The following is a 56885-nucleotide window of genomic DNA, read 5'->3' on the forward strand; positions in this document are numbered from 1 at the left end:
CAGCAGGCCGTTTTCCGCCGCAATGACCTGTCCGGTCACCGCGTGTGCGTGCGCCGCCAGGAACCATACGAGTTCCGCCATTTCGGCCGGTGTGGAGACGCGCTTGAGCGGCGCATTCGTCTTCATCCGGCCCAGTACCGACGCGTATGCGTCGGCGTCGAGCGAACGTCGAAGCAGCCCGTCGTCGACCATGCCGGGCGCGATCGCGTTGACACGGACATGGGGAGCGAGCGAGCGGGCAAGCGAAAGCGTCATCGTATTCACCGCGCCCTTCGAGGCCGCGTAGGCGATCGACGAACCGGTTCCGTTCAAACCCGCCAGCGACGACACGTTGACAACGCTCGTGCTGCGCTCTTCAGTGGCGGTTTCGCGCAACAGCGGCGCGGCCGCCGACGTCATCTGAAACACGCCGATTGCGTTCACGCGATAAACCCGCTCGAATTCGACGGCATCGATCGCGTCGAGCGCGTGATGCGGGATCACGCGCGTCGTCCCCGCGCAGTTGACGAGGGCATCGATGCGGCGCCAGCGCGTAGCGACCTTGTCGACCGCGCGGCGGCAGTCGGCTTCCCGGCTGACGTCGGCGTCGAACACCAGGGCATGCGCACCGGATGCGCGGCATTGCATTTCGACGTCCGCCGCGAACGCTCGCGTGCTGGCGTCGAAATTGCCGATCGCCACCGACCAGCCCGCGCGCGCGAAGCGCAATGCGGTGGCCGCGCCAATGCCCGTTGCGGCGCCGGTGATCATGCACACCGGGGATGTGGAATCAGTCATACGGAATATCTCGGGATCGTGTCGAAGTCAGAACGTGTCGGGGCCGGCGGCGGCCTCGCGGCGCCTCGGCAGCAAAAGCACGAGACCCGCGCCAAGCAGCAGCGCGGCGGCAATGGTGAGCATGCCGGGCAACAGCTTGCCGCCGCTCAAGTCGGACAGCCAGCCCACCATGAACGGGCTGACGAAGCCCGCGAGATTGCCGGTGCAGTTGATCAGGGCGATTGCAGCGGCCGCGCCGGTGCCGCCAATGAGCGCGGTAGGAATGCCCCAGAAAACGGGGGCAATGGCATTGATGCCGATGGCGGCCAGCACCAGCGCAAGCAGCGCGACCGGCACGCTCGCGGCGCCCAGCACCGATGCGAGCAAACCGGCAGCGCCCAGCGTGCAGCAAAGCGCGACATGGCGGCGCCGTTCGTTGCGTCGATCCGCGTGGCGCGCGATCAGCACCATCGTGACCGCGCTGATCAGGGAAGGCACCGCCGACAGCCAGCCGATGTTGCCGACACTGGCGACGCCGCTCGCCTTGATGATGGTCGGCATCCAGAATGCGAGCCCGTAATTGCCCATTGCGATGCAGAAGTACGCGAGGCACAACATCCACACACGAGTGCTGCGCAGCGCGCGCCAGACGGAATATTCGACGCGTACGGTTGCGTCGCGGGCCAGGTCGTCGCGAAGAAATGCCTTTTCGTCCGCGTCCAGCCAGCGCACCGATTCGATGCGGTCATAGAGCAGGAAGAGCGCCGCGATACCGACCGCCAATGAGCCCGCGCCCTCGACGAGGAACAGCCATTTCCAGCCTGCGACGCCGCTCACACCATCGAGACCCGACATGACCCAGCCCGAAAGCGGACCGCCTATCGCCCCGGAAACCGGGATTGCCGTCATGAACATCGCGATGATCTGCGTGCGCCGCCCTGACGGAAACCAGTTCGACAGATACAGAACGATGCCCGGAAAGAAGCCGGCTTCCGCAACGCCGAGCAGAAAGCGCATGACGTAAAAGGAAGCCGCGCTGTTCACGAACATCGTGAGACTCGAGATGATCGACCACGTGATCATGATTCTCGCAATCCAGCGTCGCGCGCCGACGCGGCTCAGAATCAGATTGCTCGGTACTTCGAAAATGAAATAGCCGAGAAAGAAAATTCCGGCCCCCGTCCCATAGGCTGTATCGCTGAGTTTCAGGTCTGCGAGCATTTGCAGCCTCGCAAAGCTCACGTTGACCCGATCGATGTACGCGACCATGAAAGCAAGGAACAGGAACGGCAGGATATGACGCGCGAGCTTGCGATAAAGCGCGGCCTGGCGCTGCTCGCTCCAGTCGTCGCCGCTCACCGGCGGCGCGGCGGACAGACCGCCCGAGCGCGCGCCGCCCACCCATCCGCCATTACCCAATGACTCCATGCTCATGCTGTCTCCGGCGCATTGACCTGCCGCGCTATGGCGGGCGGCCCTCGGCCGCTCCTCTGTTATGTGACGCAACCCGGTTGCAGGTGCCGCGCAAGGCAATGCGCGAGACTCGACGGGCCTCCAGAGTAGCGGGCACACCCGCCGGTCTGCAAATCACTCTTTCGGCGTAGCATATAACCTGGCGGTTATGTCGAATAAGGGAAAACGCGGATGTCGAACGTCGATCCAATCGAACGCTTCTTTCGGTCCGGACTCAAGCTGCCGCATCTGCGCATCCTCGTCGCGCTCGCGGACCTGGGTCAGGTGACGCGAGTGGCCAATGCGTTTCACGTGACGCAGCCGGCCATTTCCAAGCAGATCGCGGAGATCGAGGGGGCGATCGGGGTGGCCGTCGTCACCCGCAGCGGCAACAAGCTGGAGCTGACGGCAATCGGCAAGGTCATCGTCGCGTGCGGACGGGACGTGCTGCGTCATCTGGAGCTGGCGCGACGCGACGTTAGCGCGCTTGCGGCCGGCACGGGCGGCCACGTGCGCGTGGGTGCGGTCGTGACTGTTCCCGATCCGCTCGTGGCCAACGCCGTCGAGCTGTTTCTGAGGCGCGCTCCGGCCGCCTCGTTCTCATTCGTCGAGGCCACGCTCGACCGGCTGCTCAAGATGCTCGAAGACGGCGACCTGGACGTCGCGGTGGGCCGCAACCGGATCACGAGCACGCTCGTTCCCGTGAAGCACGAGACGTTGCTGCGCGATCCGTTCGTATTCGTGGCCGGGGCGGCTCACCCGCTCGGCGCGCCGGATCGGCAGCCCGGCTGGGCCGATCTGCGCGAATGCCGGTGGATCACGCCGCAACGCGGATCGCCGGCTTATACGACGCTGATCGCAACGCTCGATGCGCAAGGCGTCGTGCCTGCGGCGAGCAGCGTCGAATCGAGCTCGCTCGCGCTCAACCTGGCGCTGCTCCAACGCGGCGATTTCGTCTCCATCCTGCCGATCTCGATCGCGCGAAGCCACGCCATACGCGCCAACATGCGGGTATTGCCGCTGCCGGCGATCGAGCAGCTCGGTGAGGTCATCGCGCACTCGCGTGCGGATGTCAGCGGACCCGCCACGGAGTTGTTCGTGCAATGCCTCGTCGAGGCGTCGGGCGAGTTGCACGGCGACTGACGCGCCGTACGACATTGCGGCCCGCCGGCGGTGTTGTGCGCCCCACCCCTATGGACGCACATCAAAGTTTGGGAGAAATTTTGGTCGAACGGCCGTTGTCACCGTTGAAGTCCGAAGCATGAGGTCCACTCAAAGTCTGCGGCAGCGACCGCGATCTCTGAACCTGCCCCGATTGCAGATCCGCAAAGTCTGCAGGGTAGCCTGCAGACAAGGCTTCCGAAGCGATACTGAAAAAGGGCCACATCTGAGCCATGCTGCGCTGCATTAAAAAAGGGAGCGATCATTCGGGCAAGTTTGCTGCAGCCGGAGCCCCCCACCCGGTTCACTCCGAACGGCACTCCCAGACAAATCGACTCTTCCACCACAGTGGTCCGACTCCGACCTGACAGTTGTGAGTGGCATCACCTTCGACGGCGCTCATCAATTCGATTCCGCGGATCCGCTCTCTCTGTTCCCTGTTAAACCTACTTCTCCGCAACCCAGCTCTCCGGAGAGCTTCCTCGCAGTCGCCCAGCCGTTGTTCCGATGCCAAGTTGGCAAGCCAAGATATCACCCGCTCAAGATAGGCCAGACGCGATTCAACGAGTTCGGCCAATACAGGTTCAAATGATCTGTTCCGGTCCAATGCGCGAAGGAAACCTGCTCGCTCGAGAATGGCTCTCCGAGTTGCCATCATCGGGGGCTCGACCGATATTAGTCCACGCCACGCCTCGCGGATCTGGTCTGCACTCGGTTCCTTCCGCCGAACCGCCCCTTTCGTCCGCCCTGGTGACCGGTGGCTCCGATTGAATGCGAGCAGCCACTCCTGGTCATTTTTCAGTAGCGCCTTATGAACGGCTGGATCGGCTTCAGCCGCCGCAGTGATCCGCCTCTCAGGGGGAGCGTTTTTAACCAACCGGCGCCACGCCGCACGCAACTTCCTGAGTTCTCCATATTGAATATTGCCTACCCTTTCACGGTACGCCCAACGATAAGACAGACGTAACTTCCGTGCCGCGGACCATACGGTTTGTCCTCCAGCAATCAACGCGCGATACCGTTCCCGGTAGCGATCGCCATAAGCAATCGGAACGAGTCGTGCGGCATCACATTGAGCTGTGTTCGACACTCGGTATGATACCCCGCACGTACACGCGAGCTTCCATTTGTCTCCTCGCGTCGAGACAGCTTCAAGGACGTCAGCACTTCGATGTAGCACCCCCATACATGAGTATGCCTCCCAGAGTGGTGTCACGGCTTGTCGTCCTGCACCTTGAGACTGTTGGGACCCAAGGCGCTAATAACCGCATGGGCACCTTGGACGCACTTTGCAATGGCGCTTCGGTCTTGCAGGTCGCCGACAACGATTTCTACCCTTCCCGCGAACGATGCGAGTTTCTTTGGGTCGCGCGTATAGACCGACAGGTTGTAGCCCCGCGTCAAGGCCTCCTCGATGATGTGCCTTCCGGTCGGCCCGGTCGCACCGAACAGCGCAATGGTTTTTATCCCGGCCATGGATGTCACGCTGCCTTCGCCAACAAGGCTTTGATGGCCGTTTCGGTGTTGGCGATGGCGGCCTTCGCCGCATCGGGACCCAACACCGTCCCTTCGACACGCACCACTTCAACGTCGGTCAGGCCGATGAAACCGAGCAGGTGCAGCAGATAGTTGGTCTGGAAGTCGAACGGTGCCCAGGCACCCTCCGAGAACACGCCGCCGGCAGCGGTAACGAGATAGACCTTTTTGCCGGTCAGCAGCCCCTTCGGCCCAGTCTCGCCGTAGCCGAAGGTGACGCGCGGCCAGGTGACGTGATCGAACCACGCCTTGAGCTGCGAGGACGGACCGAAGTTGATCATGCCCGAACCGAGCACGATCACGTCGGCGAGCTTCAACTCGTCGACCAGCTCTTGCGCGACCTTCACTGCCTCGACCTGTTCCGGCGTGCGATCTTCGGGCGACGTGATCCGGCCCTGGATGTAGGCCGGCGTGATGTGCGGCGGCGGATTCGCGGTCAGGTCGCGCACGGTCAGCGGGCCGCCCGAACGGGTCTGGATGGCTTCGGCGATTTCGGTGGCGAAACGGGTGGACAGGCTGTCAGCCCGGCGCGGGCTGGAGGTAACAAGCAGGGTGTGGCTCATGACGACTCCTAGATATAAAATAAGAACTAAGTCAGATATTGATTCTGACTTACCTATGCATACGAAGGATGGTATGGTTCCTACCGCTTCCCCACAAGAAGGCACACGCATGTCACTTAGTCACACCGTGCTACCCGTCGATATGCCTGCACCTGACGCTGGCGGCTGCCTGGCAACCCGCGAAATCCTGGATCGCATCGGCGACAAGTGGAGCCTCTACATTGTCGCTACGTTGGCCAATGGTCCGCGACGCTTCAATGAATTGAAACGTGGCATCGACGGCATTTCCCAGCGGATGCTGACACTGACCTTGCGCGGACTGGAACGCGACGGACTGATAACGCGAACGATGTATCCAACAATTCCTCCGCGTGTCGATTACGAACTCACTGACATGGGAAGAACTCTGTTGAAGCCTGTCATGGCGTTGGTCAACTGGGCGAGCGAGAATCAAGTTGCCATTGCCGAGGCGCATAAACGTTTTGACGAGGAGCCGGAGCCGGATCAGGTCCTGATTCAAGGCGTCGTCTACCAGCGTCGATAAACGAGCCTGGGCTGTAGGCTTGTGCAAACACAGCGACGAAATCCAACTGACGGCTTGCGCTGGAACCTGTCCCATTGCCGATCTCTCTTGGGTGTGCAGGCGCTGCATTTTCCGATCTATCCGACCAGGAGTCGGCCATGGCCGATCAAGAAAGTCGCATGGCATGACTTGGATGTCCGTTCCCTGAGCCAAACGGGACGCCTCAACGTCACGCCGTCGACGCAGACCGATGACGCTTCATGGCCGGCTACCGACTCATGAGGCGAGCACAAGCGCTGCGGTGGCGGAACGGCTCAGTGCGACCCGTTTTGGTCGTTCTTAGATCGGTCCGCAACGTCCGCTTCCGTATGCATTGAGGACGTTATTTGGATTCCTCGAACTCGAAGTCCTCGTGTGACAACCCTGCAACGACATAACATTCTTCGTCGATGATGAAGTCAAATGTGTGTATCAAGGTTCGGCCGAGATCGGGGGGCTCACCACCGCTTTGCAGCGCGTCCCTCAATTCGCCTAGCCCCTTCAAGTTATCCGGGTTGTAGAAGAAAACCTTTCGTTTCATCGTAGGAGAGTTTTCATCCATACCTACCGGCAGCGATCCGATTCGCTTTAAAAGGATGTCTCCATAGCTGATTTTCTCTCGGCCCGCGCACCACTCCACTATCTTTGCGACTGTCGATTCCTTCAGGCGAGCCGGCCGCGGATCGCTACCATCCTTCGTTATCTCGACCTCAACGCCTCGGCCATACACGACATACTTCCCGATCTGGATCGCGGGGTCGAAGTACCGAAGAAGTTCCACCGGCCCCAACTGCATGTGCGTGCACATGTCGTGAACGGCGCAATAGAACTTGAACAAACTGTCTGGCCCATACGGCATCGACGACGGATAGCACGCAGAGGTTATTTGATCGCTATGAAGGCAATCCTCAAACGGCTGCCCATTGTGATAAATCACGCCCTGCCCCAGCACGCAGACATAGTTCGGCCAAAGAGATGGCGGCGTATTAGACTCCCATTCGCGCAGGTTTTCGATAAGCGAATCAAGAGAATTCTTGCCCAAGGCATACGCAAAGATGACCCCGAATGGCTTCGGTCGCTCGCGGGTCATTACCCAAGCGTTTCCCAGCGACTGCGAAACGTTGCCCCTCGGGGCCATCGCCTTGAAGTGCTTCACCTTTTCCAGTGCGTCGATGAACTCAGCTTTAGACAGCGCAGACTTGACCTCGATAATTCCGTAGACGCAGTCGATCGGGTAGACCTGAGTGCTCTCGTCGTATATCAACGCCACGCCATTGAACTTGTCATACACGATGAGATCGCACTGCCGGGACGTATCGCGCGCACGACCTACGATCTCGCCAGCGCCAAGCCCGTATTTAGGCGGCAACCGTCCTTCACTCAAAAACTTCTTCAGAATATTTTCGCGCACCGTTCCGCGAGACCCGTTGTGCTCAATTTCTGCTGCCGCTTCGAAATCGACGCGCATTTTCTCGCCGATCTTCTGGAATAGATTCTTCGTGTTCATGTGTCAGTGAGTGTTCGATGGAGATCCATGCTGCATCGTCCGTTACGCATCGAATCGAAGCAACTTCAATGTCAGCCCTACCGATCTGCGGCCGGCGCGGCGGGTTGTGCGGGTTCTGCTGGCTTGGCCGCTGTCGTATCCTCGGCTGCAGCCCGCACGTAGTCAGGATCGGCCGCAGTCCACGCCTTTTTCACTTCCTCGCCGACGGCATTGACCTCGGCTTCGGTCAGGTCGCTGAAGTTGTGCATCTCGGAACCTGCGCGCATCAGCAGGTCAGCAGCAATGAGCAGCAGCATGCCTAGGACCGGCTCTTCGGGCGGCACGCAATACACGAGTTCAGTCAATCGCCCGCGGCCCGCGTGACGCGCCATGAGGCTTGTAACACTCGTGTGCACCATCGAGCAGAGAATGCGGTATTGCACGTAGGCGTCGCCGAGCTTGGCGAGCTTCAGCCGCTCTTCGACGTACAGCTTGCCTACGCCTGCCTCGCGCAGTTCCTTGCGCACAGGCTCGTCGCGGTCTCTCTTCTCGCGCAGAAACTCGGACATGTGCGGCGGCACGTTCTCGAGGCCCATAGCGTCGTCGTAGAGCGCCACATTGCTGCGCGCGTCGTCGTAGTGCAGTTGGCTCAAGTAGTTCGGGTCCTTCGCCAGATTCACGAGGTCCGCCACACCTTCGAGCATCGAACGTATCGGACCGGCCGCGTGAGTCCCGAGCCCATTGTCGATAAGGCACATCGCCGAACGGAACTGCTCGAAGATCGTCAGCGTCAGGCACGCACACATTCGCGCTTCGCCCGAGTCCGATATGTTCGCCCGCCCTAAGAGGTCCTCGAAGCCGGCGAGGATCGTCAGCGCCGCGGCGCGCTTGGATGCAATGTCCGTCATGCGAAGCCTCCCGTGGGTTGGCTAGGTGATTCCCCGTGTCGCGTATCTCCAAGCGGGCGCATGCAGCACGCGCCCCCCTTCACTCGCGCGGTCCCTGACAAGCTCCCTGAGCAGCGCCCCGCGCGCCAAGCTGGCGAGCTCATTGGCTAGATAGTTCAGGCCCTCAGTCATGGATCTGCGTGTCGGTCCCAGTGATTTTACGCAGCCACGCGGCCAATTGCTGTGATCAGCCGACAGGCTATCGGCGGGGGCTGCCTGGGTGGCCGATTTCGAGGCCACATCGGACATTGCTTTCACTGGATCGAATGTCCCATTGTGGCCGGCTAGCGCCCGACGACCAAGCGTGGCGATCGCCGCGGGCACGGATTCTCATGCAAAACGCATAAAGCGACCCGAAGCGGTCGGCCGCCGCTCTGGCATGAACGTCGGTTGGGGTCCCACTACCCGACAGATGAACAGATTCGCCCGCAGTTTTGCACCGTGTCCCGCGCTACGCGCAACGAGCTCTCGAAACTGGAGGCGCGATCGGCTGAGCACGGTCTCGGGAAGAGGTCAAACGGCTCCACACTGCGGAGCAGGGATCGCGCAATTCGTCTGCTACCATTGGGGGAGCCTTGCCAGATACAGCGACTGAGCGGTCTTCGCGCAGACTCGCTGTACCTGAAACTAGCGAACTGAGGGCAGAATTGCGGCGGGAGCGAGGTCGAGTTCTCTCGCGTAAGCGTCCAGATGCTCTCCCACGTGGGCCTTCAACATCTCGACGAACCGTTTGATTTTTGCGTCGACGAACTGTCGAGATGGGTAGACCGCATAGACGTTGCGCACCTGCGTGTGATACCCGGGCAGTATGCGAACGAGTGCGCCGCTGCGCAGGTCATCCATCGCTGAGAACGCCGCGAGGAGGCCGATACCCGCGCCATCTCGAAGGGCTTGTGACATCGAATCCATATCGTTGACGCTGAAATGTGGGCCGGTTGGGCGGAAGGTAGCGTCGCCAGCCGCGCTCTGGAGATGCCACTCGTCGGGCGCATAATCGACTGTCCCGAGCAGAACGCAGTGATGGTCGATAAGGTCTTCCGGGCACGTCGGTGCCGGATGGGCTGCCAGATACTCGGGCGATGCTGCGAGGATGCAATGGCTGGTGCCTATGTTCTGGCTGACGTAGGCTGAGTCGGGTAGCGTTCGTGTAATCACGATACCGACGTCGAGTTGCTCTTCGAGCAGATTCGGCATGCGCTGGGACAGCAGGAGGTCGACCGACACCTCCGGATACGAGTTGCGGTACGCCATGACGGCGCGAGTCACCAGATTGCGCCCAAGCCCGGGCACCGAGTGGACGCGCAACGTGCCGCGCGGCTCCAGCAGAGCGTCCCGCGCCTCGGCCTCCGCATGCTCCACGTCGGTCAAGATGGCCACGCACCGGTCGTAGAACCGCCGTCCCGCATCGGTGATGACCAGACGGCGCGTCGAGCGCTGTATGAGCCGGGTGTCCAGCGACTCCTCGAGTACCGAAACCGCGCGCGAGATGTTCCCTACTGTCGTGTCCAGATGGTTCGCGACCGCAGTGAAGCTCCCCATTTCGACGACTTTTGCAAAAACTGACATGTTATATAACTTGTCCATCCCACCTGTCCCGTTCGTCTGATTTCACTGAATCCGCGCCCGCGCTGCACGGGCGTACGGCCATCATAGGCGAGCGCCGCCTTGCGTGTCGGTAAGCGTAACCGGTCGGAGCGCGCGGATTTTCCCTCTCACGGAAAGAATCATTCTTTCTGCCCTGGCTAAAACCGGTTGCGCTTCCCGCCTAGACTGCGTTCCGCAGGCAGACATTGACGGAAAGCCGAAAGCCAGGACCGCTTCCTCCAGTTTCGCCAGGGTCGGCAACGTCAGGATGAATTCATTTGTCGGTCTGGGCATTAACCATTATTAATTCGAATTACTAACCATATTGAGGTTGTGAAAATGAATGCCGACTACGACTCCCTCTATCTTTTCATCAACGGAGAGTGGATTGCTGCCAGTGAACGCGACACTGCCCCGGTCGTCAATCCCGCTACGCTGCAGGAATTGGGCCGCGTGCCGCTTGCAACGGCAGCTGACCTCGACCTGGCGTTGCGTACGGCAAAGCGCGCGTTCGACGTATGGCGCAATACGGCGCCGGCGGAGCGCGCACGTATTCTTAAAGCCGGCGCGGACCTGATTCGTGAGCGCGCCACTCACATTGCCGAACTGCTGACGCTCGAAGAGGGCAAGCCGCTTGCCGAAAGCCGGGACGAAGTACTGCGTGCAGCCGAATACTTCGAATGGTTCGGGGAAGAAGCGCGCCGTATCGACGGTCGCGTTGTGCCGTCGAACCGTCCTCGTGTGCAGCAACTGGTTAAGAAGCAGGCCATCGGACCAGTCGCCGCCTTTACGCCGTGGAATTTTCCGGCTATCACGCCTGCCCGGAAGCTCTCGGCGGCGCTGGCCGCTGGCTGTAGCGTCATCATCAAGCCGGGCGAGGAAAGCCCCGCGACGGCCCTCGCTCTCGCCCGCGCACTCGACGACGCAGGTTTGCCCAAGGGCGTGCTGCAGGTCGTCTTCGGCGTACCCGACGAGGTGTCGAAGACGCTGATTGCGTCGCCGATCATCCGCAAGGTGACGTTCACGGGCTCAGTTCCCATCGGCCGACTGCTTGCCGCGCGGGCCGCCGAAGGCGTGAAGCCGATTACGCTGGAACTTGGCGGTCACGGCCCCGTGCTCGTCTTCAAAGACGCAGACGTCGAACGGGCCGCCGTCGAAGGCGCGGCGAACCGCTTTCGCGGCACCGGCCAGGTCTGCATCTCGTCAACACGCTTCCTGATTCAGCGCGAAGTCTACGACGAGTTCGTTGGCCACTTCGTGTCCGCTACCCAGGCGCTCAGGGTGGGCGACGGCATGCAGCCCGGCACGCAGGTCGGCCCGCTCGCAAATCCTCGGCAGATTGCAAAGATGGAAGAACTCGTCGCGGATGCGGTGGCGCGCGGCGCAAAGGTGCTGGCAGGCGGCCAGCGCATCGCGGGGGACGGTTACTTCTTCGAACCGACCGTGCTCGCCGACGTGCCGATGGACGCCCGCGTGATGCACGAGGAGCCTTTCGGTCCCATCGCGGTGCTGATGCGTTTCGACCAGCTGGAAGACGGTCTTGCCGAAGCGAACCGCCTGCCGTACGGCCTCTCGGCCTATGCGTTCACGAACAACGCACGCACCGCCCTCGCCGTGGGCGACGGGCTGGAAGCCGGGATGATTGGCATTAACCAGTACCGCATCGTCTCCACTGAGCTTCCGTTCGGCGGGCTCAAGGAAAGCGGAATCGGCTCCGAAGGTGGCGCCGAAGGCATCGAGTTCTATCTCGCCAACAAGTTCATCAGCCAAATCTGAGGAGCGCCACATCATGTCAAAAACCAATTTCGACAGCCCGCGTGAAGCCGCGCGGGCATTCACGCCGAAGCTCGCCGCACTCGTCGATGACGTGCTGTTTCCGCAGGTCTGGGCCGACCCGGCGCTTTCGCCGCGAGACAGAAGCCTCGTGACCGTCGCCGCCCTGATTGTTGGTGGCCACCACCACGACGAGCTTCCCGCGCATCTGCGCCGTGCTGTGAGCAATGGCGTCACGCGGGAAGAACTCGCAGCAACCATTACCCACCTCTCGTTCTACGCAGGATTTCCGGCCGCTATCTCGGCTTCCGCCGCCGCGCAATCGACGCTTGGCGATGTACAGGCATAACAGGACACGCAATCATGAAAGCCATCACCTTCAACGAATTCGGCGATGCCGATGTGCTCAAACTCGCCGACGTTCCCGACCCGGAACTGCGCCCCGACGACCTTTTGGTCCGTGTACATGCAGCAGGCGTGAACCGCGCTGACGTCACGCATCGACGCGGCGGATACGGACGGCCGAACTTCGGCGACTCGACCATCATGGGGCTGGAAATCGCGGGCGAGGTGCTGGAGGTCGGCGCGTCGGTCGAAGGCTATAAGGTTGGCGACCGCGTGATGGGGGTGGTCGGTGGCGGCGCGTACGCTGAAATTGCTCGCATCGACTGGCGCATGGCGATGCCGATTCCTGAGCAGCTCGACTACGTGCACGCGGCTGCCATCCCTGAAGTATTCGTCACGGCGCATGAAGCGATGATGCATCTCGGACGGCTTCAGCAGGGCGATTCCGTGCTCATTCATGCGGCGGCGGGCGGCGTTGGTTCCGCCGCGGTCCAGCTCGCATACGCGACCAGCGCGACTGTATTTGCGACTGCCGAGGCGACGAAGCTCGAACGTGTTGTTCAACTCGGCGCCGACCATGTCATTGACTACCGCGCGCAGGATTTTGCGGCTGTCGTCGCCCAGAAGACTGGTGGGCGGGGCGTCGATGTTGTGATTGATTTCGTCGGGGAGCCGTATTTCGCACGCAATATCGCTTCCCTCGCGCACGGGGGGCGTCTTGTGCAAGTTGGGATTCTGGGTGGCGGCGGCCAGGTGAGTGTCGACCTGGAGACTCTTCTGTACCACCACATCCAGATTATCGGCACGGTCATGAAGTCACGCGCCCAGGCTGAAAAGCACGCGATGGTCCGGCGTTTCGGTGAACGTTGGCTCAGCCGCTTCTCTGGTGGCCACCGCCTCGAGCCCGTTGTCGACAGTACGTTTCCTCTGGCGCGCGCGGCCGACGCCCATCGCCGCATGGAATCGGCGGGGAATGTGGGGAAAATTATCCTGACGACGAGTTAAGCGGCGGCGACAGGCTGTCGGATACGCTCCGACCTGGATGGCTGAAACTGGTTGAGTTTCGGCCACCTATCGCTGCCGATTGAGTGTCCCATCCTGGCCGGCCAGCGTCCGCCGACCGAGCGGGGTGATCGTCGCAGAGGCGGCCGCTCATGCAACGGGCATAAAGCGACCCGCTGCCGTCATTCAGGGCGCTGCGGGAACAGCGGCAGCTCTCGAAAGTGAAGCGGTCGTTCACCGGGGCAAGCGTAAGCGAATATGCTCACTCGCCTGGTTACCGGTCCGAAAGGCTATAGCCGACGTGAAAACGACGATTCGACTGCCACAGTAGACGCTACCTTACGTCGTATTTATGCTGTGCATCCCTGACTTGCTCCCAGTTTTCCTTGGCCCAATCAACCAGTCCTTGAGTAGGTGCCAGCAGGCTCTTTCCAAGATCCGTCATCTCATACTCGACGCGCGGCGGCACCTCAGGAAACAGCTCACGAATTACCAGACCGTCACGTTCGAGATTCTTCAGGGTCGAAGAGAGCATCCGTTGCGAAATTCCCGGAACCGCACGTTCGAGTACGGAGAATCGAGCGCGCCCGCCGAGAAGGTCGAGCGAAAGCACGACGAAGATCGTCCACTTGTCGCCAATCTTCGTTAGCAGTTCCCGAACCGCCATCGGGTCGGAGCTTCTGCAGATCGCTGCAGGGTCCAGTTGGCTGGCTTTGCTCGGCTTCTTCATAACTTACCTCAATGTTAGTGACTGAAACTAAAGTGCCTTCTTCCTTGAGGCTAGCTTCCGATTTATATTCAACTCTCATTCTGTAAGCAACATACCAAAGAGAGCAAGGAGCCTGGCATGCCGAAATCGAAATATGCTGTCTACGGGGCTGCTGCCCCTTACTTCAATCTGGTTCGAGGAGCGCTCGATAACCTTGTCGATGGGGAGCACTTCTTTGACATCGTTGCCGACGACGTCATTTACGAGGTTCTCTATGAACTGGGTTGGCCCCGCATCATCAAAGGACGAACCGACCTGATGGCCGCGTTCAGAGGCTACGTCGACAACATCGCGCTTCAGTCTGCCGACAAGTTGATTAGCCACAAGACAGACGATGGCCGCGTCATCGAATACGAGATCCATGGAACCATCCTCGCGACAGGCGTGAAATATGACAATCGGTTCTGCTCAATCATCAAGATAAAAAACCGAAAGATCACGCATTGGAGAGACTACATGGACTCCCATGCAGCCTGGAATGCTATGAGCGGGAAAAAATAGGAGCGAACAATATGAAGCAAATTTTGATGATTGAGGTGAGCCCGAGAGGGAAGGACTCGGCTAGTCGAGCGGTCGCCGATACGCTCGCAACACGGCTCATCGAATTCTATCCGTCGGCAAAGCTCATACGCCGCGACCTGGCCGCCGAGCGTCTCCCTCATCTGGACGAAATCACGCTGCCGGCTATCTCGACGAAGGACCCGGCCGAGGCGGATAGTCTGAAGGATGCGGCCTGCCAATCGGATGAACTAACCGACGAGCTTCTGGAATCCGACCTACTCGTTATCGCAACGCCGATGTGGAATTTCGGTATTCCCTCCGCCCTCAAAGCATGGATCGATTTGGTCGTTCGCCCGGACAGGACCTTCCAATACTCGGATGGTGGCGTCCTCGGTTTGGCAAAAGGCAAGAGAGCCATTCTGGTTCTGGCCTCAGGGGGCGTCTTTACCGAAGGCCCGTGGCGCTCCTGGGATTTTGTCGAGCCTTATCTTCACCAAATCCTTGGCTTCATTGGCATCGTGGATGTGCGGACTGTTAGAGTTGAGGGGATGAATATACCGCACCTGGCTACTAACGCCGTACCGAAGGCAAGCAAGGCTGTCATGGAGCTTCTTCTATAGATACTCTTTCCCGTCAATGAAACTGAAGGTTATGCATAAACGAACGATGGGTGCTGCCAGATTACCTCGTTCGCAGAGCGCTCCCGGTTGACGGGTCGTCAGTTCGCGCCGGACGACAAGCTCAGTTCACGGGCCGCGTCGTAGGCAAAGCAGACGCCTGAGTATCCGCACTACACCGCGACCGAATGGCCCTTCGTGGCCGGCTAGCGCCAGACGACCAAGCGTGGCGATCGCCGCAGGCACGGACTCTCACGCAAAAGGCATAAAGCGACCCCAAGCCGCCATACGCGCTCAAGACGCGAAGGACCGCTCTGGTTCGGGTATGGGACGCTCGGGTTGGGCCGCAAGATCGCCTGACCATTTAGCGGCTATCCGACATCAAGTCCGTGATGGCATGCCCTTGCGCTGTGCTTGCCCTGCGCTTGCTCCGACACCTTCCCGCAGCCATTGAATCAGCTCAAGTACTTCCGGCCTTCGTTCCTGCTTTGCCGTGACGATGTAATTCGCGAGCGGGCTCGCGACCGTGCGCCGGTCTAACCGGACGAGTTTGCTTTGCCGTAGCCACGCTGTTGCAAGTGGTAGACGGGCCAACGCGATACCCAATCCTGATTCTGCGGCAGACAGAACCAACGTGTAATCCTCGAAACGTCGGTCGTGCGCCCGTCCCTTGAGTGAGACCTGGCCTTGGAACCAGGTACGCCAGCCCGTCAGGTCCGAATCGTGGAGCAGAGGATGCGCCAGTATCCCGCCAGGTCCAGTTGTCTTGAGTTTTGCGGCGACGCCAGGATGCGCCACAGGGGTAAGTGTTTCCGGCAATAACAATTCGGCATGCAGGCCTGGCCAATGCCCTCGGCCATAGCGGATCGCGAGGTCAGCTTCTCCACCGGAAATGTCTGCATTGCGTGAACCGACGTCGAGCTGAATCTTCGGTGAATGCGGGCCGGCTTCGAGGTCGGCAAGTCGCTCGAAAAGCCAAAGCTGTGCGAACGACGACACTACGCTCATGCGTACCAGCCTTGCGTTTTGGCGCGTACGCCATTGGTCGGCGGCGCCATCGATGATGTCGAATGCCTGCACCACCTGTCCGACAAAGCGCTGCCCGTCTGGTGTGAGCATAACCCCGCGACCGTGTCGTTCGAAAAGCGGCACGCCGAGCCAGTTTTCTACAGCGGCAATGCGCCGGCTGATCGCCCCATGCGTGATGCCGCTGGCCGTAGCTGCTGCACTGAATGATCCTGCATGAGCGACCAGACAGACGGTTTCGAGGTTAGCAAGCGGCGGCCGAGCTTTCTGGATGTGCTTCAAATTCACACCTCGCTATCGAACTGTGCGCTAGCTTATCAGACAGTCTGGCCCCCACAATATGGTCTTCCAGTTCCTTTTCTGGCCTGTGGAGGCTCCATGAATATCTCATCGGCTCTCATCGCCATCCTCATGGCACTTTTGCTTGGCGCGATAAGCCCCGGGCCAAGCTTCGTTCTGGTTGTCAGAAATTCGCTCGGTTTGTCGCGTCGGGACGGGCTTGCCACCGCAATGGGAATGGGTGTCGGCGGAGTGTGCTTCAGCGGAGTTGCACTGGCCGGACTTTATACGCTTTTGAACAGCGTGGAATGGCTATATGGCGGACTCAAGATGGCTGGCGGCGCCTACCTGCTCTATCTCGCTCTGAGAATCTGGCGCGGATCATCGTCGTCGATTGTGATTGACCGGACTCGGCCCGAGGCGGCGCCGAGTCCAGGCCGATCGTTCTGGACGGGGTTGAGCACCCAGTTGACCAACCCCAAGACAGCGATTGTCTATGGCAGCATCTTCGCGGCGTTATTGCCTCAGCATCCGCCTTCGTGGTGCTACATCGCGTTGCCGCCGCTCGTCTTTGCCGTAGAGGCCGGGTGGTACGCCACCGTCGCGGTATGTTTTTCGGGTCGTGGTCTTCGACACAGGTACCTGAAAGCAAAGATCTGGATCGACCGCTGCGCTTCGGCAGCGATCGCCGTGCTCGGATTGCGCTTGATACTCACCGCGTATAGAGGGACCGATGTCTTGCACTGAGGCAAGCACGAGAATGTGCGGCTGACAGATGTGCGTCTGCTTTCCGCATCTAAGCGGCCGCCGGACATCGAAGAGCCCGCGGCGGAAGCTGGCCGTGAGTACGCGTTCAACCACTCGCCGGAAAGCCGCCATTGAAGATTACAGCGTCACCTCTGTGGAGCGTCCACGGAACTGGTGCTCTCGGCCAGTTGCAGTCACTGGCCCGTCCCGCAAAACCGCCATTTAAACGGCGGGTTCGCATCCCAAACCTGCCAATCGCCTACGTGTGCATCGCGGAACCGGACGGGCCGCATACGACGACCACTATTTATTCCCTGCGCGAGACGATTTCGACCGCAACGCCGAAGTTTCAACTTCTCCTGCAAGCATCGCAATGGTGACCATCTCGAATTTTTTCAGCAGGACAGCCTCGGCTTCGAGAAGCGTCGCCGAAAGATGGGCATTCACAGCTTGTTCGACAAGACAATCCGGATGATCCTCCGAAACAAGCTGCGAGAAAAGCGAAGGTTCGCCGACCGCACGGTAGACGTCCAGTAGCGTGATGTTTTCGAGGGGTTCGGCCAGCACCCAACCGCCTCCGTGCCCTTTCTCCGAAGTGACGTATCCAATATCGCGCAGACCGCTGAACAAACGTCTCACGACGACGGCGTTCGTGCACAGCATTTCACCGAGCGCTTCGGAGGTGAGCGGACCATCCGCATGCTTCATGTGAATCAACGCGTGCAAGACGCGAGACATGCGGCTATCGGTCTTCATCGTGGGCGCCCATCTCAAGAAACTTTTCAAGTTGCATAAGAGTTTAACATGGCGCTATCATGAAACTCACGATGTTACGTGATGATCTGGAGAGGGAACGTATGGACGAGCACTACGATGTCATCGTGATCGGCGGCAGCTTCGCCGGTCTTTCAGCCGCAATGCAGCTGGCGCGCGCGCGACGGCGTGTGCTTGTGCTCGATAGTAGAAGGCCACGCAATCGATTCACATCACACGCTCATGGTTTTCTCGGGCAGGATGGCAAGGCGCCCGGCGAGATCATCGATGAGGCGACGGCGCAACTCTCGGCGTATCCGACGGCGCACGTCGCGACAGGCGAAGCACGCACGGCGGAGCGTGTTGATGATCGCTTCATCGTCACGCAAAGCAGTGGGAGCACCGCAAGCGCGGATCGATTGATCCTTGCGACGGGCGTTCGAGACGAACTGCCCTCTCTCCCCGGCCTGGATGAACGGTGGGGTATCAGCGCGCTGCATTGTCCGTATTGTCACGGTTACGAAGTCGCGGACAAACGGCTCGGCGTCCTGGCAACGCATTCACTATCGATTCATCAGGCGATGCTCGTTCCTGACTGGGGACCGACAACCTGGTTTACGCAAGGCATAGTCGAGCCATCGCCCGAAGAGACTGCGTTGCTCGAAGCCCGCAATGTGCGGATCGAACGGGCGCCAGTCGTGGAAGTGCTTGGCGACGTACCCAACATGACAGGGTTGCGTCTCGCCGACGGCCGCGCCATCGAAATCGATGCACTGTTTGTGGGGCCGCGCACCCAGATGGCAAGTCCGCTCGCAAAGCAGCTCGGATGCGAGTTCGACGAAGGTCCGATAGGTCCCGTTATCCGCGTGGACGACTGGAAGCAGACCACCGTTCCGGGAGTGTTTGCCGCTGGCGATGCGGCGAGCGCATGGTCCAACGCGACGTTCGCCTCGGCGGCCGGCGTTGCAGCGGGCGTTGCAGCACATCGCTCGCTCATTTTTGGCTTGTAAGCGATCGTGGAGGTGGCCGCGCCGTGGCAGCGGGCGCTAACGCGTCGAGTACATCAAACGGCTATCCGCGAGGCTCGCATTCGTCCGAGGTTGCCACGGGGCGGTTCGATCGATCATTCCTGCGCCTTGGTTCTTCCCACGAGCAGGTAAAGGCCATTGAGGCCGGAAGCCGAACGGCCGCTTCACGGTCGGAAATCGCCATTCAACCAGACGTGTGTCGAGTGACTCGGAAGGGTCGGTTATGCCAGTTGCATGCGGGCGTGGGTCGGGGACGAGCGCCACGTTCGGTCATGGGACGCAGTCCGGCCAGGTTGAGACATACGGCTGCGCTACGTGTACGGCCACGATCTGCTCCGAAACGGACGATCGCTGATGCTCGATCATTCCGATACGGGACCTTGGTCGCCGGGCTCGGAAGAACCAATGGGTCGTGCTTCCTGCAACGTGCACGTCGGTCGGGAAAAATCGCAACCGCCCGTTTCCACCTCGCGATTGCTATGCTCACGGATTAGCTGGTTGCGGCACTGGTACGTTCGAGGAGAAGGTTCAGCGGTAGGGCTCAGACGTTGATCTCGTTGCGACTCATTTCCCCACGCAGCCAGATGGCAGCCTTGCCGGATTCGGCCGCAGTATTCCAGATGAGGTCAGTGCCTACCGTCCAATCCGTAAAGGGGTAGGCCTCCAGCCGTAGCTCGACGAGTTCCCCCGACTCGAGCTCGTTGGCGATTAGTCGCTTAGGCAGCGTTACCCATCCAATCCCGTCCTTGGCCGCTTCCAGTAGCATCAGATAGCTTTCCACAAACCAGCAGCGCGGCGCCTTCAGGTATTCACCAGTCGGCAATTGCCGGCCATGTTTCACAACGATCTGTCGGTAGTCGCTGAGTCGCGCAAAACTGATGCCGTTCGATCTTGCAAGAGGATGGTCGCGATGCACGGCGTGGGTCAGATTGATATTGCCCAGCCGGCGAAATGCGATTTCCTTAGGGTAGTGTGTCTGTGCAAACGTGAGCCCAAGCATCACTTCACAGCGCTGCACGGCGCGCAAAATGTCGTCTTGCGATGGATGCCGGATTTCGAGCTCAAGATCGGGAAACGTGACCTCGAAACGCCGCAGCGTGCTCGCGATCGCAGCATATGGAATGGCATCGTCGACCGCGATCACGAGGCGCGGCTCGACATTCATGTTCAGATTGTTGGCGCGGTCCTGTAGCGACATGCAGTGCAGCAGCACCGCCTCAGCCTCGCACATCAGCGCCTGGCCTTCGGTGGTCAGCACCGGATACCGGCCCGACCGGTCGAATAGTGTCACCCCCAGATCGACTTCCAGATTGATCACCGCCGTACTAACGGCCGACTGCGCTTTGCCCAGGTGGCGCGCCGCTGCGGAAAAGGAGCGTTCCTGCGCTGTTGTGACGAAAGCCTCGAGTTGTTCAAAAGAAAAGCGCATTTCGCCCCTATCTAGAAATCAGATAGATCCCGATTTTACGGATATTTTTTCAACCGCCAAGCTGTGATTGGCATGACGGCGAGAGCTGATTGTGCCATGCACGGGAGCAAATCAGCCCGGCATCTGTCCATTTCTGGTGGAGACAACCCCATGAACCTCCAGCCGCACCCCGTGGACCAACGCTTGCCGTTCGGTCTACTTGCCGTCCTCGGATTCCAGCACGTGCTGGTGATGTACTCGGCGTGCATCGTGGTCCCACTCATTCTTGGGTCCGTACTGCATCTGCCCAAAGAACAGCTTGCTGTCATCATCAACGCCGACCTGATGGCGGCAGGGCTGGCATCGCTGGTGCAGTCACTTGGTCTGGGCATTTTCGGCATGCGCATGCCGGTGATGATGGGCGTTACGTTCACGGCCGTGACACCAATGATTGCCATCGCCACCGTACCGGGCTTAGGGTTGCCTGGCGTGTACGGCGCCATCATCGTCTCGGGCATTTTTGGCATCCTGTTCGCACCGGTGATCGGCAAGTTGCTACGATTCTTTCCGCCGGTCGTCACCGGCACGGTATTGCTTGTGATTGGAATCAGCCTGATGCGCGTCGGTATCGACTGGTCGGCGGGAGGCCAGCCGGTCATGGCCGATGGCTCTCCCAATCCTCACTACGGCAGCCCGCTGTATCTGGCGGTTTCTCTAGGTGAACTGGTGTTGATTCTCGCCATCAACCGCTTCGCAAAGGGTTTTCTCGCCAACATCGCTGTGCTGCTCGGCGTGCTGGCTGCGTTTTGTGCTGCGCTGGCACTGGGCGAAGTGCACCTGCATGGACTCGCACAAGCGCCATGGTTCGCCATGATCCAGCCGTTCCAATTCGGTCTGCCAAAATTCGATCCGGTCGCGATCGTATCGATGTGTCTCGTCATGCTGGTGACGCTTGTTGAGTCGACGGGCATGTTTCTCGCACTCGGGAACATCGTCGGGCGTCCGACCACGCGCCAACGCCTGGTCCGCGGCCTGATGGCCGATGGACTGGGGGCCGTCATTGGCGGCGTAATGAACGCTTTTCCGTACACCTCCTTCTCGCAAAACATTGGTCTTGTCACCATGACCGGCGTCAAGAGCCGCTTCGTCTGCGCCACTGGCGCTGCGATTCTGGTGGCGATGGGGTTGTTCCCCAAACTGGCGTTCATCGTCGCGTCTACGCCGGAATTCGTGCTTGGCGCGGCTGCAATGGTGATGTTCGGCATGGTGGCCATGATGGGGGTGCGGATTCTGTCCACCATCGACTTCGAGCGGCAACATCACAACCTTGTGATTGTCGCCATCAGCGTAGGAGTCGGCATGATTCCGATGGTATCCACCACCTATTTCAACCACTTGCCGGCATGGAGCCGCGTGTTCACCGATAGTGGCATCGTTCTGTCCGTATTGTCGGCTATGTTGCTCAACCTGTTTTTCAATGGCTCTGGAAAATCAGAAGACGTCGAAGCCCAGATCGAGCGCGGTGCTCACATGGCGGACGTCTGATCGCACGTCACCGTATTCATTCACAAGAAGGACCAAGCAATGAGACATACCCTTTTGCGTGCCGACTACGTCGTGCCGATGACACCCGACAATGCAGTCATCGTCGATGGCGCGGTGGTGATTGATACCCACGGCAAGATTGTCGCGGTCGGCGCGGGTGACATCATGCAGCGCGACTATCCCGACGCCTCCGTCAGGCACCTGCACGATCGTCTGTTGATGCCGGGACTGATCAACGCGCATTGCCATTCAGGTTTGCTGCGCGGCACGGCCGAGGGCTTGCCCGTGTGGGACTGGCTGCAGCAGTTTATTGATCCGATGCACCGCGTTTTGAATGCCGAGGAGGCCGAAGCCGCCTCCCGGCTGTGTTATGCGGAAGCGCTGCTGTCGGGCACCACCACAATCGTCGATATGTGGCGATTCATGGACGGCAGTGCCCGCGCCGCACAGGAACTGGGAATCCGGGCCGTACTGGTGCCGTACGTTGGCGAGCACCCCGACCACGACTACTTCGAAACACTGGACACCAATGAGGCGTTGATCCGCCAATGGCACGGCAAGGCCAATGGCCGCATCCAGACATGGGTTGGACTGGAGCACATGTTCTACGCCGTACCGGCGGCGTGGGAACGTGCCGTCGCAATCACCCGCGAATACGGCGTCGGGTTGCACACACATAGCAACGAAAGCCGTTTCGACGTGGAGGAAACGCAGCGCCGCTACGGAATGCGCCCCGTCGAAGCACTGGAAAAATTCGGCCTGCTCGACGCGCATCGCGTGCTGCTCGCGCATTGCGTATGGCTGGACGACCACGAAATTGGGTTGCTCGCCGGGCGCGGAGTGGGTGTAACGCATAACCCGGTCAGCAATATGAAGCTTGCCAGCGGCGCGGCGCCTGTCGAGAAACTCCTTGCCGCTGGTGTGGCGGTTGGGCTTGGGTCGGATGGCGAAAAGGAAAACAACAATCTCGACGTTTTCGAAGAAATGAAAGTTGCATCGTTGCTCGCCAAGCTATCGAAACTCGATGCGTCAGCACTGGATAGCTGGTCGATCTGCCGGATGGCCACGGTCATGGGCGCCCGTGCGCTGGGGCTCGAAAAAGTCACCGGCACTCTCGAGGCGGGTAAGGCCGCAGATCTGATTGCCGTGCGAACCGACACGCCCCGGATGACGCCTCTGGTAACGGGACCGTTGCTGAACCTTCATCATAATCTGGTGCATGCGGTGCAAGGCGGCGACGTCGATCTGACCATGGTGGATGGCCGTGTCCTTGTCGATAATGGGGAGTTGCAAAGTGGCAACCTGCGCACCTTGATCGACCGTGTCAACCGGCTTACGCCGGGGCTGTTCGAGCGGCGGAGCCAATGGCTCGCCAGTCACGGCGCCGTCAATGCGCTGGGCCGCGCAGTCGAGACGCTTTAGGTCTGGAGACTGATTGTGCGTCACCTTCCAACGACAAGGTTCTAAATGCGCCAGCAAGGTCAAGTGATCGACACCTATCTATTGCGGGTGTTGAAGACGTTGCTTGATGAGCGCAGCGTCACGCGGGCCGCCATCCAGCTTAATCAATCGCAACCCGCAGTCAGCGCGGCATTACGACGACTGCGAGACGCGATTGGTGACCCGCTGCTTGTGCGTGGAAAATCGGGCATGGTTCCAACTGAGTACGCTTTGGAGTTATTAGTGCCGGCCCGCAAGGCGTTGGGCGAGATAGACAAAATTGCAATTCAGCGCGCGACTTTCTCGCTGCCTGATTGCGTTCGGTGCTTTCGTATCGGCTGCCCCGATTACCTCAGTGCGTCGTTCATGCCCGATATGGTCAAAATTTTCAGGCGCGAAGCGCCGGCGGCGTCGCTAGAATTCGTCTCTCTGGGGCTGCCGCTCGACGTTGAATCTGCGATGGAAACTGGAGCACTGGATCTTGTCATAGGAAACTGGCCCACACCGACAAAACAGCTTCGTCGGGCCATCCTGATGAGCGACGAAGTTGTGTGCCTGGTTGGCGACGGCCATCCGTTGGCCAAGCGGGAGAAAATTACGGTTGAGGACTATGAACGGGCGGCTCATATCGCCCCATCACCTCATTCGATGGGCCAGCCAGGCGCGATCGATGTACATCTTGCCGGGGAAAAGTTGAGACGGAAGCTAGCGGTCGAGCTTCCCTATTTCAATCTGGCACCTTACGCACTGGTGAATTCGGATCTTGTCTTTACTACGACCCGGCGGTTTGCAGAGCACTTCGCGCGACTGCTTCCTTTGAAGGTGCTTACGTCGCCAATCGTCTTCCCTTCAGTTGACTATCATCATCTTTGGCATGAGCGAAGTCACTATCCGGATGAAGTGCAATGGTTGCGTGGGATATTGAAAAGGGCGATAAGGCGTCAGACCGGCGTTGTCAGATCATAAGGTAGGCAGCCGGGTTACACGGGACAATGTAGACACCGAAATCACTCGATCAGGGTTACCGTCTCCCGGCTGGGTCGTAAATTGCAAGGTACGCTGCTACTGCGCTTCTGAGTTCGCGACATGCCAGGCGATCTGTGCTGGCGCAAGAAATTCGGCAACGGCTTTGTCCACCAGTCAGAAGCCTCGCGCCGAAAGCGCTGCAGTACGGGGTATGTGATGAGACTTGCGTCACGCGGCGCGGCGCCCCCTGCTTCTTGGCGCACGTTTGAGGCAGGTGGCGGAGGTCCGAGTCCGGCCACTACGGAGGTCCGCGACAGTTCCGAAAGTCCGCTCACGGTCTTTGAGCGAAGGCCGAACTCTCGATTTGGGCGACTGCTGTTCGGCGATAAGCGGACTGCCACGAACTGAGTCCGGATGACTCTACTGGGTCGGGTACAGCCGATCGCAACTAGCGCTGCTGTTCGCCCCCGTTTGCAAACCGCGTCGGGCGGCACGCGGCCAAAAGCGGCTGGCCCTCGTGGCCGCTCATCCGCCTCCCGATCGTCGGCTCCGTGCTCTTTACCGGCCGCTGCCAGATGCGAAGATCACAAGCGGATCGGCAAACATGAACGCTCAGGTGTGCAGAGACGCGGCAATACGCACCTTCACGGCGGCCACGCAATCCAGCGCCGTAGCCAGCACGGGGTTTGGCGAGCCGTCGCCATAGTAGAGCCGCACCGTTTCAAGAAAGCGCGCGCCTTCGATCGGGAGAATCGCGAGCGTGCCGCGTCGTGCCACGGTCAACGGCATCAACGCCAGAAACGGATAAAGGCCGAGCATCGTTTCGTTCGCCTGGATCGAAACCGACTGCACGCAGCCCGCCGGCAACTCAAGACCGCCACGTTGCAGCCAGCGTTCGAGGGCAACGAAGGTGGGCGCCTCACGCGGCGGCAGGATCCACGGCAAGCCGGCAAGATCGGCTCGCTTGACGGCACGCCGCGCCGCGAGCGGATGATCGCGTCCGCACACGACCACGATAGGATCGTCCAGCAACGCGCGCGACGCCAGCGCACCCACGCCGTCCTGCGGTTCCGTGCGGCTCAGCACGATATCGAGGCTGCCTGCGGCGAGCATCAGAAAAAGCCGGTCGCTCGTCGCTTCGAAAAACGACACGTTCACGTGCGGCGCGCGCTTTTTGAGTTCGAGCACGAGTTCAGGCGCAAACACCGGCAGCACGGTCGGCACCGCTCCGACGGCGATGCGCCCCGAGAGCCCGCTCGTGAGCGCATCGACCTCGTAGCGCGCCCGCTCGATTTGATGAAACACCTCGCGCGCATGCCGCAGCAGCACCTCGCCCACGGCCGTGAACCGCAACCGGTTGCCCACGCGCTCGAGTGCCGGTGTGCCGAGCCCCTCCTCCAGATCGGCGAGCTGCTTCGACACGGCAGGCTGCGTGAGATTCAGGCGCTCGGCCACGAGGCGGATCTGCCCGACGCTGTCGAACAGCGTGAGCAGGCGCAAATGACTGAGCTTCAGTCCAGCCTCGAAGAATCGCTCGATCGGGTCCATGGTCGGCTACCGGTGGTCTTCTGCGAATAACAAAAAGTTATTCGCATTTCAAAAATGGTCACTTGCCTCTCATGCGCGAGCGTACCACTATTGAGGGCAGGAGACACGGCCGCGCCCCTTGCCAGGCGGCCCGACAATTCGATCATGCGACCCACGAACGTCCTTTTCATCCTCTCGGACGAGCATCAGCACAGCCTCATGGGCTGCGCAGGCCATCCGCTCATCCACACGCCCAATCTCGACGCGCTCGCCGCGCGCGGCACACGTTTTTCGAACGCCTATACGCCTTCGCCGATCTGCGTGCCCGCACGGGCGAGTCTCGCGACGGGCCGCCACGTTCACGATATCCGCTGCTGGGACAACGCCCTCGCCTATGACGGCGTGCCGCGTGGCTGGGCGCATCATCTCGCCGATCACGATGTGCTCTGCGAGTCGGTTGGCAAGCTCCACTACCGCTCGGACGACGCGCCCGTGGGCTTTCACCGGCAGCATCACGCGGTGCACATCCTCGACGGCATCGGCCAGGTCTGGGGCTCGGTGCGCGCGCCGCTGCCCGAAACGATGGGACGCTCGCCGCTTTACGACAAGATCGGCGCGGGCACGTCGAGTTACAACCGCTTCGACATGCGCGTGGCCGACACGGCGGTGACGTGGCTCGGCGAACACGCGCGCGACGAGCGCCCGTGGGTGCTCTATGTGGGTCTCGTCGCGCCGCATTTCCCGCTCGTCGTGCCCCAGGAATGGCTCGATCTGTATCCGCCCGAATCGCTCGATCTGCCGCTGCTGCATCCGTCGACGGGTTACGTGCGGCACCCGTGGGTCGAGCGCCAGGCGCGCCATATGGACCACGATTCGGCCATCGGCAGCGAGGAGCGGCGGCGTCTCGCGGTGGCCTGCTATCTCGCGCTCGTTTCGTTCATGGACGCGCAAGCCGGCAAGGTGCTCGACGCGTTGCGCGCGAACGGCCTGGAAGACACGACCACCGTGATCTACAGCAGCGACCACGGCGACAATCTCGGCAAACGCGGCATGTGGAACAAGTGCCTGATGTACCGGGAATCGACTGGCGTGCCGATGATCCTCGCCGGCCCCGGCATTCCGGCGGGCAAGGTCAACGAAACACCGGTGTCGCTCGTCGATGTCCAGAACACGCTGCTCGATCTGACCGGCTGCCCTGAAACGCTGATGACGGGTCCGGGCACGTCGCTCGCGCAGTTGGCTAACGCGCCCGCGCAGCGTGAGCGGCTCGCGTTCAGCGAGTATCACGCGGTGGGCTCGGAAGCGGCGGCCTACATGCTCGCCGACGCGCGCTACAAGTATCACTATTACGTTGGCCTGCGCCCCGAGTTATTCGATCTCGAACGAGACCCCGAAGAGCTGAACGACGTGGCCGCCGATCCCGCCTACGCGCACGTGCTCGAGCGTTTCGAAGCGCAGTTGCGCGCGTGGCTCGATCCCGAAGCCGTCGATGCCGCCGCGAAAGCCGATCAGGCGCGGCTGATCGAATCCTTCGGCGGACGCGAGGCCGCGCTCAGGACCGGCACGCCCGCCGCGACACCGGTCCCGGCGGCATAGCGCGTGCCACCGCGCGAGCGGCAACATGAGAAGACGACAAAGACAGACTGGAGACGACGATGCCATCAGCCCGACTCGCCGCGGCCGCCGCGCCTGCCGGCCTCAAGCGCAAGTGGAAGACAGTGATACTCGCGAGCCTCGGTGGCTCGCTCGAGATCTACGACTTCATCATCTACGGCGTGTTCGCGCGCGAGATCGCGAGGCAGTTCTTTCCCGCTGCCGATCCGATCGCCTCGCTCATCAGCACCTTCAGCGTGTTCGCGATCGGCTACGTCTCGCGGCCGCTCGGCGGCATCGTGCTGTCGAGCCTCGGCGACCGCTTCGGCCGGCGCGCGATCTTTCTCGTTTCCGTGCTGGCGATGTCGGCGTCGACGATCGGCATCGGCCTCATTCCCGGCTACGCGAGCATCGGCGTATTCGCGCCCGTGCTGCTCGTATTGCTGCGTCTCGCACAGGGCTTCTTTCTCGCGGGCGAATTGCCGTGCTCGATCACGTACGTCGTCGAAGAGATGCCGCAGCGCGCGAGCCTGGTCGGCGGTCTCGTCGTGTTCTGCCTCAATTCAGGTGTGCTTACGGCAACGCTGATGAGCCTTGCGCTGCATGCAACGCTCGACGCCGCCGACGTCATTACGTATGGCTGGCGCATCGCGTTCATTTTGGGCGGACTGACCGGGCTGCTCTCATACTGGCTGCGCACGTCGCTCGAGGAATCGGCGGAATTCCAGCGCCTGCGCAGCCGCAAGGACAAGCGCCCGTTTCGCACGGTGCTCGCGACGTTTGCGTGGCAGGTCGCGGCGGGCGTGGGCGTGGCGGGCATCGTCAACGCGGCAAACAGCCTGCTCTTCGTCGTGTTGCCGTCGTATCTCACGACCGTGCTGCACTATTCGCCCGCAATTGCGAGCGCGGCCCAAAACGTCGGCATCGCGACGATGTCGGCGTCGTTGCTCGCCTGCGCCTGGCTCGGCGACCGCATCCCGCCGCGTCTCGTGCATCGCGCGGGCGCGCTCATCATGCTTGCGGGAAGCTATCCGTTCTACCGGCTCGTGGCCGCGCATGGCATCGATCCATTCACGACGTTCGCCGTGATCGGCTTCGTCGGTGGCTTCGTGAACGGCACCTACGCGTTCCTGCTCGCCGATCTCTTCCCCACCCACGTGCGCTTTTCCGGCATCGCGCTCTCGCTCAATCTCGCGACCGTGCTGTTCACGGGCATCACGCCGCTCGTCGTGACCGATCTGCTGCATCGCGTCGGACCTGTGGCGCCTGGCCTCTACATGACGGTGGTCGCGTGCATCGGACTCGTTGCCGGCCTCGCGCTCAAGCGGCTCGGTGGCAAGGTCGAGCGTATGCATCAGGCCGACTGAACGACACGCCCGACACCTTCTATTCCATCCGACGAAACCATGCAAGCCTCGCCTCTAATGTCTCTCCCCGACGCGCTCGCGAATGCGCTTGGCGCCGACCGCGTGAGCACCGATCCGGCCGTCGCCGACGCCCACGCTGCCGACTGGAGCGACGCCCCACGTTGCGCGCCGCCGCTCGTGCTCCTGCCGCGCACGCCCGAGGAAGTCGCACGCGCGCTCGCCGTGCTCTCCCAGTATCGACAGCCCGTAGTCGTCCAAGGCGGCTTGACCGGCCTCGCTGGCGCGGCCACGCCGCAGGCGGGCGAAGTGGCGCTTTCGCTTGCGCGCCTGAACGCGGTGGAGACGTTTGATACGATCGGCGGCACCGTGACCGTCCAGGCAGGCGTCCTCCTCGAGCAGCTGCAAACGCACGTCGAAGCCGAAGGCTGGTTCTTCCCGCTCGATCTGAGCGCGCGCGGCTCGTGCCAGTTGGGCGGCAATGCGGCGACGAATGCGGGCGGCAATCGCGTCGTCCGGTTTGGCACGATGCGCGAGCGCATTCTCGGTCTCGAAGTCGCCATGCCCGACGGCACCGTGCTGCCAATGCTCAATCGCGTGACGAAGAACACCACGGGCATCGATCTCAAGCAGTTGTTCATCGGCTCGGAAGGCTTGCTCGGTGTCATCACGCGTCTCGTGCTCAAGCTCGAACCGAAGCCCGCCGCCGCGCAGACGGCATTGTGCGCGCTCGGCTCATTCGACGCGGCCGCGCGGTTGCTCAAAAGCTTACGCATGCGCTTGCCGGGCCTTTCGTCGTTCGAACTCATGTGGGACGACTTCATGCTCGCGGCCTGCGACGTGGCGAAGCTCAAGCCCGCCTTTTCGATGCGCTATCCGGTCTACGCGCTCGTCGAAACATTGGGCGAAGCCAGCGACGACGCACAGCGCGCGCTCGAAGCCGCGCTCGGCGACGCACTGGAAGCCGGCACGATCGACGATGTGATCGTCGCCCAGTCGCTGGAGCAGGCGAAGCAGTTGTGGGCCGCGCGCGAGTCGGTCGGCGAGTTGCTTGCCGCCACGCGGCCGCACGCCGCCTTCGACGTGGGCGTGCCGATGGAGCAGATGGAACGTTGCGTCGCGACGCTGCGCGCACGGCTCGAAGAAAAATTCGCACAGCAGAGGCATCTGTTCTTCGGCCATCTCGGCGACGGCAATCTGCACGTGCTAAGCGGCCCGTACGCCGACGAAGCCGCGCTGCTCGACGTCGAGGCGCTCGTCTACGAGACAGTGCGCGAAGCGGGTGGCTGCATTTCGGCGGAGCACGGCATTGGCGTGGTCAAGCGACCGTTTCTCGGACTGACGCGCTCGGATGCAGAGCTCGATCTGATGCGCAAGCTCAAGACCGCGATTGACCCATCGAACATTCTCAACGGCGGCCGGGTGATCCCTTGAGCAATCAGGCACCGTGCGCACCAATGCTGACGTCGATCAGCCGCATAACCGTGTGGCGGTGGGCAAAGGCAGCGCCTACGATCTCCTTCTCACGCGCGAATTGAAACAAGCAGAGATCGTGCGCGCGCCGACTTCGCCGACCGTCGTCCAGACGTTTCTCGAGCAGTGGCTCGACGTCGCAGCGGGCGTGAAGCAGTAGCTCGAAGGGGACGCCGCAAAGACCGGAGGATTGCGTCTACTCGACGAACGCTTCATTGTGATCCGGCAGGCGATGGGCGTGGCGAAGAGTCGAGGCGACCAGGTGGCAACAACGCTACGCGATTTCGTTGAGGAGATGAAACGAAACGGCTTCGTTGCCAAAGCACTCGACCGCCACCGCATCATGGGTGCATCTATCGCGCCAATCAAATGATCCACGCGGCATTGGAAGAGACGTTGAGAGACTTCAAAGCGACCGTGCGCGTACCGGTCGCCTAATTTGCAGCGCAGCGCCGCCGCGTCTTTAGCGGCTAGACCGAGCAGTCTCCGGCGGACATGTCCCCGTGAATGGCCGTTGTATCCAGGTATCTGCCGTCGAAGCTTCACTGGGTCGAATGGCGGCTGAGGGTCGTGAAGACCCGTTCGACGGCGGCGAGAGCTGCCATTCGTCGACGCCGATTCGCGAATGGCAGCAAGTCAACCGGCAGCCGACGCGCCGGTACCTTTCGCAGAACGACTGCAATGGCCAACAACTTGCCAGCCGAGTCAGCGCACGAATGACCGTTCCAGTTTGCGACCTGCCGCACCCCTCGCATTAGGCCTGAAGGCAGGTTCAGCAGACGCGCGAATGGCGACGCAGGCCGTCATACGCGGCGCTATCCATGCACCGGGCCCACGACATGATCTTTTGCAGCCGCCACGGCCGCCTTAGCGTCCGAAGTCAGAACCTCGCGAGGACGCTTGCCGTGCAGCATGCCGCAGGTCGACTCAAACCAGGCGGCAATCCGGAACTGGCTGTAGCCTGCAAAAACGCCCAGAATCTCTGCGACTTCGGCGATCGGATTGCCGGTTTCGTCGAAGAGGTAGGCGGGGTACAGGGGCTGGCCCGCCAGTTCAACGTCAAAAATCCTGGATTCCTTTTGCCACTGGTTCGTCACGGCCAACGGATCGGTCGCTTCCGGGTCGTGTCGCCTGCCGACAGTTTGTGCCGTCAACCATTCCGTTCCGTTGATGACCGCTGCGACGGCCTCCGATGATGGATCGATCGTAATGTTGCCGGTCCGACCGATGCTGCGATGAACTTTCTTACCGGAACCCTCACAAGCGGAAGGTCCCAGCCAGCTGTTCGTCGAGTGGTCTGGACATCGGGTTCGCTTCCAGCCCGCGCTGATCGTCTGTCCGGGGTTGCCGCATAGTTCGCACAGCCTGCCGCTCATCATTTCGGCCAGTTCAATTATGGCTCGCTGTCGCGCGTCAGCGCCGGAGGCACTGAAGCGCAACGTCCCGAACTTTTCCTTGACCTGCGCTGCGACGACCTGCGGTGCGCCGTGCCTGGTAGCGAGTTGCAGTCTCGCGCACAACACATCGATCAGATCGAACCAGCCGTCCCCGCACCCGAATCCCCATAGGGAGAACACCGTTGGCATGGCGTCTGCTTTTTCGGCGGCTACCGGACCGACGGCGAAGATGAGCGGATATCTTTCCCGCAGGATGTTCGATAGTTCTTCACGCATCGTTCTCTTTCTCCGCCCCCCTCTATTGCAGAAGCAGCTACCCCTTCAATTCCATGGCGAGAGGCCACACCGCGAAACGCGAGGCTGCACTGAACCATGCGCTTCGCTCATCGCATGATTCGCCGGGCATCGTCAGTGACAAAAACGGCGCTCTCTCGTGCATATTTCGGCATTCAACTTGAGCCTGTGATTGCAGCGTTCAGATCCACTGCTCCATGCCATCAGCGTTGACCACCAAGAAAGTCGTACCAGTCGTGCGCGTAAGCACAGCCGTGATCGGGGATGCCCGACCCGGAGAGCTTCTGATCGAAGAATGTTCTGGCCGGCTCGGGAATTTCGTCCAGACGCACATAGCGGAAGCCCGCGTCGTTCACGCGCACCGTGACCTCTGGCTGTGCTGGCCGCGGCGGCAACGCTTCGCGGCCCTGGTTCCGTGCGGCAGCAAGACCGCGCGCGACGAGATCCCACACGCTGCCCGCCCATCTCGGATAACTGCGCACAATCGCCCGATCCCCGACCTCACCGAGTACCGCATCGTCCAGGACTACAGCGTAATCGGCGAGCGCACCGTTACGCACACGCGCGATATCCGCCGTCGCAATGACACGCTTTCCGCTTTCCCGTCCACCGGGCAGTAGTTCAACCGTGATCCGAAGCATTCGCCTTGCCTTCCGGTGATTCCAGGAGTTGCCCGGGGCTAAGCAGAAGCGCGCGTTCCCAGGCACGAAGCTGTTGCCCGGTGAGCGCCTTCGGGAACGCTCCCCTCTCCCACTGCGCCAGCGTGACGCTCGATACGCCGCAGCCTCGCGCCACCTCCGCGACTGAACGTCCGAGCGCCTTCCGCAGTTGCGCCGCGTGCGGCCCGATCTGTCCGCAGCAGGCGACGGGAATTCGCACGGGCAGTGCGACCGATCCTTCCGCCGTGCACGCTGGCACACCACCGCGAATGACGACTGGATCGGGCAACGGCGCGTCCTGCCTGAGGAGCCAGCCCTCCGGTATCTGCAGCGCGGCCTCCAGCGCTTTCACAGTTCCCGCGTCAATGGTGTCGGGCACCCTTCCGTTCTCCCAGTGCACATAGGTCGGGTGCGCGACGCCGACTTCGGCCGCCAGTTCGACCTGCGTCCATCCCAGTGCCCTGCGGCGGTCGCGCAGGCACTGCGCGACCCGCTGTGCATCGGCTCGTGGAATCCATGCGCGCGTCCCGGTCCTCCCGATCTCATCCATGTCGTCCATTTTCTTCACGATAACCAAAGCCTCTGCACGGCCGGAATACCGCGAACGGATATTCCGGCCTCATCGTACTCACCCGGTGCAGGCGTATGCACTGGCCCGCGCATCATGCAGCGCATGGTGCTCGCCGCCATGGCTGGCGTAGTACGCGGCGCGCCGCTCCCGGTCGCGCCGGCCCGCGATGTTCTCGAGCTGCCAGCCGCGCGGCAGCGGACCGCCCAGAAGGAACCGGAACAGGTTCAGGTCCGTCTCGTAGTCGTAACAGAGCACCGGCGCCCCATCGCCCGGGATGTCCGCGAGCCAGGCGCGCAATGCCTCGCGCAGTGCAGCGAACGGCATCGCACGCCCCTCGAACTGGCCGAGTTGCGGCAGCACCACAGTGCGGACAAAATCGCTGCACAGTGCCGGATCGAAGTCGGTCCGTTCACCGTAGAACTCGTCGCCGTTCTTGCCCACGACGGCAACGCTGATCAGCTGGCAGCGCTGGAAATCGGTGAACTCGGTGTCGATGAAGTAGCGGTTGTCCCAGCTGGGGGCATCCCCGGTCGGGACGGGATACACCAGCGCGCCGTAAAAGCGGGTATCGGTCATGGCCGCGCGCGCCTCCTCGCGTGACCGGGACGCACCGGCCCGTCGCCATGACCGGTCCGTTCGACATGCAGCATCTGTTTGCTCCTGTTTCATTGAACCGGCCCGGACGGCCCGCACGGTGTAACCCGCGCCACCGGCCATCGCCCCGTGTTCCGGGTTCTTCATTGACTGCCCTCATCATCCCGGTCCGGCTCTCCGACGCTGCTGTGAGCCCGAGCCGGCTCCGTGCCCGGCGGACGCACGCGGCGCAGCGGACCGGCCAGCACGCTCACCTGCTCCGGAAACGGGATCGTCGCGGTTCTGGCGGCCCGGGTGGCGTCGTCGCGGGTCGCGAGCGCGAAGCGCCGCAGCCGCGCGCGCAACTGCCCGGAGGTCTCGTCCGGCGACAGCGCCGCCCGTGTCCGGTGTTTTCCCATGTCCTTTTCCTGAGCCACCCATTGGCGGCGACCGCCCGCCCGTCGTGATCGCCGTGATCGCCGTGATAAGCGGCGGATTATCACGGCCAGCCCACTTCAGGACAGCGCATCGCAGCAAGCCGCCTGCAGCTACGCAAGCACCGCCCGGCGCGCCGATGCCGAGCACGGGGTCGGTGTGCGGCAGGTGACCCCGGCAAACCACCAGCGGCCGATGTCATCGTCGTCGAGCGCGAGCCATGCTGCGTGCCGCCGCCGGCACACGTCGCCCCAGATCTGCGCCCCACGCGGCACGGACCGGAACCACACCGGATCCATCCGGCCGTGGAGGTCGCCCCGACCACGCGGCGGCGCAGTTCCGGCGGCAGACGGCGGGCCACCTTGCGAACGCTGCGGAATACCCGCACCCAGCTCGTGGACAGCTCGATGCCCAACCCGCGGTACGGCGCGAGGCAGCGCGCGAGCAGCGCCGCGTGTTCGAACAGTGCATGGCCCGGCGGGCTCGCGACATACGGTCCGGTGCCCGGCCGGCGCCACACGCCCTCCGGATGCAGGACTCCGTCGAAATCGAGGTACAGCACGATGCCGCCCCCGCCGGCGCGGCCACATGTCCGGCTCCTCAATGGTCATGCCCGGCCTGTCTGGATGCGCCTCCACTGCAGGTCAGGGTCAGCAACGGGCTGCGGGCGGCGCCTTCGCGCTCCAGAGCCGCCTGCCGCGCGCGGGCTTTGCCGCGAGGGCGTACGGCACCGATAACGTGCGCCCCGCTGCCGTTGTGAACCGGGTTACCGTGAGCAACTGTTTGCCTGTCCCGCGATGCTCGTACTCGGTCACCCCCACCCGGATCTCAGAAAGCGGCTCGAGCGTCCACTGTTCGACCTCCCGCGCGAGCTTCGTGCTCAGTATGGCCGCGCCGCGCAGGACGACCGCCCCTTCGATGAACTGCTCAAGCGTCGCTGCCGTCTCGGGCAGGTCCAGCATCACGATGGTCGGGACGGCCCGCGAGCGCGCCCGCGACACCCTGAGAATCAGGACGTCCCGCGGTAGCAGTTGCTGGACCGCTGACCATACCCCCCTGCCCGGCAACCCGCCGAAAGGCACGTTCAACGCAGGCACACGGTTAATTTCACTCGTCACAAACATACAGCCACTACCTCAAATGCATTCATTGCCAGCGCGCCACCCGCCGGATACGTGTTCCCTGCCACAAAGCCCGACGATGGCCCCGCAGACAGACGACCTACGCAACCTGCGTTGACTGGTGCACTTGCCGCGCGCCCAAGCTGGGCGTGACGCCCGCTCCCGCGCCAGCCTTGACCGACTGAAGCACAGAACGGATTCGCCCCGACTCCGAATCACATGCCCCAACTCAAAAATCCATCGATCACCATCTAAAATGGGTCGTAAATGCCGTGGCCAAATGACCATCATACCTTGACCATCAAGGGATGCAAAGGGTATCGGTCAAAATGGACGACGCGGGACATCTGGCCGCCATTGGGGCGACGGTTCGCGCTCGTCGGCAGGAATTCGGCGTCTCCCAAGAGGCCCTTGCCCATGCGACGGGAATCGACCGCAGTCATATGGGGAAGATCGAACGAGGGGAACGCAATCTATCGATCCTGAACCTCATTCGAATTGCTGACGCTCTGGAGATTTCGCCCTCAAAGCTTCTCAAAAGTGCGGGTCTTTGAGGCGGAATCGATTGAGTGATTGCGGTTTAGATCGATGGCCTATTCGGCTCCGACCCACTGCCGGAATCTGATAATGCTTATAAAGTCCCAAGTCGTCGACGGCACGATCTTCATGCATCAATATTCATGTCACCGGTGCACCCATCTCGGATGGCTGTGTCGCGTTAAGGGGGATGGGGTGAGCAAGTATCTGCAATGTAGAGGACTACTTACATCGCTAGAGAATAGAATTGCTCGGCAGCAGTCGATGCAACGCCATCGTCACACATTTGTCCCTTGCGGATCATGTGCGCAATCTCGATGCCGGACAGGATGATGCGCGCACAGCGGAAATCCTTGAACCCCATCATCGGTTTGATGATGCGCTTGATGGCGCGGTGGTCCTGCTCGACGACATTGTTCAGGTATTTGTTTTGCCGGATCTTGGTCGGCGTTGATCGCTCAGCGTTGAGCGCTTCAAGGGCCGCCAGATTAGCGCCGCTCTTGTCCACCGTGATCGTTTCTGGCTCGCCGCTCTGGTCAATCGCCTTTTCGAAGTAACGCTGGGCTGCGGCCTTGTCGCGATGGGCGCGCAGCAGGAAATCGACCGTATTACCCGCCTTGTCGACGGCACGATACAGATATTTCCATTGGCCCTTGATCTTGACGTAGGTCTCGTCGACGCGCCAGCTCCTGCCCACCGGGCGCTTGCGACGGCGAAATGCCTTTTCAAACACCGGCAGCAACTTGATAACCCAGCGGTGCACGCTCGAATGATCCACCTCGATCCCCCGCTCGGCCATCATCTCCTCGAGGTTGCGCAGGCTCAGCGAGTACGCCACATACCAGCGCACGCACAGCAGGATCACATCCAGCGGATAGTGCAGTCGCTTCAGTACCTCGCCAATGCCGGTGGGCAGCGTCTTGCGTGGCATCTTCGTCTTCGCCATCATGCTCGTCATGCGTTTTGGTTCGACCGATTCTACTCCACCGCGTTAGCGCGACAGAACCGACGAAGGTGTGCGGCGCTTGCCGTGCCGCACACCTCGTGACGTTCTGCGAGTGTTACTACGACAAAACCCGCCTTGTTCAGTTTCCCGAAACGCCTGATTGGGTAGGCACGGTGAATTGGACGACTGCGCCGCTGGGCAGATTAGCGCTCGCCCACAATCGACCGCCGTGCGCGTCGATGATTGAACGACAGATCGACAGCCCCATTCCGAGACCGGCGGGCTTCGTGGTGTAGAACGGCGCGAAAATTCGCTCAGCGCTCTGCGGAGCAAAGCCCGGCCCCGAATCTCGTACTGTCACGAGGACGCAGCCAGAGTCCGCTCTGCCTGTAAGGATATCCAGTTGTCGAACGCTGCCGCTGACGCCACGCATGGCCTCAAGTGCGTTAATGATCAAATTGAGGACGACCTGCTGCAGCTGGACACGGTCTCCTTCGATGAATGGCAATCCGTTCACGAGTTGCGTCTGCATGGAGGCACCGCTCTTCAGGATTTCGCCCTGGGTAAGCTCGATCACCTCGCGGATTGCAGCGTTAATGTCTACCAGCCCCTTCCGGGGCGGCGCCTTCCTGATGAGTTCACGAATGCGGTTGATGACGCTGCCTGCTCGAATACCGTCGCTGACGATATGACTTAGGGCTTGCCTGACCTCGCTCACCTCAGGAGGCTGGGCGTCTAGCCACCGCAGCCCCGCCTGGGCATATGCAACAGTCGCGGTGATCGGCTGGTTAACTTCATGGGCGATCGAGGCCGCGAGTTGGCCCATTGTCGCGACCCGGTTTGCATGCGCGAGCTCCGCCTGCACGTCGCGGTAGCGCCGCTCGCTCTGACGGGCTTCTTCCTCCGCCCGCTTGCGCTCGGTCAGATCGAGCACGAAGGCAACACCTTCCTTGCGGCTCGCCTCGAAAGCGGCCAAACCGAGTATGACAGGCACGCGGGTGCCATCCTTACGGATGTACTCCTTCTCGTAGGCGTCGGCGCGCCCCCTCTGCACGGTCTCCACCAGGGCCCGTTCGCTGCCTTGACGCCATTCCGGCGGCGTCAGGTCCCTCCACCGTACCCGCCCCGAGACAAAATCGTCCCGCTCGTATCCCACCATGCGAAGAAATGCGTCGTTGGCCTCCAGAATGTCACCATTCGCATTCCAGACGATGACCCCGATGATGTTGGCGTCGACGAGCCGTCGGATCCTGGCTTCGCGTTCCGCAAGATCGCGATACAAACGGGCATTCTCCAGTGAGATCGCGGCCTGCGAGGCCAACAGCTTCAGCACGGCGATCCGGGTTCGGCTGAACATGCGGGCAGTCAGGTTGTTTTCCAGGTAGAGCGCACCGGTAAGCTTCGTCTGATTCATCAATGGCAGGCAGAGAATCGAGCGGGCGCACTGCTGACGGACGTAGGAATCTGCGGCAAACGTTGGCTCGGCCGCAGCGTCATCGAGAATGAGACTCTCCCGGGTGCGCAGGACATGGTAGATGACCGACTCCGGCAGCATCGCCGCGCTCACCGGGACATCGCAGAGCTGCAACTGGGGCGCGTTGCCGCCAGCCGTTGCTTGCGCTGCGATGCGCGGTTCGCCGCCGTGCGACAGAATCAGCACACCTCGTTCTGCGCCGGCCTGTTCGATAGCCGTGCGCATCACCATATCGATCAGCCTTTCGAGCACGATGTCGCCGGAGGCGGCCTGTGAAACCTTGATCACGGTCGCGAGGTCGAGGCGTTCCAGTGGTGTTGCGATCGTCGTCGTCGGCGTGGGCGCAGGCTCCTGCGTTCCCAGGTGCGGATACTCCTCCTCAAGTTGGCGCACCTTGCCGTCTGCGCGCCAACGCAGGTAGCCATCGCGGGCGTCCCGCAGATAGACAAGGGAAATCTTCTCGAGCCCGCGCGAGGCGTAAAAGCGCGACGCGAGTTCATTGGCGAGCGCCTCGGTGTGGAAAAAGCCGCTTTCCTGGGCATGGCGGATGGCCTGTTCGTAGAGGCGTTCGGCACCGACCTCGCGTCCTTCAAGGCGAGCGATCTCGGCGCCGACAAGCGCCGCACGGTCCGCGAAATTCTCCGGGCAATTCCGTGCCCAGATCTCGAGCTGTCGATGGTGTGCCGTCACGGCCTCCAGATGGTAAGGACGCTCGCCTGCCGGGGCGTAGGCGCACCATGCGGCCTCGGCCAGCGCGCCGTAAAAGCGATACTCGGCCTCCTCGATGAACGAAGACGAGGTCCAGAGGAGCCGTTTCGCCCGCCGTGCGGCATCCATAGCTGCCGCATAGTCGCCGGCGAGAAAGCGCGCCTGCAATTTCCGGATCCAGTAATAGCATGCGGGAACCGCCAGCGATAGATTGCTGGACAAGTGGCGTTCGATGCGATGCTCGTTGAACTGCGCATCGTCGAAATAGCCGAATCGCGGCGTCAGGCCGCGAAGCATCCGGATCAGTGCGAGTTGCGTCGTTATGAAATCGATGACGTGACCGAACCTCACCTTCTCGGCGAACGCAAGGCCGTATTCCGCTTCGCCTTGCACCGCAGGAAGCGGGTCGCCCGCGAAGAGCTGGTCAGAGTAGAGGTTCGTGCAGGCGAACGCCCCATACATGACGTCACCGCTACGGCTCGCCGCGTCGAACGCGCGACGCAGCAGTCCATTGCCGGTGCGCACGTGCTTCATCCAGCGCACCGAAAAGAGTTCGAAGCAGAGCAACGTGGGCGCCTCGAACCGTCTCAGCCCGCGTTGCTCGACGAGGTCGTAGCCGACCTGGCCGAACCGGAATCCAAACGGATAGTCGCCGAAGCGCGGCCCGGCGACTCTGCTGAGCATGACATAAGCGAAACAGGACGCATCGCAGTTGCCGCCTGCGAGGCTCAAGTTAATGGCCTTGCAAGTCATCAGGGCGGCCAGGTTCGCGTCTGTCTGCAAGGCCGGCGCGAAGAGCTTGCTGAGTACCTCAGCGGTAGCGAGGGACGCCGGGTCCTCCATGAGCGGCAAATCGATGAGCGTTTCGACAGGCCTGCCCGCGAGCTGTGACGCAATACGCCCGTATTCGAGCCTCACCTCCTCGTCGTCCGGATGTGGAGACCATTCGATACCCACGCCGCGCAGGTAGTCGAGACACACAGCAACTGCGCGGCCGCTCTGATCGAGTGTCGTGCAGACATCTGTGTGAAGGCACGCCACGCTGGCCAGTTCGACCGTTGTCGCGGCCCGCGCTGATAACGCTGCAAGGCGTTCGTCTGCGACCCGTAACTGGCCGGTCAAGAATTCGCATGCAGCCCGGTTCAATTCCAGTAGAAAGATCAGCCCATGCCGGCGTTCCCAACAATCGTCGTCCAACAGCTGCGCACCGGCAATGAGATAGGTGAGCGCCGACGCATAGGCTGAAGACGCCCGCGCACGCTGGCCGGCGAGCAGATTGAACGCCGCCAGTTGCTCCCGCTCGTTGTCCGAAGTAATCAAGGCCGCGCCGCGATTCAATTGACCCACGATCTCGAAGATCGCATCCTCCCGCTTTTCCGCCGGCGTCTCTTCGGCGAGCAGCCGCCCGATCCGAAGATGGGTCTCGGCTCGCGACGCCGGCGGGATCAGTGAATAGGCCGCTTCATGGACCCTGTCGTGGGCAAACCTGTAAATGCCATCCAGCCGCTCGACCAGTTCCTGACGAATCGCCTCCCACAATTCCTCATGGACCTGCGCCTGCGGAACCCCAAGAGCCGTCGATAGTGTCATGGTTGTGGCGACGTTTCCGAGACAGGCAAGCTGCTGCAACGCCTGCTGGGTCCGCCCCGGCAGGCGGCTTAGCTTGCCGATCATCAGGTCGACGACATTGTCCGTGTAACCCTTCGCATGGATGCGAGCGGAATCCCAGCACCACTGTCCCACCTCGTGGTCGAAGCGGAGTAGATCTTCGTCGGCGAGCGCGTGCAGAAACTGGATCACGAAGTACGGATTTCCAGCGGTCTTGTCCTGCACCAACTGCGCCAGTGGCGCGATCTGTTCCGGTTCGCCGCGAAGCGCCTCGGAGATCAATTGCCCGATATGCTTGCCGGAGAGCGGGGACAGCGTGATTGCATGGATCGCGACGCCCGCGTTTCTGATGGCCTCGAGCTTGCGCGTCAACGGATGCGCGGCATCCACCTCGTCGTCGCGGTAGGCGCCGATCAGCATCAGGTAGCGCAGATCAGCGTGGACCAGCAGATCCTCGAGCAGATCGAGCGTCGCCGCGTCGAGCCACTGCAAATCGTCGAGAAAGAGCGCAAGCGGATGTTCCTCCCGGGCAAATGCGCCGATGAAGCGCCGGAACACCCGCATGAACCGGCGTTGCGCCTGTCGTGGCTCAAGTTCCAGCACCGGTGGCGGCTCTCCGATGATGAGCTTCAGTTCGGGGATGAGGTCGGCTATGAGCCGCGCGCCGTCTTCCAGCGCGTCCAGTAACGCGTCGCGCCAGCGCGCCAGTTCCGTGTCGCGTTCACCCAGAAGTGGCCGCACCAGGCTTTGAAATGCCTGCACCAGGGTCGCATAAGGGATGTCGCGCTTGTACTGATCAAACTTGCCGAACGCAAAGAGACCGCGCGGCGGCACGAGTACCCTGTGAAGTTCATTGACGACCGAGGATTTGCCGATGCCGGAATAGCCGGACACAAGCACCAGTTCCGGCGCGCCGCTGGTGGCGATTCGATCAAATACAGCGATGAGGCTGTCGACCTCACGCTCCCTCCCGTACAGCTTCTCCGGTATCAGCAGCCGGTCAGGCGTGTCGTGTTCGCCTAGTGGGAAGGCGTCGACACTGCGCTGACTCCACCAGTCGACGAGGCAATGGACCAGGTCGTGCTCAACACCGGCAGCAGTCTGATAGCGCTCTTCGGCTGTCTTGGCCAACAGCTTCATCACGATGCCGGAGATCACGGCAGGAACGTTCTCGACCCGCGCGCTGGGCGGCACCGGCTTTCTCGCGACATGGCAGTGCACCCATTCCGCCGGGTCAGTGGCCGTGAACGGCAACACGCCTGTCAGCATCTGGTACAGCGTAACGCCGAACGCATAGAGGTCGCTGCGCGAATCGACCGAGCGATTCATCCGGCCAGTCTGCTCGGGCGCCATGTAGGCAAGCGTGCCGGCGGTGGTCTCGGGTGGCTCGGGCGCCTGTCGCTCACGCGGCCGCCGCGAGGCGAGGCCGAATCCGGTGAGCCGCGCCTGTCCATCGGCGCAGTTCACGAGGATATGCGTGGGCTTGAGATCCTTGTGGACGAGACCGCGCTGGTGGAGTTGACCCAGCACCGCAGCGACGCCGATGGCGAGGTGCAAAAAGAATTCTATCTCCATGGGTGCGCCGAGCAGCCGTGCGAGCGGCTCACCGCCCGGGTCCTCGAGCACCAGCATGGTACGTCCGGCTTCGCACACCATCTCCAGCGGCAGGACTGCCCATGCGCGATCGAGTTCACCCTTAAGGCTGAACTCGTGAGCGAGCCGATCAAGGCTAGCGGGTAATGGATGTTCGGCGGCAGGCCAGGAAAGCAGCACATTGTGGCCCGCGCCCTCGCTCAGGCGCCGCCTTCGACAGAAAACGCGCTCGCCATCATCCCACAAGATCTCGAGTCTGCTATCCATGGACGCCGGTACCCTATCGAGGCCGTCATCGGCCGTGCGCTGTCACCCACCTGCTTCGCCTTTTGGTTGGATACCAGATTCTTCTGAATAATCCGGGCGAGGCGCGCTCGCGAAAGTAATTTTCAACTCGGCAACGACGAGTTGAAAATATTGAAGAAGGAGTGGAGTGGATCAAGCATACACCTCGGCTACAGCGAAGAGATGCTCGCGCCATCTGCGTGGCATTGCCGAAACGGAGCCCCCGTGCAAGTGACGGGCTGAAATTGGTTATGAAGCGCCTGTTCGGTTTTCCGACTGCACTTTGCGCGCAATGTGTCCCACCTGAGACCTGTGACGTACTGTCATTTGGTCGCGCACGCCAGAGCGTATGCCCGAAAGAAAAAGCCGCAGTCACGAGCTATTGGGGCGATGCAACAGCCCGTCCTTACTTGAGTTGCGTACTGTGGCACGATCAGGTCTGCGCTTCGCGCTTGCCGGATACCCGGCTTTTCCGCAGCCGCCATGTTTCGCTACAACGACTTCGGCAAAGCCCTCGTGGCGAGCCTTGTGTCCGCACGCCCACCACGGGGATACGCGGGCAGAACCCGCGTATCCGTGGTTGGAGATGCAGCACGCGGTGCTAGCCGATGGCACCCTCAGCTGCCGAAAAACACATTGCAGAAACTCACCGGTCCGACACACGTATTGGCGTCGCGAGCTTTCGTAGCCGGACGCTGCGGAGCCTGTTCGGTCGTCGCTCGGGTCGCATTCACCTGAGCCAGGTGTTGGGCGTCCGCATGCGCGGGCGCGGCAGATTCTGCGTGCACAGCAAAGCTAGCCGACAGCGAACACGCAAGAAGAACAGCAGGAAGCAATTTCATTTCAATCTCTCTAGGAAGGTGATGGAGGCCACGCCCCCGGGGAAACAGCCTGGCTAGATTAATCACTTGCAGCAAATAAGAGAATCCCGCAGTCTCGGGAATAATCCTCCCATTAAGTGGGAACATCTGTCGGTCGGCTCACGGCCTGGGATTTTGATCTTCTGGTACAGCATGCGTGGTCGTTCACAGCAGGCAAACACGACTCAGATCCACGGTGCGACGATAAACATTCCTGTTGAGCCACGGAACGAAGGTGTATTCGTCATAGGCAGTAATGCCTATGAATATCCAGTTATGCAATACGTGAGACATAGCCACCTCTTCGAGGCAAGCGCGCCATTGTGATCCACTGACACATTCGATCGACGGGGATATCGCTATCGAAAAGGACTACTTGAATCGTATCGGCAATCCAGGTGCGACGGCGAGCCCGCGCCCACCGCAGATCAAAATCAACGCTCCACGAGCAGGGCCTGCTTCGCAGTGCGTTGAAACGACCGCGCTCGTGACGTGACCAGGGGGCGTTGAAGCCGCCGAACACCGTTGTGCGAACGGTTGCCTCGATTCCGAGGAGCGTTCGTGGCTACTCATACGACCGTTTATCCGGAGATCCTGGGTACACTCGCTTCTCCCCGTCTATCTGACCTCGAACTCCCTTCGCAAATGCGGCGCGAATTGACGGGGTATGAATTCCCCGTCATGTCATCATTGCGAGGCCTTCGCTTCGCTTGATCCGTTGCGGAACGCGTATCACGTTGTCGGCATCCTCCCTCGCCGGCGTACGAAAGAACTCGGTGCAGAAGTCGACGAACGTCCTGAGCCGCGCGGGAATCAACTCCCGGTGAGAGTAGAAGAGGCATATTTCAACGGGACCATCCGATGAGGTGCACTCCGGCAGGATGTGCACGAGATCTCCCTTCTCGATATCTTCACGAACCATGGTCTCAGGTACCATGGCAATGCCTGTCCCGTTGAGCGCCGCTGCGCGCAGCAGCACCTCGTTACCTTCCATCGACGACTCGGGCGAAACGCACACCGTTCGGCCGTACTCGTGCAGATCGATGAAATCCGCACTCCTCTTCCTCGTCTCAGGATCGAGCAGCAGAAAGTGATTGGCGAGCTTCGAAGCAGACTCTGGCACGCCGTATTGTCCGAGATACGCGGGTGATGCAACGAGAATGCGCCGCGACCTCGACAGCGTTCGGCGTATCACGGTGGACTGCTCGACGAGTTGAGGCGGAAGCATGGCAATATCAAAGCGGCCTTCGAACAGATTCGTCGCGTGGTCCTGAACAGAAACCACCAGACTCACTTGGGGGGCGATCGCGCGATAGCGCCGCACCAACCGCGAAAACGTTTCACCCATCAACATGGGGTGCACGACAAGCCGCAGCCTTCCGCCATTGCCCTCGTGCTCCAGTAAAATACGACGGTTAGCCTCGTCGAGTTCTTCAAGCAAACGGCAACAGATCAGGTAGTACGACTGCGCCGCTTCTGTCAAGGAGACGGACCTCGTCGTTCTGAGCAAGACTCGGGTCTGTACGCATGCTTCGAGCTTGGCGATCGCTTTCGATACGGAGCCGGTAGTCACATTCAAGGATTCGGCGGCCTTGCTGAAACTCTGATACCGCGCGGCCGCGACGAATGCTCGTAACATGTAAAGCTGATCCATCGCGCACCTCGCAAGTGTTTTGCCCTTTGGCCGACAATCCAAGCGTAGGCGTGTTCGCGGTGCGATGGTATCGTCCAATATGGTGAATGCGTCATGCAAGCGCATGCACCTGTAATACAGTCGGATGGTTTGAGCCTGCTTCCGGCATAGCGGCATCTTCGCGGAGGCTACCCCCCAAGTGGGTCGCAGATGAGCCTGATTCGCCCGGCACGACTCAATGGGCGCGACCCGCACCCGTATCTCAAGGACATCCTCACGCGTCTGCCCACGCAAAGGGCCAGCGGCATCCCCGCGTTGTTGCCGCATCGGCGGCGGCCGAAACCCACCATCGCCTAACCGCGCCCGTCAATACGGGATTGCTGGCCACTTACAGCAATTCGCTAACCAGTGCGAGGAGTCGAGCATCGTCCACGGGCTTTGAAAAGAAGCCAGCGGCGCCGTAAGCTCTGGCGCGCTCGTAAATTTCCTGCGTCGCGTGGGCCGTAATGAAAATGACGGGGATTGGCCGCTTCCACTGCTTGATCGATTCCAGCAGCGCAAAGCCGTCCATGCCCGGCATCTGTATATCGGCAACGACGAGATTCAGTTTCGATCGATGCACATCGCCCAGAAGATGGTCGGCGGACGGGTACGCAATGACGTTCCAGCTTGCCGAACGAAGTGAACTGGACAGCGCCATCCGGACCGACTCGTCGTCGTCCACCATGGCGATCGTTGCGGGCGAACGCGCTGGTTTTATGTGAGGTCTGATGGCCATCGAAATGACGCAGAAAGGTAGAGTTCTCCTGCAAAATACAGGCCCGCTGAACGCGCAGCAATAACACCTTGGGATAATTCTCGCGACAGTTCGTATTAACAGGGGCAGATCTACTCGCTGACGAAGGCGGCCGTTGCGCAGCGCATGCGAAAGCGCCTATCTGGCGCTGCGCGGCGCCGGCTGCACCTGCTGCAACTTCTTGATCAGTTCGGCCACGGACCGCGCATTGAGCTTGTGCATGGCTTGCGCCCGATGGATCTTGACCGTCACTTCGCTCAGGCACAGGAGGTCGGCAATCTGCTTGTTCAACAGACCTTCCGCCACCATGCCGATCACTTCCCGCTCGCGCGCCGTTAGTGAATCATACGATTGACGGACGCCCGCAACGAGCCTCGCCTGACGCCTCAGTTCCCCATCCCGCTTCAGCGCCGCAGCGATTGTATCGAGCAGATCCTGATCCTTGAATGGCTTCGTCATGAAATCGAAGGCACCCGCTTTCATTGCCTTGACGGTCATGCCTATGTCGCCATGTCCCGTTAGAAAAATGATTGGAAATCGAATGCTTTCCTTAAAGGCTTCCTGCTGAAGCGTGAGACCGCTTTCGCCGCGTAATCGAATGTCCAGAATCAGACAGCTCGGCACGTCCGGCATCTTCTCGGCGAGAAAGTCGTCAGCGGATTCGAACGCCCGAACTTCGATGCCCACTGACATGAGCAAGCTGGTTAGCGCGCCTCGAATCGACTCGTCGTCATCAATCACGTACACGAGCGAGTCCGGTAGTTCTTCACTTCGCGTCTCAACGCTCTCGTGTTTCATCGCTCGATCTTCGAAGTTCGTGACGGCGAAAAAGTGCCGATGCTTATGACATGGTAAGCAATAGCAAGACTTATCGCTACCGATTGCGCGCGGCATTCCTGTGAAGCAGGCGCCCACTTAATTCACGTTCTCCAGCCCGGCTCCTTGCGTGCATCACGCCTGGGCACTACACGAGTCATACGTGCGTATGAAGGACCACATGCTGGCGAGCCGCAGCTTCAGCCACTGGGAGAATGGCCAGTTCAATGCCGCACGCTTAACCTGTCTTCAACCGGGCCTTCGCGCTATCGGATCATGGTTCATGCAGGGTGTGCAAGATGAAAGTCGCTATTGTCGTGCTTGATGGTGTGCGGGCCATGGATATTGCCGGCCTGCTCGACGTACTCTCCGAAGCGAACCGTTTGCTCGGCAAAACTCGCCAGTATCACGCGCCCCTCATTGGAGAGCACGCAGGCGGCGTTGTCTGTTCGAACACGATGCAGCTTTGCGTGCCGTGGGTCTATGCAGACTTTTGTGCAAACGTCGATGTTCTGCTGGTGACAAGCGGCGCCTGCGCCACGAACGTGTGCCCGAAACAAGACTTTCTGGACTGGTTGCGCCACCGCGCTCTCGACTCGAAGCGATACGGCTGCGTTTCCAACGGCGCCTACCTGCTTGGTCTCGCGGGTCTGCTCGACGGAAAAGAGGTTGCCACACGATGGACCGACGCAAGCCAGTTGGCAAGTGAATTCCCGCGCGCCCGGATACGTCACGACCAACCCTTGATACAAGATGAGCGGCTGATTTCATCTGCCGGTGCAACCGCCGGCCTCGATCTTGCCCTCTCCCTCGTCGCTCAAGACTGGGGCAAGCAGCTCGCCGATCAGGTGGCAAGACGTCTTGGCGTCAACCTGCCGAGCGAGCGATACCAACGAAGTCCTTACGTCGCTACGCTAACGGATGAAAGCTCGATCATCGGAAAAGTACAGCGTTATATCGATGATCACCTGTCCGAGGTGCTTTCGATAGAGCAACTCGCCGACGCTGTCTATGTGAGCCGGCGGACCTTATCGCGGATCTTTGGGAAGTATCTCCACATGACACCTTCCGCGTTCGTGGACCACGTCCGCGTCGATGCTGCGAAAAGGCTCCTGGAGGAACGAAACATCCCGATGAAGACCATAGCGTTCAACTGTGGCTTTCATAACGCCACGCACATGCGCATGGTGTTTCAACGGCGCCTCGACCTAACCCCGCGGCAATACCGGCAACAGTCCCACGCGACCGGAGACGCGGGGCCTGCCCATTCACCACTCAGCCCGCCCGCGTTGGCGCAGGGCATTCACACCAATGATTCGTGCGCGGAGATCGAAGCCACGGCTTGAGAGACCACTGGGCGCCGGCCGACATCCCGCCGCCATTTGTTCTTGCGACGCAAGACTCTTAGTCTATGGTGTATGTTCAAATTCGCAACGGATTGCAGAGCCCTTCACGCCTCCGCACCGTTCGTGACGGGCGAGATCCTGCATGTGGACGGCGGCCAGAGCGCCGGTCATTAACAGCTCGAGTGCCGTGTGCGCCCGTGACCTGGCTGGTCGGCGGCGCCGGCGTTCGGGCTGCATGGCTCCCTCTGTCACCGTGCCTTCAAGGAAAGCGCCGTGTCCGCCCACGTTCCCCGTTTTGCTTACGGCCGTGCAGTTCGCGCGACGCGCATTCACTGCACATTCGTCAAGATCTTGGTGATGACGAGCCAGCTGCCGCCCTGGCGAATAATCGAAAAGTAATTGTAGTAATTGAAACCGAGCATGCGCACATGCAGTTTTGCAGTCGCAATGTTCTGCTGGACATCGAGCATTAGCAGCTCCATCTCGACCGGCTCGCCCACTTCAGCCGGCGATTTCCTGTTTGCGACACCTGCCAGATACTCGTTGATCGTCTTGTAGTAGGGCTTGCCATTCACCTCCCCAGCTACGATCGCGCGCGGGTCGAACACCCTCCTCAATTGCTCCGCATCGCCTCGCCAGGCGGCGTCGAAATAGCGCTGCACGAGTTCGACGATTTCACTGCTATTCTTCATTACTTCATAGTCCTAACTTGGCCTCGTCGAGGACCGGGCATTGAAACGGGCCGCCAGATGATTTGCACGGCCTGCCATGGCCGACCCCGGTCAACCCCTACCCACCCCGTTCAACCGCGAATAAACGTGATTACGGCAGCCGCCCCTCGATCTCACTGAGTCTTTCTTCGAGGGCGCTGACGCTCGCGTAGCCCGAATGTACGGCGAACGTCCGGCCCTGCTCTTCGAGCAGCAAGGTCGGGAACGACGCGACGCCAAGTGCTCGCGCGCGTGCGAAATCGCGCTGCGTCTCTTCTTTCGTTTCTGCCCCGGTCCATGCGTGGTAGAACTCGTCTGCGCTCACCTGAACGCCCACGGCGTCCAGCGCGTTCGCGGCGATCTCGCTCAGCACGCGCCCATTGGTCGTATCGCGCCCCTGCGCGTAGAATCCGTTCTGAAGTGTCCGGAACACCGACAGCAAGGCCTCTCCACTGACGAACCGGCGAGCCGCGACAACGGCGCGGCATACCGGCTCGGTATCGTAGACGAACCCCTCGCGCGCCGCGAACGCTTCGCGGTTGAACGGCAACCCGCTCAGCGCTTCAACGCGCTGCCAATGTTGCAGACGGAAACGCTTGCCTGTTGCGTCGAGCACGTCGGTCGCGCCAGCGCGAATCCCGCCCACCACAATTTCCAGATTTAAATCGGGCACACGGTCGACAAGCGCCGAAAGCTCCTTCCCGAAGCCATAACACCACGAACACATCGGATCGCCAACATAAACCAATTTCATTATTGCTCACTCAAATGATGAGACCGCGCGGGGCCTGCAAGGCCCCATGCCCTGCAGTGCGCCCAACCACCAAGGCGACTATATGACTACGCCTTGACACGATAAACGCCGTGACCAGAACTTCTTTTGTTACATGGCGGAAAGACAAAGCGTTCTTCATGAACGGACAGGTGCTGCCCGGGCAGCCTAAAACATGTCCGAGGCCGCTCGGCGCCCCGTGCGGGCGCCGCCCGACTCCTCGCCATCCCGCGACGGAATGAACGGCCCGGTGATCATGTCCGAATAGCTCATTCCAGGCCCGACCATCGGAAACACATCGGCATCCTGATCGATCATGACTTCGAGGAAGGCAGGACCGTCAAACGCCACGAAGTCCCTGAGTTTTGCCTCGAGTTCGCCCAAGGCCTCAACGCGCTGCGCGAACTCAAACCCGTCGGCCTGCGCCGCCATGACAAAGTCCTTTCGATGAAGCGATTTGTCGCTCACGCACAGGCGCCCATCGTAAAACAGACGCTGCCACTGCCGGATCATCCCGTCACCGACATTGTTGAGCAGAAGCACTTTGACAGGCACGCCATACGTAGTCGCAGTCTCCAGGTCACCGATATTCATGCGCATGCTGCCGTCACCGTCGATGTCGATCACCAGAGCATCCGGGCGCCCCAACTGGGCGCCGATCGCAGCGGGCAAGCCAAATCCCATCGTTCCCATACTGCCCGACGTGAGAAAGCTTCGCGGCTCGACGAAGTCGAAGAACTGCGCGGCCCACATCTGGTGCTGGCCAACGCCCGTGGTGACGATTGCGCGCCCGCCCGTGATCTCGCTCAGCCTTTCCACGACGAACTGTGGCTGAATGAGCGGGCTATTGCGGTCATAGTTCATGCCATAGCGCACTTTCAGCTCCTTGATGTGGTTGATCCACGCAGAAGGCGCCTGCACGTGGGCATCGTGCTTCATCAGGGCGAGCAACGTGTCCTTCGCGTCGCCGACGTGGGTCCAGTGTGCGCGCTTGACCTTGTTGATCTCGGCCTCGTCGATGTCGATGTGGGCGACGTGGCGCGCTCGCGGCGCGAATGCATGCGGCCGGCCACCAGCGACCCGGTCGTCGAATCGGGCGCCCACGGCAATCAGGAAATCGCAGTCTTCCACGGCGTAATTCGCGCAGGCCGAGCCGTGCATGCCCAGCATTCCGAGCCCCAACTCATGTTTCACGGATATCGTGCCGAGCCCCATCAACGTGTTGACCACGGGAATCCGGTAGCGCTCGGCAAACTGACGCAATTCCGCCGTGGCGCCGGCGGTCATGATTCCCCCACCCGCATACAGCAGCGGGCGCTTGCTTTGTGTCAGCAGGTCGAAGAATTCGTGGCGCTTGCTCTCTTCGAGACGCGCGCCCTTCGCTACCTTGCGAAGACGGTCGGAGTAGCCGCGAAAGGCCAACGTGCCGTGCCCCTGCCAGGTGCCGGTCCAGTTCTGGATATCTTTCGGCACGTCCACGACAACGGGGCCGGGACGGCCCGTGCGCGCCACCTCGAACGCAGTGCGCAGCGTCTGTTCGAGCTTGTCCGGGTCAGTAACCAGAAACACCTGCTTTGCGCACGCGGACATGATGTTGAACACCGGCGCTTCCTGGAAAGCATCGCTGCCGATCGCGGCACGCGGCACCTGTCCGCAAATGAGCACGACCGGCACCGAATCGCCATTGCAGTCGGCAATGGGTGTCACCGCATTGGTCGCGCCGGGTCCTGACGTCACCATGAACACGCCGACTTTTCCGCTCGCGCGCGCGTACCCCGCAGCCATGAAACCGGCGGTCTGCTCGTTGGCGGGGACTACGAGATTGATCTGACGCTCGGGTTCGTCGGTATACAGTTCGTTGAAACGAAACACCGCATCGTAAGTCGGCAAGATCGCGCCGCCGCTATAGCCAAACACGGTATCGACGCCTTGTTCGCTGAGTACCCGCAAAATAATGTCGGCGCCCGACATCGATTCACCGGGAAGCGGCGCCTTCTGGGGGGCTTCTGAAGCTATGTTCGGATTCTGGGTCATACGTGACTCGCATGGAAACGGGCGCTGATGCGATCAGCGGCCAAAAACAACGGACGATTTCCCTTCCGACTCAAGAACAGCGTATGTCCCTCACCAGGGCGTGGACAACGGCTCCACCGGGTTCTCCGCATGAAGCACAGCCCACCCGGCACGCTTTTGATGTGCGCCTGGAGAAACCGTGAGAAAGGGTTCTATAGATTTTGACAACGTTTGAAGCGCAATGCCTTAGCAAGAAGGTGGTCTATGGGCCAAGATGGATCGCATCTGGGCCACAGTGACTCCCCGCTCCGGCGCTTCACACGCTGCCTACCATTCAGCGATGCCCACGTCGTAGTCCTCGTCGTAGAAAGCAACGAGAAACTCCTCGGGCATCAGCCACGAGTCGACGCTCACGGTTTGCGCGCCGACATCGACATCGACCTTCGCGTCGGCGTCCACGGACTTCATCGCCTGCACGATCGTCGAAAGATCGTCCGTGCGGATTTCGGTTTTCATCGCGAATTTCACTTTTCATCTCACCAGTCAACAACGTTCGAACAGCGCAGCGCCATCTGTGTGGATAACTATAGAATCAACACTCGGTGCCACCAACGACGCCAGCCTCAATTCACTCTTTACATAGCGTAATCAGGGTGCGCGAGACAGCGCGAACATCACACTTTGTCGAGGACGTCCACCTCTTCGGTGAACGCCCGGACCGCTTCCCTCACCTCTGCCACACCCAGGCCATTCACTCGCAGCAGTTCGGAACGGTCGCCATGCCGCACGAATTCGTCGGGAAGCCCGAGGCGCAGCATTCGCACAGCCCATCCTTCCGCCGCGATCCGCTCGGCGCATGCAGCACCGGCCCCCCCAATCACGGTGCCTTCTTCGAGCGTCACGAGGACCTCATGCTCGTTTGCAACCGTGAGCAACAGGTCTTCATCGAGCGGCTTCACAAAACGCATATCGACCACGGTCGCGTCGATCTCCTTCGCGACCTCCATGGCGACCGAAAGCAATGGCCCAAACGCCAGAAACGCCACCCGCTCGCCGTCCGCCTTGCCCGATACCCGGCAAACCCGCCCTCTCCCGAGAGGCAGCGTCTCATTCGTCTGCTCAATGAATTCCGCGCCGGTTGTCGCCCGCGGATATCGCACAGCGCACGGTCCAGGCAAGGCGAGCCCCGTGTTCAGCATGCGATAACATTCGCCCTCGTCGGACGGCGTCATCACCACCATATTCGGAACGCAACGCAGGGCCGCAATGTCGAACGCACCAAGATGCGTTGCGCCGTCGCCACCGGCAATGCCCGCACGATCCAACGCGAACAGAACCGGCAGGTTTTGCAGCGCGACGTCGTGAATCAGCTGGTCATAGCCGCGCTGAAGAAACGTCGAGTAGAGGGCGACAACGGGCCGCATTCCCTCGACCGCGAGGCCAGCCGCCAGCGTGACCGCGTGCTGTTCCGCGATACCCACGTCGATGTAGCGATCCGGAAAACGGCGCGCAAATTCGGTGAGACAGGAACCTTCGCCCATTGCAGGCGTGATGCCGAAAATTCGCTCGTCCGTTGCCCCCGACTCGCAAAGCCATTGCCCGAATACCTGGCTATAGGTCCGCTTGCCGCCTCTCGAGCGCACCAGCCCCGTCTCGGGCTTGAACGGACCGGGACCGTGGTACGCAACGGGCTCAAGTTCCGCGGGCCGATAGCCCTTTCCCTTTTTTGTCACCACATGAATGACGTGCGGGCGTGCGCGCGCCTTCGAGTCCTGCAGCGCGGTGAGCAGTGTCGGAATATCATGTCCGTCGACGGGACCGAGGTAATCCAGGCCTAGTGTTTCGAACAACGTGGAAGCCGCCCGCTCAGTTATGTCGTCCGACCGCTCAGACACGGGGATATTCGCATCATTTCGCCAACCCGTAACCAGCGACTCGAGATGATCATTCAGGCCCCCTACTGCCGGCGAAATCGACATGCGGTTGTCATTGAGAATGACCGTGAGCGGCAACATCTCCCAGGACCCAGCATGATTCAGCGCTTCATATGCCATACCGGCAGATAGCGCGCCGTCGCCGATGATGGCGACGACACGGGCGTCTCGATCACGCAGGCCCAAGGCCATGCCGACCGCCGCCGAAATGGAGGTGCCAGCATGCCCGACACCGAACGTGTCGTACGGCGACTCTTCGCGAGCGGGGAAACCGGCGATCCCGCCCACTTTCCGCACGCTGGCCATTCGCGCTTTTCGTCCGGTCAATATCTTATGCGGATAGCATTGATGCCCCACATCCCACACCAGGCGATCGTTAGGCGTGTCGAACACATAGTGAAGCGCCACGGTCAACTCCACCACGCCGAGGCTCGATGCCAGGTGCCCGCCCGTACTCGACACGCTTTCGATCACGAATTCTCGAACCTCGTCCACCAGGCGCTGCAGTTCACTCTCCCTTAGATCGCGCAAATTTCTCGGAAAATCGATCGTGTCAAGCAAGTTCATTGCGTTTCATACCTCGATGTTTTGATTTCAACCGCCCCCTCGCACGCCGTCCGCAGGGTCGTCCTCGAACTGATGAATTCAACCGGCTTTCAAATCATCCGCACTCCAGCCGCCGCCCAGCGCGTGAATGAGGTCGATATTCGCATCCAGTTGCCGCGTCCGAAGCGCGATCACGCTGCGTTGCGCTTCAAGCTCGGCGGATTGCGCCGCGACCACGTCCAGGTAGCTCACCGCGCCGCGCTGATAGCGCGCAAGCGCCAGGTTCAACGCGGTTTGGGCTGCACCGGCGGCATCCTGCTGCTGATTCGTCGCAGTGCCCAGATCGTCGAGCAACGTGAGGTTATCTTCCACCTGCCTGAACGACGCCAGCACCACGCCGCGATAGCGTGCGCCCGCCTCGGCAGTCGCCTCCTTCGCGGAATCGAGCTGCGCCCGGCGCTTGCCGCCATCCATCAGGTACATCGCCAAAGACGGTCCGATCGCCCAATACGAGCTGGAAAGGCTCAGCAGATTGCCCAGCACCGAGCTTTGCACACCACCTTGCGCGCTGAGCGTGAGCGTCGGGAAGTACGCTGCGCGCGCAACGCCAATCCTGGAGTTTGCGGCCGCGATGCGCCGCTCGGCTGCGGCGACGTCCGGCCGCCTTTGCAACAGCGTCGACGGCACCCCGATCGGAATGACAGGCAGTGCAATGGAATCGGTACTCGGCGCAAGCTGGAACTGCGAAGGTGAAGCACCAACCAGCACCGCTATCGCGTGCTCCAGCAATGCCCGCTTTGCCCTGACCTGGGTGAGTTCGGACTGGACCGACGACAACTGGTTGCGCGCGCGCGCCACGTCCAGGCCCGACACGATTCCTGCGCCATGCCGGTTGCGGGTCAATTCGAGTGCCTTCTGGTATGCCTCCTGGGTAGCCTCGATAAGCTGAATTTGCTGATCGAGGCCACGCAGGTCGATATAGCTTCGGGCGAGTTCGATTTCGAGACTCAACTGCGTCGAGGCGAGATCCGCTTTCGATGCCTGCCCTTCGTCCTTGCTTGCGGCAACGGAATCGCGCACGCGTCCCCAAAGGTCCACTTCGTAATCGACTTCGACACCCAGCGTGGCGGAGTTGTAATCGGTCGGCCCAGTCGGGCTGCGCAACGGTCGCGTGTCCGACTCGCGATCGCGCTGGACATTGCCCACAGCGGAAACCTGCGGGTACATCTGCGACTTGACCTGTCTGATGTACGCCTGCGACTGCTCATAGTGAAAAAGCGCCGCGCTCAGGTCGGGGTTATTCGCGATCAGCCGTTGCTCGAGGTCGTCGAGTTCCGGCTCCTTGTATAGCTTCCACCATCCCGCGCGATCGAGCTGGTCAGCGGGGCTGGCCACGGTCCATGGTCCCTGCGTCTGGTACTGCGCCGCCACGGGCGTTTCGGGCACCTCGTAGTGCGGCGCGAGCGAGCACGCGGCCAGCGCCACGGCACTCACCAGCGTAGCCAGTTTCAGATACTTAGTCATGCTTTCCACCTTTGGCCGTGGGCGCGATCACCTGAACATGGTCGCCTTCGACGAGACCATCGGGCGGCGCGTCGATCACGCGGTCGCTTTGCGCCAGCCCCGAGCCGATATCGACCGCGTTGCCGAGGTCCTGCACGATCGAAACGGGCTTGAAGTGAACGGTGTCGCTGCGATCGACAGTGGCGAGCCGCAGCCCCCGGTTGTCGAATATCAGCGCGCTGGCCGGCACCCGCAATGCATCGGCGCGTGCCGGCAGCGCAAAATGCAGATTCACGAAGTCGCCCGGCAACAGCAGATGACCGGGGTTATCGACCATCAACTGGACGAGCGACGTGCCTGATGCAGCGTTCACCGAATCGGCCAGACCCACCACCGTGGCGGTGAACGTCTTGCCGGGATACTCCGGCACGGTGAAGGTGCCCGTCCCCCCCGGCTTGACCGCCGGCACGTATTCCTGCGGCACGCGCACGTATACGCGCAGCTTGTCCACACTCGAAACGGAAAACAGCTGCGGCCCGGTACCACCTCCCGCATTGATCAATGCGCCAACGTCCGTGTTGCGTGCGGTGATCACGCCGTCGAACGGGGCGACGATTCGCGCGAAGCTCTTGGTCGCAACCAGCCGGTCCAGGTTGGCCTGCGCTGCCGCCACGCGAGCCTGCTTCGCCACATAGTCCTGCGTGCGGTCATCGACCTCCTGGCGCGACACTGAATCGGAGTCCAGAAGACTTTGCCAGCGTGCGGCGGTCGTTTTCGCGAGCGCGGCATCGGCTTGCGTGCTCGCGAGGTCGGCCTTCGCCTGAATCAACTGCTGATCGAGTTCGGGCGTTTCGATCTCGGCGAGCGTCTGGCCTGCCTTCACCGGCGTACCGATGTCGACGCTCCACGATTTCAGGTATCCGCTCACACGTGCATAGATGGGCGCGCTTTCGAAAGCCTCCAGTCTGCCAGGCAGATCCAGCGCGCCGCCCGGCGCCTCCGGGGCGGGCACGACCACATTCACGGACGGCACGGCTTGCGCCTCGGTCCAGTCTTTGAGTTGATGCTCATGCTTCATGCGAAGCGAGACGCCACCAACCACGATGAGGACGGCGAGCGCACCGCCAACAATGCCTGTAAATGAGAGTTGACGCTGCGCGAGTGCGGCGCGCGTTGTGGGTTCAGAGGACATGGATCGAATCTCCGGTAAGCTGCGCGGCCGTCGATGTGCGACCCCGACGCGAGTGGATCATGCAAAAAATAGCGGGCACGAGAAAAAGCGTTGCAGCAGTGGCGAACAGCAGTCCGCCAATCACCGCTCGGCCCAACGGCGCGTTTTGCTCTCCGCCCTCGCCAAGACTCAATGCCATCGGCGCCATGCCGATAATCATCGAGAGTGCCGTCATGAGGACCGGCCGAAACCGTGTCGTCCCGGCTTCCAATGCAGCCTTGAACGCGTCGCCGTGCTCGGTCAGACGTTCGCGGCAGAAACTCACCACCAGAATCGAATTGGCCGTAGCCACGCCCATGCACATGATTGCGCCGGTCAGTG

At 61.2% G+C, this 56885-nt stretch carries 50 protein-coding genes and 2 pseudogenes (2 of these 52 only partly in view); 19 read left to right on the plus strand and 33 right to left on the minus strand.

The window, feature by feature from the left end:
• Both BHE01S_RS05930 and BHE01S_RS05935 read right to left on the minus strand, forming a co-directional pair.
• Positions 1-777 carry the 5' portion of an SDR family NAD(P)-dependent oxidoreductase gene (locus tag BHE01S_RS05930; protein WP_042261613.1) on the minus strand. The gene continues 15 nt to the left of window position 1, outside the view, so the window shows 777 of its 792 coding nt (coding positions 1-777); its start codon is at positions 775-777; its stop codon lies beyond the left edge, outside the window.
• Positions 778-804: 27 nt separating this feature from the next.
• Positions 805-2190: an MFS transporter gene (locus BHE01S_RS05935; RefSeq protein ID WP_084068595.1), complete on the minus strand. Its 1386-nt coding sequence runs from the start codon at positions 2188-2190 to the stop codon at positions 805-807.
• 210 nt (positions 2191-2400) lie between these two features.
• On the opposite strand from BHE01S_RS05935, the gene BHE01S_RS05940 reads away from it, so the two are divergent.
• Positions 2401-3351, plus strand: a complete 951-nt coding sequence (locus tag BHE01S_RS05940) for a LysR family transcriptional regulator (RefSeq protein ID WP_042261614.1) — start codon at positions 2401-2403, stop codon at positions 3349-3351.
• A 322-nt stretch (positions 3352-3673) separates the two neighbouring features.
• On the opposite strand, the gene BHE01S_RS39755 is transcribed toward BHE01S_RS05940, so the two are convergent.
• From BHE01S_RS39755 to BHE01S_RS05950, 3 genes are read right to left on the minus strand one after another with little or no spacing between them, the layout of a single operon-like run.
• Positions 3674-4555 carry a TnsD family Tn7-like transposition protein gene (locus BHE01S_RS39755; protein ID WP_407669472.1) on the minus strand — a complete coding sequence of 294 codons (882 nt, stop codon included), beginning with the start codon at positions 4553-4555 and terminating at the stop codon, positions 3674-3676.
• Between the two features lie 26 nt (positions 4556-4581).
• A complete protein-coding gene (locus BHE01S_RS05945; RefSeq protein ID WP_042262089.1) occupies positions 4582-4845 on the minus strand; it encodes an NAD(P)-dependent oxidoreductase in 264 nt (87 codons plus the stop codon).
• A gap of 5 nt (positions 4846-4850) precedes the next feature.
• Positions 4851-5468, minus strand: coding sequence for an FMN-dependent NADH-azoreductase (locus BHE01S_RS05950; RefSeq protein ID WP_042261615.1), 618 nt, complete (start codon positions 5466-5468; stop codon positions 4851-4853).
• A gap of 109 nt (positions 5469-5577) precedes the next feature.
• Between BHE01S_RS05950 and BHE01S_RS05955 the strand changes: the two genes are divergently transcribed.
• On the plus strand, positions 5578-6012 hold the full coding sequence (locus BHE01S_RS05955; protein WP_042261616.1) for a winged helix-turn-helix transcriptional regulator: 435 nt from the start codon (positions 5578-5580) through the stop codon (positions 6010-6012).
• Positions 6013-6373: 361 nt separating this feature from the next.
• On the opposite strand, the gene BHE01S_RS05960 is transcribed toward BHE01S_RS05955, so the two are convergent.
• From BHE01S_RS05960 to BHE01S_RS05970, 3 genes are all read right to left on the minus strand, one after another.
• Positions 6374-7537 (minus strand): DUF6602 domain-containing protein, encoded by a 1164-nt coding sequence (locus BHE01S_RS05960; protein WP_042261617.1) that lies wholly within the window; start codon positions 7535-7537, stop codon positions 6374-6376.
• Between the two features lie 77 nt (positions 7538-7614).
• Entirely contained in the window at positions 7615-8424 is an 810-nt protein-coding gene (locus tag BHE01S_RS05965; RefSeq protein ID WP_042261619.1) for a DUF5677 domain-containing protein, read from the minus strand.
• Between the two features lie 666 nt (positions 8425-9090).
• Positions 9091-10047: a LysR family transcriptional regulator gene (locus BHE01S_RS05970; protein ID WP_042261622.1), complete on the minus strand. Its 957-nt coding sequence runs from the start codon at positions 10045-10047 to the stop codon at positions 9091-9093.
• A 339-nt stretch (positions 10048-10386) separates the two neighbouring features.
• On the opposite strand from BHE01S_RS05970, the gene BHE01S_RS05975 reads away from it, so the two are divergent.
• From BHE01S_RS05975 to BHE01S_RS05985, 3 genes are read left to right on the plus strand one after another with little or no spacing between them, the layout of a single operon-like run.
• Complete coding sequence (locus BHE01S_RS05975) at positions 10387-11823, plus strand: NAD-dependent succinate-semialdehyde dehydrogenase (RefSeq protein ID WP_042261624.1); 1437 nt, start codon at positions 10387-10389, stop codon at positions 11821-11823.
• Between the two features lie 13 nt (positions 11824-11836).
• The gene (locus BHE01S_RS05980) at positions 11837-12169 is read left to right on the plus strand and encodes a carboxymuconolactone decarboxylase family protein (RefSeq protein WP_042261625.1); all 333 of its coding nucleotides are present in this window, start codon (positions 11837-11839) and stop codon (positions 12167-12169) included.
• 14 nt (positions 12170-12183) lie between these two features.
• On the plus strand, positions 12184-13170 hold the full coding sequence (locus BHE01S_RS05985; RefSeq protein WP_042261628.1) for an NAD(P)H-quinone oxidoreductase: 987 nt from the start codon (positions 12184-12186) through the stop codon (positions 13168-13170).
• Positions 13171-13501: 331 nt separating this feature from the next.
• On the opposite strand, the gene BHE01S_RS05990 is transcribed toward BHE01S_RS05985, so the two are convergent.
• Positions 13502-13897, minus strand: a complete 396-nt coding sequence (locus BHE01S_RS05990; protein ID WP_084068597.1) for a winged helix-turn-helix transcriptional regulator — start codon at positions 13895-13897, stop codon at positions 13502-13504.
• A 117-nt stretch (positions 13898-14014) separates the two neighbouring features.
• On the opposite strand from BHE01S_RS05990, the gene BHE01S_RS05995 reads away from it, so the two are divergent.
• Both BHE01S_RS05995 and BHE01S_RS06000 read left to right on the plus strand, forming a co-directional pair.
• On the plus strand, positions 14015-14437 hold the full coding sequence (locus BHE01S_RS05995; protein WP_042261629.1) for a nuclear transport factor 2 family protein: 423 nt from the start codon (positions 14015-14017) through the stop codon (positions 14435-14437).
• Between the two features lie 11 nt (positions 14438-14448).
• The gene (locus tag BHE01S_RS06000) at positions 14449-15057 is read left to right on the plus strand and encodes an FMN-dependent NADH-azoreductase (protein ID WP_042261631.1); all 609 of its coding nucleotides are present in this window, start codon (positions 14449-14451) and stop codon (positions 15055-15057) included.
• Positions 15058-15435: 378 nt separating this feature from the next.
• Here the strand turns inward: BHE01S_RS06000 and BHE01S_RS36525 are convergent, their stop codons facing one another.
• A complete protein-coding gene (locus BHE01S_RS36525) occupies positions 15436-16362 on the minus strand; it encodes a LysR substrate-binding domain-containing protein (RefSeq protein WP_245639650.1) in 927 nt (308 codons plus the stop codon).
• Positions 16363-16458: 96 nt separating this feature from the next.
• On the opposite strand from BHE01S_RS36525, the gene BHE01S_RS06005 reads away from it, so the two are divergent.
• Entirely contained in the window at positions 16459-17106 is a 648-nt protein-coding gene (locus BHE01S_RS06005; RefSeq protein ID WP_042261633.1) for a LysE family translocator, read from the plus strand.
• Between the two features lie 303 nt (positions 17107-17409).
• Here BHE01S_RS06005 and BHE01S_RS06010 read toward each other — a convergent pair whose 3' ends face one another.
• Complete coding sequence (locus BHE01S_RS06010) at positions 17410-17862, minus strand: Rrf2 family transcriptional regulator (protein ID WP_042261635.1); 453 nt, start codon at positions 17860-17862, stop codon at positions 17410-17412.
• A gap of 101 nt (positions 17863-17963) precedes the next feature.
• Between BHE01S_RS06010 and BHE01S_RS06015 the strand changes: the two genes are divergently transcribed.
• On the plus strand, positions 17964-18869 hold the full coding sequence (locus BHE01S_RS06015) for an NAD(P)/FAD-dependent oxidoreductase (protein ID WP_042261637.1): 906 nt from the start codon (positions 17964-17966) through the stop codon (positions 18867-18869).
• 559 nt (positions 18870-19428) lie between these two features.
• Here BHE01S_RS06015 and BHE01S_RS06020 read toward each other — a convergent pair.
• Positions 19429-20316, minus strand: coding sequence for a LysR family transcriptional regulator (locus BHE01S_RS06020; RefSeq protein ID WP_042261638.1), 888 nt, complete (start codon positions 20314-20316; stop codon positions 19429-19431).
• Between the two features lie 150 nt (positions 20317-20466).
• Between BHE01S_RS06020 and BHE01S_RS06025 the strand changes: the two genes are divergently transcribed.
• Genes BHE01S_RS06025 through BHE01S_RS06035 form a run of 3 tightly spaced genes read left to right on the plus strand, consistent with a single transcriptional unit; the run spans position 20467 to position 24246 of the window.
• Positions 20467-21840: a nucleobase:cation symporter-2 family protein gene (locus BHE01S_RS06025; RefSeq protein WP_042261640.1), complete on the plus strand. Its 1374-nt coding sequence runs from the start codon at positions 20467-20469 to the stop codon at positions 21838-21840.
• Positions 21841-21879: 39 nt separating this feature from the next.
• On the plus strand, positions 21880-23262 hold the full coding sequence (locus tag BHE01S_RS06030) for an amidohydrolase family protein (RefSeq protein WP_042261643.1): 1383 nt from the start codon (positions 21880-21882) through the stop codon (positions 23260-23262).
• A gap of 45 nt (positions 23263-23307) precedes the next feature.
• The gene (locus BHE01S_RS06035) at positions 23308-24246 is read left to right on the plus strand and encodes a LysR family transcriptional regulator (protein ID WP_042261645.1); all 939 of its coding nucleotides are present in this window, start codon (positions 23308-23310) and stop codon (positions 24244-24246) included.
• A gap of 612 nt (positions 24247-24858) precedes the next feature.
• On the opposite strand, the gene BHE01S_RS06040 is transcribed toward BHE01S_RS06035, so the two are convergent.
• A complete protein-coding gene (locus BHE01S_RS06040) occupies positions 24859-25794 on the minus strand; it encodes a LysR family transcriptional regulator (RefSeq protein WP_042261647.1) in 936 nt (311 codons plus the stop codon).
• Positions 25795-25938: 144 nt separating this feature from the next.
• On the opposite strand from BHE01S_RS06040, the gene BHE01S_RS06045 reads away from it, so the two are divergent.
• The 4 genes and pseudogenes from BHE01S_RS06045 to BHE01S_RS06060 form a co-directional block, all read left to right on the plus strand.
• Complete coding sequence (locus BHE01S_RS06045; protein ID WP_042261649.1) at positions 25939-27369, plus strand: sulfatase-like hydrolase/transferase; 1431 nt, start codon at positions 25939-25941, stop codon at positions 27367-27369.
• Between the two features lie 59 nt (positions 27370-27428).
• Complete coding sequence (locus BHE01S_RS06050) at positions 27429-28733, plus strand: MFS transporter (protein ID WP_042261650.1); 1305 nt, start codon at positions 27429-27431, stop codon at positions 28731-28733.
• A 57-nt stretch (positions 28734-28790) separates the two neighbouring features.
• On the plus strand, positions 28791-30164 hold the full coding sequence (locus tag BHE01S_RS06055; RefSeq protein ID WP_245639651.1) for an FAD-binding oxidoreductase: 1374 nt from the start codon (positions 28791-28793) through the stop codon (positions 30162-30164).
• A gap of 13 nt (positions 30165-30177) precedes the next feature.
• Positions 30178-30576 (plus strand): annotated as a pseudogene (locus BHE01S_RS06060) (ABC transporter substrate-binding protein); the annotation flags it as partial.
• A 442-nt stretch (positions 30577-31018) separates the two neighbouring features.
• Here BHE01S_RS06060 and BHE01S_RS35940 read toward each other — a convergent pair.
• The 7 genes from BHE01S_RS35940 to BHE01S_RS06095 all read right to left on the minus strand — a co-directional run bounded on the left by BHE01S_RS35940 (position 31019) and on the right by BHE01S_RS06095 (position 35094).
• Positions 31019-31876, minus strand: coding sequence for a hypothetical protein (locus BHE01S_RS35940; protein ID WP_052405721.1), 858 nt, complete (start codon positions 31874-31876; stop codon positions 31019-31021).
• 221 nt (positions 31877-32097) lie between these two features.
• Positions 32098-32535: a hypothetical protein gene (locus BHE01S_RS06070; protein ID WP_042261655.1), complete on the minus strand. Its 438-nt coding sequence runs from the start codon at positions 32533-32535 to the stop codon at positions 32098-32100.
• Positions 32516-33112 carry a helix-turn-helix domain-containing protein gene (locus BHE01S_RS35945; protein ID WP_167337664.1) on the minus strand — a complete coding sequence of 199 codons (597 nt, stop codon included), beginning with the start codon at positions 33110-33112 and terminating at the stop codon, positions 32516-32518. The genes BHE01S_RS06070 and BHE01S_RS35945 overlap by 20 nt, the downstream gene beginning before the upstream one ends.
• Positions 33113-33181: 69 nt before the next feature.
• Positions 33182-33700 carry a 3'-5' exonuclease family protein gene (locus tag BHE01S_RS06080; RefSeq protein ID WP_042261658.1) on the minus strand — a complete coding sequence of 173 codons (519 nt, stop codon included), beginning with the start codon at positions 33698-33700 and terminating at the stop codon, positions 33182-33184.
• 161 nt (positions 33701-33861) lie between these two features.
• Entirely contained in the window at positions 33862-34116 is a 255-nt protein-coding gene (locus BHE01S_RS37630) for a hypothetical protein (RefSeq protein ID WP_157025162.1), read from the minus strand.
• Positions 34117-34196: 80 nt separating this feature from the next.
• On the minus strand, positions 34197-34694 hold the full coding sequence (locus BHE01S_RS39760) for an HAD domain-containing protein (protein WP_218000401.1): 498 nt from the start codon (positions 34692-34694) through the stop codon (positions 34197-34199).
• 88 nt (positions 34695-34782) lie between these two features.
• Entirely contained in the window at positions 34783-35094 is a 312-nt protein-coding gene (locus BHE01S_RS06095; RefSeq protein ID WP_245639652.1) for a hypothetical protein, read from the minus strand.
• Between the two features lie 467 nt (positions 35095-35561).
• Between BHE01S_RS06095 and BHE01S_RS06100 the strand changes: the two genes are divergently transcribed.
• On the plus strand, positions 35562-35807 hold the full coding sequence (locus BHE01S_RS06100; protein WP_042261664.1) for a helix-turn-helix domain-containing protein: 246 nt from the start codon (positions 35562-35564) through the stop codon (positions 35805-35807).
• Positions 35808-36016: 209 nt separating this feature from the next.
• Here BHE01S_RS06100 and BHE01S_RS06105 read toward each other — a convergent pair whose 3' ends face one another.
• The 3 genes from BHE01S_RS06105 to BHE01S_RS06115 all read right to left on the minus strand — a co-directional run bounded on the left by BHE01S_RS06105 (position 36017) and on the right by BHE01S_RS06115 (position 44918).
• Positions 36017-36748 (minus strand): IS6 family transposase, encoded by a 732-nt coding sequence (locus BHE01S_RS06105; protein ID WP_042261666.1) that lies wholly within the window; start codon positions 36746-36748, stop codon positions 36017-36019.
• A gap of 127 nt (positions 36749-36875) precedes the next feature.
• Positions 36876-42386, minus strand: coding sequence for a trifunctional serine/threonine-protein kinase/ATP-binding protein/sensor histidine kinase (locus BHE01S_RS06110; RefSeq protein ID WP_042261668.1), 5511 nt, complete (start codon positions 42384-42386; stop codon positions 36876-36878).
• Positions 42387-43943: 1557 nt separating this feature from the next.
• Entirely contained in the window at positions 43944-44918 is a 975-nt protein-coding gene (locus BHE01S_RS06115) for a LysR family transcriptional regulator (protein WP_084068600.1), read from the minus strand.
• Positions 44919-45107: 189 nt separating this feature from the next.
• On the opposite strand from BHE01S_RS06115, the pseudogene BHE01S_RS36540 reads away from it, so the two are divergent.
• Positions 45108-45254, plus strand: a pseudogene (locus BHE01S_RS36540) (transposase domain-containing protein); the annotation flags it as partial.
• Positions 45255-45285: 31 nt separating this feature from the next.
• On the opposite strand, the gene BHE01S_RS06120 reads toward BHE01S_RS36540, so the two are convergent.
• Entirely contained in the window at positions 45286-45624 is a 339-nt protein-coding gene (locus BHE01S_RS06120; protein ID WP_042261669.1) for a response regulator, read from the minus strand.
• Between the two features lie 207 nt (positions 45625-45831).
• Positions 45832-46491 carry a response regulator transcription factor gene (locus tag BHE01S_RS06125; RefSeq protein WP_042261671.1) on the minus strand — a complete coding sequence of 220 codons (660 nt, stop codon included), beginning with the start codon at positions 46489-46491 and terminating at the stop codon, positions 45832-45834.
• Between the two features lie 317 nt (positions 46492-46808).
• On the opposite strand from BHE01S_RS06125, the gene BHE01S_RS06130 reads away from it, so the two are divergent.
• Positions 46809-47855 (plus strand): GlxA family transcriptional regulator, encoded by a 1047-nt coding sequence (locus BHE01S_RS06130; RefSeq protein WP_042261673.1) that lies wholly within the window; start codon positions 46809-46811, stop codon positions 47853-47855.
• Between the two features lie 329 nt (positions 47856-48184).
• Here BHE01S_RS06130 and BHE01S_RS06135 read toward each other — a convergent pair whose 3' ends face one another.
• The 8 genes from BHE01S_RS06135 to BHE01S_RS06170 form a co-directional block, all read right to left on the minus strand.
• Positions 48185-48547, minus strand: a complete 363-nt coding sequence (locus BHE01S_RS06135) for a nuclear transport factor 2 family protein (protein ID WP_042261675.1) — start codon at positions 48545-48547, stop codon at positions 48185-48187.
• 130 nt (positions 48548-48677) lie between these two features.
• Positions 48678-49319: a DsbA family protein gene (locus BHE01S_RS06140; RefSeq protein WP_042261677.1), complete on the minus strand. Its 642-nt coding sequence runs from the start codon at positions 49317-49319 to the stop codon at positions 48678-48680.
• 186 nt (positions 49320-49505) lie between these two features.
• On the minus strand, positions 49506-51371 hold the full coding sequence (ilvB, locus tag BHE01S_RS06145) for a biosynthetic-type acetolactate synthase large subunit (RefSeq protein WP_084068603.1): 1866 nt from the start codon (positions 51369-51371) through the stop codon (positions 49506-49508).
• Positions 51372-51677: 306 nt separating this feature from the next.
• The gene (locus BHE01S_RS06150; protein ID WP_407669474.1) at positions 51678-51866 is read right to left on the minus strand and encodes a copper chaperone; all 189 of its coding nucleotides are present in this window, start codon (positions 51864-51866) and stop codon (positions 51678-51680) included.
• Positions 51867-52024: 158 nt separating this feature from the next.
• Positions 52025-53851 carry a 1-deoxy-D-xylulose-5-phosphate synthase gene (gene dxs, locus BHE01S_RS06155; protein WP_042261685.1) on the minus strand — a complete coding sequence of 609 codons (1827 nt, stop codon included), beginning with the start codon at positions 53849-53851 and terminating at the stop codon, positions 52025-52027.
• Between the two features lie 78 nt (positions 53852-53929).
• Complete coding sequence (locus tag BHE01S_RS06160) at positions 53930-55354, minus strand: efflux transporter outer membrane subunit (RefSeq protein ID WP_042261688.1); 1425 nt, start codon at positions 55352-55354, stop codon at positions 53930-53932.
• Positions 55347-56525: an efflux RND transporter periplasmic adaptor subunit gene (locus BHE01S_RS06165; protein ID WP_042261690.1), complete on the minus strand. Its 1179-nt coding sequence runs from the start codon at positions 56523-56525 to the stop codon at positions 55347-55349. Before BHE01S_RS06165 ends, BHE01S_RS06160 begins: the two co-directional genes overlap by 8 nt.
• Positions 56515-56885, minus strand: partial view of an efflux RND transporter permease subunit gene (locus BHE01S_RS06170; RefSeq protein ID WP_042261694.1) — the final stretch only. 2818 nt of this gene lie beyond the right edge of the window; only the last 371 of its 3189 coding nucleotides appear in the window; the start codon falls outside the window, past its right edge — the gene reads right to left on this strand; it ends in the stop codon at positions 56515-56517. The genes BHE01S_RS06165 and BHE01S_RS06170 overlap by 11 nt, the downstream gene beginning before the upstream one ends.

It is taken from the genome of Paraburkholderia heleia NBRC 101817, from assembly GCF_000739775.1.
Lineage (GTDB): Bacteria > Pseudomonadota > Gammaproteobacteria > Burkholderiales > Burkholderiaceae > Paraburkholderia > Paraburkholderia heleia.

What these genes read in the sequence shown, in the direction of transcription:
- BHE01S_RS06020 (WP_042261638.1), bottom strand. Translation starts at nt 20,316, where the DNA reads ATGCGCTTTTCTTTTGAACAACTCGAGGCTTTCGTCACAACAGCGCAG.
- BHE01S_RS06030 (WP_042261643.1), top strand. Translation starts at nt 21,880, where the DNA reads ATGAGACATACCCTTTTGCGTGCCGACTACGTCGTGCCGATGACACCC.
- BHE01S_RS05980 (WP_042261625.1), top strand. Translation starts at nt 11,837, where the DNA reads ATGTCAAAAACCAATTTCGACAGCCCGCGTGAAGCCGCGCGGGCATTC.
- BHE01S_RS05960 (WP_042261617.1), bottom strand. Translation starts at nt 7,537, where the DNA reads ATGAACACGAAGAATCTATTCCAGAAGATCGGCGAGAAAATGCGCGTC.
- BHE01S_RS06130 (WP_042261673.1), top strand. Translation starts at nt 46,809, where the DNA reads ATGAAAGTCGCTATTGTCGTGCTTGATGGTGTGCGGGCCATGGATATT.
- BHE01S_RS05935 (WP_084068595.1), bottom strand. Translation starts at nt 2,190, where the DNA reads ATGAGCATGGAGTCATTGGGTAATGGCGGATGGGTGGGCGGCGCGCGC.
- BHE01S_RS05970 (WP_042261622.1), bottom strand. Translation starts at nt 10,047, where the DNA reads ATGGACAAGTTATATAACATGTCAGTTTTTGCAAAAGTCGTCGAAATG.
- BHE01S_RS06120 (WP_042261669.1), bottom strand. Translation starts at nt 45,624, where the DNA reads ATGGTGGACGACGACGAGTCGGTCCGGATGGCGCTGTCCAGTTCACTT.
- BHE01S_RS35945 (WP_167337664.1), bottom strand. Translation starts at nt 33,112, where the DNA reads ATGGACGACATGGATGAGATCGGGAGGACCGGGACGCGCGCATGGATT.
- BHE01S_RS06095 (WP_245639652.1), bottom strand. Translation starts at nt 35,094, where the DNA reads ATGCTGGACCTGCCCGAGACGGCAGCGACGCTTGAGCAGTTCATCGAA.
- BHE01S_RS05945 (WP_042262089.1), bottom strand. Translation starts at nt 4,845, where the DNA reads ATGGCCGGGATAAAAACCATTGCGCTGTTCGGTGCGACCGGGCCGACC.
- BHE01S_RS06110 (WP_042261668.1), bottom strand. Translation starts at nt 42,386, where the DNA reads ATGGATAGCAGACTCGAGATCTTGTGGGATGATGGCGAGCGCGTTTTC.
- BHE01S_RS06055 (WP_245639651.1), top strand. Translation starts at nt 28,791, where the DNA reads ATGTCTCTCCCCGACGCGCTCGCGAATGCGCTTGGCGCCGACCGCGTG.
- BHE01S_RS05955 (WP_042261616.1), top strand. Translation starts at nt 5,578, where the DNA reads ATGTCACTTAGTCACACCGTGCTACCCGTCGATATGCCTGCACCTGAC.
- BHE01S_RS35940 (WP_052405721.1), bottom strand. Translation starts at nt 31,876, where the DNA reads ATGCGTGAAGAACTATCGAACATCCTGCGGGAAAGATATCCGCTCATC.
- BHE01S_RS06150 (WP_407669474.1), bottom strand. Translation starts at nt 51,866, where the DNA reads ATGAAAACCGAAATCCGCACGGACGATCTTTCGACGATCGTGCAGGCG.
- BHE01S_RS05950 (WP_042261615.1), bottom strand. Translation starts at nt 5,468, where the DNA reads ATGAGCCACACCCTGCTTGTTACCTCCAGCCCGCGCCGGGCTGACAGC.
- BHE01S_RS06035 (WP_042261645.1), top strand. Translation starts at nt 23,308, where the DNA reads ATGCGCCAGCAAGGTCAAGTGATCGACACCTATCTATTGCGGGTGTTG.
- BHE01S_RS05985 (WP_042261628.1), top strand. Translation starts at nt 12,184, where the DNA reads ATGAAAGCCATCACCTTCAACGAATTCGGCGATGCCGATGTGCTCAAA.
- BHE01S_RS06165 (WP_042261690.1), bottom strand. Translation starts at nt 56,525, where the DNA reads ATGTCCTCTGAACCCACAACGCGCGCCGCACTCGCGCAGCGTCAACTC.
- BHE01S_RS06025 (WP_042261640.1), top strand. Translation starts at nt 20,467, where the DNA reads ATGAACCTCCAGCCGCACCCCGTGGACCAACGCTTGCCGTTCGGTCTA.
- BHE01S_RS06080 (WP_042261658.1), bottom strand. Translation starts at nt 33,700, where the DNA reads ATGACCGATACCCGCTTTTACGGCGCGCTGGTGTATCCCGTCCCGACC.
- dxs (WP_042261685.1), bottom strand. Translation starts at nt 53,851, where the DNA reads ATGAACTTGCTTGACACGATCGATTTTCCGAGAAATTTGCGCGATCTA.
- BHE01S_RS06160 (WP_042261688.1), bottom strand. Translation starts at nt 55,354, where the DNA reads ATGACTAAGTATCTGAAACTGGCTACGCTGGTGAGTGCCGTGGCGCTG.
- BHE01S_RS06000 (WP_042261631.1), top strand. Translation starts at nt 14,449, where the DNA reads ATGAAGCAAATTTTGATGATTGAGGTGAGCCCGAGAGGGAAGGACTCG.
- BHE01S_RS06040 (WP_042261647.1), bottom strand. Translation starts at nt 25,794, where the DNA reads ATGGACCCGATCGAGCGATTCTTCGAGGCTGGACTGAAGCTCAGTCAT.
- BHE01S_RS05940 (WP_042261614.1), top strand. Translation starts at nt 2,401, where the DNA reads ATGTCGAACGTCGATCCAATCGAACGCTTCTTTCGGTCCGGACTCAAG.
- BHE01S_RS06015 (WP_042261637.1), top strand. Translation starts at nt 17,964, where the DNA reads ATGGACGAGCACTACGATGTCATCGTGATCGGCGGCAGCTTCGCCGGT.
- BHE01S_RS06005 (WP_042261633.1), top strand. Translation starts at nt 16,459, where the DNA reads ATGAATATCTCATCGGCTCTCATCGCCATCCTCATGGCACTTTTGCTT.
- BHE01S_RS06135 (WP_042261675.1), bottom strand. Translation starts at nt 48,547, where the DNA reads ATGAAGAATAGCAGTGAAATCGTCGAACTCGTGCAGCGCTATTTCGAC.
- BHE01S_RS06070 (WP_042261655.1), bottom strand. Translation starts at nt 32,535, where the DNA reads ATGCTTCGGATCACGGTTGAACTACTGCCCGGTGGACGGGAAAGCGGA.
- BHE01S_RS39755 (WP_407669472.1), bottom strand. Translation starts at nt 4,555, where the DNA reads ATGGGGGTGCTACATCGAAGTGCTGACGTCCTTGAAGCTGTCTCGACG.
- BHE01S_RS06045 (WP_042261649.1), top strand. Translation starts at nt 25,939, where the DNA reads ATGCGACCCACGAACGTCCTTTTCATCCTCTCGGACGAGCATCAGCAC.
- BHE01S_RS06105 (WP_042261666.1), bottom strand. Translation starts at nt 36,748, where the DNA reads ATGACGAGCATGATGGCGAAGACGAAGATGCCACGCAAGACGCTGCCC.
- BHE01S_RS37630 (WP_157025162.1), bottom strand. Translation starts at nt 34,116, where the DNA reads ATGGGAAAACACCGGACACGGGCGGCGCTGTCGCCGGACGAGACCTCC.
- BHE01S_RS05965 (WP_042261619.1), bottom strand. Translation starts at nt 8,424, where the DNA reads ATGACGGACATTGCATCCAAGCGCGCCGCGGCGCTGACGATCCTCGCC.
- ilvB (WP_084068603.1), bottom strand. Translation starts at nt 51,371, where the DNA reads ATGACCCAGAATCCGAACATAGCTTCAGAAGCCCCCCAGAAGGCGCCG.
- BHE01S_RS06140 (WP_042261677.1), bottom strand. Translation starts at nt 49,319, where the DNA reads ATGAAATTGGTTTATGTTGGCGATCCGATGTGTTCGTGGTGTTATGGC.
- BHE01S_RS06115 (WP_084068600.1), bottom strand. Translation starts at nt 44,918, where the DNA reads ATGGATCAGCTTTACATGTTACGAGCATTCGTCGCGGCCGCGCGGTAT.
- BHE01S_RS06010 (WP_042261635.1), bottom strand. Translation starts at nt 17,862, where the DNA reads ATGAAGACCGATAGCCGCATGTCTCGCGTCTTGCACGCGTTGATTCAC.
- BHE01S_RS06100 (WP_042261664.1), top strand. Translation starts at nt 35,562, where the DNA reads ATGCAAAGGGTATCGGTCAAAATGGACGACGCGGGACATCTGGCCGCC.
- BHE01S_RS05990 (WP_084068597.1), bottom strand. Translation starts at nt 13,897, where the DNA reads ATGAAGAAGCCGAGCAAAGCCAGCCAACTGGACCCTGCAGCGATCTGC.
- BHE01S_RS05975 (WP_042261624.1), top strand. Translation starts at nt 10,387, where the DNA reads ATGAATGCCGACTACGACTCCCTCTATCTTTTCATCAACGGAGAGTGG.
- BHE01S_RS06050 (WP_042261650.1), top strand. Translation starts at nt 27,429, where the DNA reads ATGCCATCAGCCCGACTCGCCGCGGCCGCCGCGCCTGCCGGCCTCAAG.
- BHE01S_RS05995 (WP_042261629.1), top strand. Translation starts at nt 14,015, where the DNA reads ATGCCGAAATCGAAATATGCTGTCTACGGGGCTGCTGCCCCTTACTTC.
- BHE01S_RS06125 (WP_042261671.1), bottom strand. Translation starts at nt 46,491, where the DNA reads ATGAAACACGAGAGCGTTGAGACGCGAAGTGAAGAACTACCGGACTCG.